The sequence below is a fragment of the Pseudomonas sp. 10C3 genome (assembly GCF_036346185.1).
Classification (GTDB): Bacteria; Pseudomonadota; Gammaproteobacteria; order Pseudomonadales; family Pseudomonadaceae; genus Aquipseudomonas.
Genome location: NZ_JASJVE010000014.1, coordinates 1 through 56988 on the forward strand (window position 1 = coordinate 1; position 56988 = coordinate 56988).

At 57.3% G+C, this 56988-nt stretch carries 54 protein-coding genes and 1 pseudogene (1 of these 55 only partly in view); 25 read left to right on the forward strand and 30 right to left on the reverse strand.

The window, feature by feature from the left end; translation table 11 throughout:
- Nucleotides 1–219: pseudogene (locus QN399_RS14810) on the forward strand (hypothetical protein); the annotation flags it as partial.
- Between the two features lie 64 nt (nt 220–283).
- Here the strand turns inward: QN399_RS14810 and QN399_RS14815 are convergent.
- Entirely contained in the window at nt 284–844 is a 561-nt protein-coding gene (locus QN399_RS14815; protein WP_219064195.1) for a nitroreductase family protein, read from the reverse strand.
- Nucleotides 845–1022: 178 nt separating this feature from the next.
- Between QN399_RS14815 and QN399_RS14820 the strand changes: the two genes are divergently transcribed.
- Nucleotides 1023–2477, forward strand: coding sequence for a TrkH family potassium uptake protein (locus QN399_RS14820; RefSeq protein ID WP_330201095.1), 1455 nt, complete (start codon nt 1023–1025; stop codon nt 2475–2477).
- 2 nt (nt 2478–2479) lie between these two features.
- Here QN399_RS14820 and QN399_RS14825 read toward each other — a convergent pair whose 3' ends face one another.
- Nucleotides 2480–3481 (reverse strand): AraC family transcriptional regulator, encoded by a 1002-nt coding sequence (locus QN399_RS14825; RefSeq protein ID WP_322180256.1) that lies wholly within the window; start codon nt 3479–3481, stop codon nt 2480–2482.
- Nucleotides 3482–3615: 134 nt separating this feature from the next.
- Here QN399_RS14825 and QN399_RS14830 point away from each other — a divergent pair, with 134 nt between their 5' ends.
- Together QN399_RS14830 and QN399_RS14835 are read left to right on the forward strand one after the other, a co-directional pair.
- A complete protein-coding gene (locus QN399_RS14830; RefSeq protein WP_322215384.1) occupies nt 3616–3927 on the forward strand; it encodes a DUF962 domain-containing protein in 312 nt (103 codons plus the stop codon).
- A 124-nt stretch (nt 3928–4051) separates the two neighbouring features.
- Entirely contained in the window at nt 4052–4645 is a 594-nt protein-coding gene (locus tag QN399_RS14835) for an HD domain-containing protein (RefSeq protein ID WP_322180260.1), read from the forward strand.
- A gap of 14 nt (nt 4646–4659) precedes the next feature.
- On the opposite strand, the gene QN399_RS14840 is transcribed toward QN399_RS14835, so the two are convergent.
- Nucleotides 4660–5505: a UDP-2,3-diacylglucosamine diphosphatase gene (locus tag QN399_RS14840; protein WP_322215382.1), complete on the reverse strand. Its 846-nt coding sequence runs from the start codon at nt 5503–5505 to the stop codon at nt 4660–4662.
- Nucleotides 5506–5680: 175 nt separating this feature from the next.
- On the opposite strand from QN399_RS14840, the gene QN399_RS14845 reads away from it, so the two are divergent.
- On the forward strand, nt 5681–6571 hold the full coding sequence (locus QN399_RS14845; RefSeq protein ID WP_322180264.1) for a DMT family transporter: 891 nt from the start codon (nt 5681–5683) through the stop codon (nt 6569–6571).
- Nucleotides 6572–6575: 4 nt separating this feature from the next.
- Here QN399_RS14845 and QN399_RS14850 read toward each other — a convergent pair whose 3' ends face one another.
- From QN399_RS14850 to recQ, 4 genes are all read right to left on the reverse strand, one after another.
- Nucleotides 6576–6866 (reverse strand): SelT/SelW/SelH family protein, encoded by a 291-nt coding sequence (locus QN399_RS14850; RefSeq protein ID WP_322215379.1) that lies wholly within the window; start codon nt 6864–6866, stop codon nt 6576–6578.
- Between the two features lie 85 nt (nt 6867–6951).
- Nucleotides 6952–9105: a FimV/HubP family polar landmark protein gene (locus QN399_RS14855; protein WP_330201096.1), complete on the reverse strand. Its 2154-nt coding sequence runs from the start codon at nt 9103–9105 to the stop codon at nt 6952–6954.
- A gap of 152 nt (nt 9106–9257) precedes the next feature.
- On the reverse strand, nt 9258–9692 hold the full coding sequence (locus QN399_RS14860) for a MarR family transcriptional regulator (RefSeq protein ID WP_322180270.1): 435 nt from the start codon (nt 9690–9692) through the stop codon (nt 9258–9260).
- 120 nt (nt 9693–9812) lie between these two features.
- The gene (recQ, locus tag QN399_RS14865; protein ID WP_322180272.1) at nt 9813–11942 is read right to left on the reverse strand and encodes a DNA helicase RecQ; all 2130 of its coding nucleotides are present in this window, start codon (nt 11940–11942) and stop codon (nt 9813–9815) included.
- A gap of 222 nt (nt 11943–12164) precedes the next feature.
- On the opposite strand from recQ, the gene QN399_RS14870 reads away from it, so the two are divergent.
- Nucleotides 12165–12752 (forward strand): YecA family protein, encoded by a 588-nt coding sequence (locus QN399_RS14870; protein ID WP_219064205.1) that lies wholly within the window; start codon nt 12165–12167, stop codon nt 12750–12752.
- Between the two features lie 214 nt (nt 12753–12966).
- Here QN399_RS14870 and QN399_RS14875 read toward each other — a convergent pair whose 3' ends face one another.
- Nucleotides 12967–14151 (reverse strand): thiolase family protein, encoded by a 1185-nt coding sequence (locus QN399_RS14875; RefSeq protein WP_322215373.1) that lies wholly within the window; start codon nt 14149–14151, stop codon nt 12967–12969.
- Nucleotides 14152–14254: 103 nt separating this feature from the next.
- Entirely contained in the window at nt 14255–15754 is a 1500-nt protein-coding gene (gene pap, locus QN399_RS14880; RefSeq protein ID WP_330201097.1) for a polyphosphate:AMP phosphotransferase, read from the reverse strand.
- 182 nt (nt 15755–15936) lie between these two features.
- On the opposite strand from pap, the gene mnmC reads away from it, so the two are divergent.
- Nucleotides 15937–17916, forward strand: a complete 1980-nt coding sequence (mnmC, locus tag QN399_RS14885) for a bifunctional tRNA (5-methylaminomethyl-2-thiouridine)(34)-methyltransferase MnmD/FAD-dependent 5-carboxymethylaminomethyl-2-thiouridine(34) oxidoreductase MnmC (protein WP_330201098.1) — start codon at nt 15937–15939, stop codon at nt 17914–17916.
- 106 nt (nt 17917–18022) lie between these two features.
- Here mnmC and aceK read toward each other — a convergent pair whose 3' ends face one another.
- Nucleotides 18023–19756: a bifunctional isocitrate dehydrogenase kinase/phosphatase gene (gene aceK, locus QN399_RS14890; RefSeq protein ID WP_330201099.1), complete on the reverse strand. Its 1734-nt coding sequence runs from the start codon at nt 19754–19756 to the stop codon at nt 18023–18025.
- 140 nt (nt 19757–19896) lie between these two features.
- On the opposite strand from aceK, the gene QN399_RS14895 reads away from it, so the two are divergent.
- Nucleotides 19897–20805 (forward strand): DMT family transporter, encoded by a 909-nt coding sequence (locus QN399_RS14895; protein ID WP_322180283.1) that lies wholly within the window; start codon nt 19897–19899, stop codon nt 20803–20805.
- 44 nt (nt 20806–20849) lie between these two features.
- Here the strand turns inward: QN399_RS14895 and QN399_RS14900 are convergent, their stop codons facing one another.
- Nucleotides 20850–21788, reverse strand: coding sequence for an aspartyl/asparaginyl beta-hydroxylase domain-containing protein (locus tag QN399_RS14900; protein WP_322180285.1), 939 nt, complete (start codon nt 21786–21788; stop codon nt 20850–20852).
- Nucleotides 21789–21980: 192 nt separating this feature from the next.
- Complete coding sequence (gene cysK, locus QN399_RS14905; protein ID WP_322180288.1) at nt 21981–22955, reverse strand: cysteine synthase A; 975 nt, start codon at nt 22953–22955, stop codon at nt 21981–21983.
- 125 nt (nt 22956–23080) lie between these two features.
- Here cysK and QN399_RS14910 point away from each other — a divergent pair, with 125 nt between their 5' ends.
- The 3 genes from QN399_RS14910 to QN399_RS14920 all read left to right on the forward strand — a co-directional run bounded on the left by QN399_RS14910 (nt 23081) and on the right by QN399_RS14920 (nt 26398).
- On the forward strand, nt 23081–24151 hold the full coding sequence (locus tag QN399_RS14910; protein WP_322180290.1) for a DUF748 domain-containing protein: 1071 nt from the start codon (nt 23081–23083) through the stop codon (nt 24149–24151).
- Between the two features lie 201 nt (nt 24152–24352).
- Nucleotides 24353–25198 (forward strand): MoxR family ATPase, encoded by an 846-nt coding sequence (locus QN399_RS14915; protein ID WP_219064215.1) that lies wholly within the window; start codon nt 24353–24355, stop codon nt 25196–25198.
- Nucleotides 25199–25219: 21 nt separating this feature from the next.
- Entirely contained in the window at nt 25220–26398 is a 1179-nt protein-coding gene (locus QN399_RS14920) for a VWA domain-containing protein (RefSeq protein WP_330201100.1), read from the forward strand.
- A gap of 46 nt (nt 26399–26444) precedes the next feature.
- On the opposite strand, the gene QN399_RS14925 is transcribed toward QN399_RS14920, so the two are convergent.
- From QN399_RS14925 to QN399_RS14950, 6 genes are all read right to left on the reverse strand, one after another.
- Entirely contained in the window at nt 26445–27365 is a 921-nt protein-coding gene (locus QN399_RS14925; protein ID WP_323566267.1) for a biotin-dependent carboxyltransferase family protein, read from the reverse strand.
- Entirely contained in the window at nt 27362–28066 is a 705-nt protein-coding gene (gene pxpB, locus QN399_RS14930) for a 5-oxoprolinase subunit PxpB (protein ID WP_322180297.1), read from the reverse strand. The genes QN399_RS14925 and pxpB overlap by 4 nt, the downstream gene beginning before the upstream one ends.
- On the reverse strand, nt 28063–28815 hold the full coding sequence (locus tag QN399_RS14935; RefSeq protein WP_322180299.1) for a 5-oxoprolinase subunit PxpA: 753 nt from the start codon (nt 28813–28815) through the stop codon (nt 28063–28065). Before QN399_RS14935 ends, pxpB begins: the two co-directional genes overlap by 4 nt.
- Nucleotides 28816–28989: 174 nt before the next feature.
- Nucleotides 28990–29514 (reverse strand): DUF2937 family protein, encoded by a 525-nt coding sequence (locus tag QN399_RS14940; protein WP_330201101.1) that lies wholly within the window; start codon nt 29512–29514, stop codon nt 28990–28992.
- Nucleotides 29515–29527: 13 nt separating this feature from the next.
- Nucleotides 29528–30301 carry a class II glutamine amidotransferase gene (locus tag QN399_RS14945; RefSeq protein ID WP_323566265.1) on the reverse strand — a complete coding sequence of 258 codons (774 nt, stop codon included), beginning with the start codon at nt 30299–30301 and terminating at the stop codon, nt 29528–29530.
- An 84-nt stretch (nt 30302–30385) separates the two neighbouring features.
- On the reverse strand, nt 30386–30880 hold the full coding sequence (locus tag QN399_RS14950; protein ID WP_322180305.1) for an MFS transporter: 495 nt from the start codon (nt 30878–30880) through the stop codon (nt 30386–30388).
- Nucleotides 30881–31033: 153 nt separating this feature from the next.
- On the opposite strand from QN399_RS14950, the gene QN399_RS14955 reads away from it, so the two are divergent.
- On the forward strand, nt 31034–33109 hold the full coding sequence (locus QN399_RS14955) for a S9 family peptidase (protein ID WP_322180307.1): 2076 nt from the start codon (nt 31034–31036) through the stop codon (nt 33107–33109).
- A 78-nt stretch (nt 33110–33187) separates the two neighbouring features.
- A complete protein-coding gene (locus QN399_RS14960) occupies nt 33188–33661 on the forward strand; it encodes a cyclic nucleotide-binding domain-containing protein (protein ID WP_322180308.1) in 474 nt (157 codons plus the stop codon).
- A 3-nt stretch (nt 33662–33664) separates the two neighbouring features.
- On the opposite strand, the gene QN399_RS14965 is transcribed toward QN399_RS14960, so the two are convergent.
- Nucleotides 33665–33973 carry a hypothetical protein gene (locus QN399_RS14965; RefSeq protein WP_330201102.1) on the reverse strand — a complete coding sequence of 103 codons (309 nt, stop codon included), beginning with the start codon at nt 33971–33973 and terminating at the stop codon, nt 33665–33667.
- Nucleotides 33974–34070: 97 nt separating this feature from the next.
- Here QN399_RS14965 and QN399_RS14970 point away from each other — a divergent pair, with 97 nt between their 5' ends.
- From QN399_RS14970 to QN399_RS14985, 4 genes are all read left to right on the forward strand, one after another.
- On the forward strand, nt 34071–34757 hold the full coding sequence (locus QN399_RS14970; protein WP_219064226.1) for a spermidine synthase: 687 nt from the start codon (nt 34071–34073) through the stop codon (nt 34755–34757).
- A gap of 58 nt (nt 34758–34815) precedes the next feature.
- Nucleotides 34816–35190, forward strand: coding sequence for a YajD family HNH nuclease (locus QN399_RS14975; protein WP_219064227.1), 375 nt, complete (start codon nt 34816–34818; stop codon nt 35188–35190).
- Nucleotides 35191–35279: 89 nt separating this feature from the next.
- Nucleotides 35280–35747 carry an RNA methyltransferase gene (locus tag QN399_RS14980; protein ID WP_219064228.1) on the forward strand — a complete coding sequence of 156 codons (468 nt, stop codon included), beginning with the start codon at nt 35280–35282 and terminating at the stop codon, nt 35745–35747.
- 99 nt (nt 35748–35846) lie between these two features.
- Complete coding sequence (locus QN399_RS14985) at nt 35847–36224, forward strand: DUF2892 domain-containing protein (protein WP_322215347.1); 378 nt, start codon at nt 35847–35849, stop codon at nt 36222–36224.
- 105 nt (nt 36225–36329) lie between these two features.
- Here QN399_RS14985 and QN399_RS14990 read toward each other — a convergent pair whose 3' ends face one another.
- The gene (locus QN399_RS14990) at nt 36330–37547 is read right to left on the reverse strand and encodes a hypothetical protein (protein ID WP_322182764.1); all 1218 of its coding nucleotides are present in this window, start codon (nt 37545–37547) and stop codon (nt 36330–36332) included.
- 80 nt (nt 37548–37627) lie between these two features.
- Entirely contained in the window at nt 37628–38077 is a 450-nt protein-coding gene (locus QN399_RS14995; protein WP_219064230.1) for a YcgN family cysteine cluster protein, read from the reverse strand.
- Between the two features lie 239 nt (nt 38078–38316).
- On the opposite strand from QN399_RS14995, the gene QN399_RS15000 reads away from it, so the two are divergent.
- On the forward strand, nt 38317–38910 hold the full coding sequence (locus QN399_RS15000) for a nitroreductase family protein (protein ID WP_322180315.1): 594 nt from the start codon (nt 38317–38319) through the stop codon (nt 38908–38910).
- Nucleotides 38911–38980: 70 nt separating this feature from the next.
- Here the strand turns inward: QN399_RS15000 and QN399_RS15005 are convergent, their stop codons facing one another.
- From QN399_RS15005 to QN399_RS15030, 6 genes are all read right to left on the reverse strand, one after another.
- Nucleotides 38981–39913: a D-2-hydroxyacid dehydrogenase gene (locus QN399_RS15005; RefSeq protein WP_322180317.1), complete on the reverse strand. Its 933-nt coding sequence runs from the start codon at nt 39911–39913 to the stop codon at nt 38981–38983.
- Between the two features lie 112 nt (nt 39914–40025).
- Entirely contained in the window at nt 40026–40319 is a 294-nt protein-coding gene (locus tag QN399_RS15010) for a YcgL domain-containing protein (protein WP_219064233.1), read from the reverse strand.
- Entirely contained in the window at nt 40316–41449 is a 1134-nt protein-coding gene (rnd, locus tag QN399_RS15015) for a ribonuclease D (RefSeq protein WP_330201103.1), read from the reverse strand. Before rnd ends, QN399_RS15010 begins: the two co-directional genes overlap by 4 nt.
- A gap of 129 nt (nt 41450–41578) precedes the next feature.
- Nucleotides 41579–42271, reverse strand: coding sequence for a class I SAM-dependent methyltransferase (locus QN399_RS15020; RefSeq protein WP_322180322.1), 693 nt, complete (start codon nt 42269–42271; stop codon nt 41579–41581).
- 73 nt (nt 42272–42344) lie between these two features.
- On the reverse strand, nt 42345–43994 hold the full coding sequence (locus QN399_RS15025) for a phosphoethanolamine--lipid A transferase (RefSeq protein WP_322182766.1): 1650 nt from the start codon (nt 43992–43994) through the stop codon (nt 42345–42347).
- Between the two features lie 207 nt (nt 43995–44201).
- Nucleotides 44202–45569: a glutamine synthetase family protein gene (locus tag QN399_RS15030; RefSeq protein ID WP_322180324.1), complete on the reverse strand. Its 1368-nt coding sequence runs from the start codon at nt 45567–45569 to the stop codon at nt 44202–44204.
- A gap of 522 nt (nt 45570–46091) precedes the next feature.
- Here QN399_RS15030 and QN399_RS15035 point away from each other — a divergent pair.
- Nucleotides 46092–46433: an FKBP-type peptidyl-prolyl cis-trans isomerase gene (locus QN399_RS15035; RefSeq protein ID WP_322180326.1), complete on the forward strand. Its 342-nt coding sequence runs from the start codon at nt 46092–46094 to the stop codon at nt 46431–46433.
- A 487-nt stretch (nt 46434–46920) separates the two neighbouring features.
- Entirely contained in the window at nt 46921–48213 is a 1293-nt protein-coding gene (locus QN399_RS15040; protein ID WP_322180328.1) for a putative porin, read from the forward strand.
- A 161-nt stretch (nt 48214–48374) separates the two neighbouring features.
- Here QN399_RS15040 and QN399_RS15045 read toward each other — a convergent pair whose 3' ends face one another.
- Both QN399_RS15045 and QN399_RS15050 read right to left on the reverse strand, forming a co-directional pair.
- Nucleotides 48375–49997: a GMC family oxidoreductase N-terminal domain-containing protein gene (locus QN399_RS15045; protein ID WP_322180330.1), complete on the reverse strand. Its 1623-nt coding sequence runs from the start codon at nt 49995–49997 to the stop codon at nt 48375–48377.
- A 128-nt stretch (nt 49998–50125) separates the two neighbouring features.
- Nucleotides 50126–51814: an NAD-dependent malic enzyme gene (locus tag QN399_RS15050; protein ID WP_322180331.1), complete on the reverse strand. Its 1689-nt coding sequence runs from the start codon at nt 51812–51814 to the stop codon at nt 50126–50128.
- 503 nt (nt 51815–52317) lie between these two features.
- Here QN399_RS15050 and QN399_RS15055 point away from each other — a divergent pair.
- On the forward strand, nt 52318–52599 hold the full coding sequence (locus tag QN399_RS15055; protein WP_219064245.1) for a hypothetical protein: 282 nt from the start codon (nt 52318–52320) through the stop codon (nt 52597–52599).
- A 230-nt stretch (nt 52600–52829) separates the two neighbouring features.
- Nucleotides 52830–53078 (forward strand): hypothetical protein, encoded by a 249-nt coding sequence (locus QN399_RS15060; protein WP_322215342.1) that lies wholly within the window; start codon nt 52830–52832, stop codon nt 53076–53078.
- Between the two features lie 57 nt (nt 53079–53135).
- Here QN399_RS15060 and QN399_RS15065 read toward each other — a convergent pair whose 3' ends face one another.
- Complete coding sequence (locus tag QN399_RS15065; protein ID WP_322180335.1) at nt 53136–53381, reverse strand: hypothetical protein; 246 nt, start codon at nt 53379–53381, stop codon at nt 53136–53138.
- A gap of 751 nt (nt 53382–54132) precedes the next feature.
- On the opposite strand from QN399_RS15065, the gene QN399_RS15070 reads away from it, so the two are divergent.
- From QN399_RS15070 to QN399_RS15080, 3 genes are all read left to right on the forward strand, one after another.
- Entirely contained in the window at nt 54133–55005 is an 873-nt protein-coding gene (locus tag QN399_RS15070; RefSeq protein WP_322180337.1) for an undecaprenyl-diphosphate phosphatase, read from the forward strand.
- Nucleotides 55006–55335: 330 nt separating this feature from the next.
- Nucleotides 55336–56637, forward strand: a complete 1302-nt coding sequence (locus tag QN399_RS15075) for an integrase arm-type DNA-binding domain-containing protein (RefSeq protein WP_330201104.1) — start codon at nt 55336–55338, stop codon at nt 56635–56637.
- Nucleotides 56638–56758: 121 nt separating this feature from the next.
- Nucleotides 56759–56988 carry the 5' portion of a hypothetical protein gene (locus QN399_RS15080; RefSeq protein WP_330201105.1) on the forward strand. 151 nt of this gene lie beyond the right edge of the window, so 230 of the gene's 381 nt are visible here — the first part of the coding sequence; the start codon lies at nt 56759–56761; the stop codon falls past the right edge of the window.

A 56988-nucleotide genomic window follows, 5' to 3' on the forward strand; every position in this document is an offset into this window, starting at 1 on the left:
GACCCTGGCGATATGCTGAAAATGGTGAAGGCCTTGCCCACACCGCCGCCCCTCAGCGCAGAAACCGCGACCACGCCGGAGTTGCAAAAACTGCTCAAGGCCACGGAAGCGGCGAAGGCGTTGGCGAAGGTTAAGGACCTGCTCGACACGTTGCCTGACGAGTCGAAGATGGGGTTGCTGGATCAAGTGAAAGGGGCGTTGGGCAGTGCAGGCGGCTGAGCCGCCTCTGGCTTCGATCTACTGCAAAAGCAACTGTCTTCACCCTGCCGAGTTTTAGGCCGGCTCAGCCCTGCCACTCACTGACAAAGTCAGCCGTGTCCAGCTTCGGTGCGGTGCGGGGGGGATGTTGTGGGGTGCCCAGGTAAAGGAACGCAACAACCTCCTCGTCCGCCTCCAACCCCAAACCCTTGGCGACCTGGGCCGAATACGACAACTCCCCTGTACGCCACACGGCACCGACGCCCAGCGCAAATGCCGCAAGCAATACCGCGTGGGCGGCGCAACCAGCGGTGATCCGTTGTTCTTGCTTGGGCACTTTGAGGTGATCCTGCAGTTTGGCAATCACCACCACCACCAACGGCGCACGCATAGGCCCCTGACGCACCTTGTCCAATGCTTGCGGTGTCGCCTCGGCATCGCTCTGTTGCAACGCTTGCACCAGCAACTCGCCCATCTGCTCGCGCGCTTTACCTTCGACCGTCAGGAAGCGGAATGGCCGCAGCTGACCGTGATCAGGTGCACGCAGGGCAGCGCTGAACAATATCTCCCGTTGTGCCGCGTCCGGTGCCGGGTCGATCAACCGGGGTACCGATACACGATTGAGCAAAGCGTCGAGCGCCTCCATTGAGCTGTCTCCTTTTAAAAATGATGGGCCATTCTAGGATGTGTTCACCCTCAATAACGAGCGCGCCGACCCTTTAATTACAATCAGCACTTACAACTGGTAACAAAAGCGTATCGACTTATAAAGCCTCGACCGCAGGTAGAATGGCGCCTTTCCACTCCCAAGTCAGAACCACTGCATGGCGTTGCCGACCCTTCGTATTATCGGTTTCATTATCGGCATTTTCCTGATCACCCTGGCTATCGCCATGGCTGTCCCCATGCTGACACTGGTGATTTTCGACCACACCAGCGATATCCGCTCCTTTCTCTGGGCGAGTCTGATTACGTTCGTTGTAGGCCTGGCATTGGTCATCCCTGGGCGTCCCGAGCACATTCATCTGCGCCCACGGGACATGTACCTGCTGACGGTGTCCAGCTGGGTTGTCGTCTGCATTTTCGCGGCGCTGCCGTTTTTGCTGTCCCAGCACATGAGCTATACCGATTCGTTTTTCGAAAGCATGTCCGGGATTACCGCCACCGGGTCCACCGTAATGAGCGGGCTGGACAGCATGTCGCCAGGGATTCTGATCTGGCGCTCGCTACTGCACTGGCTCGGCGGTATCGGTTTTATCGGCATGGCGGTGGCGATCCTGCCACTGTTGCGCATCGGGGGCATGCGCCTGTTCCAGACGGAATCCTCCGACCGCTCGGAGAAGGTCATGCCGCGCTCTCATATGGTGGCCAAGTACATTCTGCTGACCTATGTCGGCATCACTAGCCTGGGCAGCCTAGCCTTCTGGGCGGCAGGCATGAGCCTGTTCGATGCGATCAACCATGCCATGTCAGCGATCTCCACCGGCGGCTTCTCCACCTCCGATCAATCACTGGCGAAATGGCAACAACCCGCCGTGCATTGGGTCGCGATTGTAGTGATGATCCTCGGCAGCTTGCCCTTTGCCCTGTACGTGGCGACCTTGCGCGGCAATCGACGGGCATTGTTCAAGGACGAACAAGTGCGCGGGCTGCTCGGTTTTCTGCTGGTGACCTGGCTGGTGCTCGGCACCTGGTATTGGGCAACCACCAGCATGCATTGGCTGGATGCCCTGCGTCATGTGGCGTTGAACGTGACATCGGTCATGACCACCACTGGGTTCGCCCTGGGCGATTACAGCCTGTGGGGCAACTTCGCATTGATGCTGTTTTTCTATCTGGGTTTCGTGGGGGGTTGTTCAGGGTCGACGGCGGGCGGGATCAAGATTTTCCGTTTTCAGGTCGCTTATATCCTGCTCAGAGCCAACCTCAATCAATTGATCCACCCCCGTGCGGTGATCAAGCAGAAGTACAACGGCCACCGCCTGGACGAAGAAATTGTCCGCTCGATCCTGACCTTTTCGTTCTTCTTCGCAATCACCATTTGCGTGATTGCGCTGCTCCTGTCGCTGTTGGGCGTGGACTGGATGACCGCCCTGACCGGTGCGGCCAGTACGGTCTCCGGCGTTGGTCCGGGGCTGGGCGAAATCATTGGCCCGGCGGGTAACTTCGCCGGGCTGCCGGATGCGGCCAAATGGATTCTATCGCTGGGCATGCTGCTCGGCCGACTGGAAATCATCACCGTGCTGGTCCTCTGCGTTCCAGCGTTCTGGCGGCACTGAGATCACATCCGCGCGCGATATTCCCCCGGAGTCTCATCAAACCAACGACGGAAGGCGCGGAAGAAATTGCTGGGGTCGGCAAACCCCAACAGGTAGGCGATTTCCAGCAAGGTCATGTTCGGCTGCGTCAGGTATTGCTCGGCCAACTCACGGCGGGTGACGTCGAGCAAAACCTGAAAACTGGTGCCCTCTTCCTGCAAGCGACGCTGCAACGTGCGCTGGGACAGGTGCAGGGTTTGCGCGACCGTCTCACGCTTTGGCTCGCCCTGAGGCAATAACCGGCACAGCACCTGACGGGCCTGATGGGTGACGCGGCTTTCCGAGAAGCGCGCCAGGTATTCCCCGGCAAAACGATCATGCAACTGCGCCATGGCTTCATTGGCGGTCGGCAGCGGCGCTTCCATATCCGCGCGCTCGAACACCAGGGCGTCATAGGGCGCGTTGAACGTCATCGGCGCATGAAAGGCTTTTTTATAGGGCTCCAGGTCCTTGGGCTGATCGCCCTGAATCAACACCTCGCGCGGCTGCAACGTCCTGCCGGTCAACCAACCACAGAAGGTCAAGGCCGAGGCCAGTGATGCTTCGGCGCTTTGCCGGGTCGGTGGCAGATGATCGCCATGCACGGTCAGGATCAGTGCGTAACCTTCGGGCAGCAGACGAAAGCTCAAGTCGGCACTTTCAGCGATAATCCGCTGATAACGCACCAACCGCATAAAGCCCTCCTTGAGGGTCTGGCTGGACATCAACGCATAGCCGGCAACGTTGAAGGACGCCGGACGCACGACTTTGGCCATGTTCAAACCAATCGCCGGGTTGCCTGAAAGCTCCACTGCTCGCTGCCACAGCCGTGTCATGGAGTCCTGAGGGAAGCGCGCATCGGGATTGTCCAGATCGGCATAATCAAGCCCCAGTTCCTTAAAGAGCAAACGACAATCGAGACCATCCAGTTCCAATGACTTGACGATACCCATCGCCCAACTTGCAGAAGTCGTTCTTTCGCTCATGGCAGTTTCTTTCAAGATAAGCCACGTCCTGCGGCTACTGGCACAAGGATACTATTCTGGTGCTTAATGTCACTGGCCGGATGAATCAGCCACTTTACACTCAGCCCCTAAAACAAGAACCGAAGGTACACGTCGTGACAACCACCCAGTCGTTCACACGTTTCGCTGATTTCTACCCCTACTACTTGTCGGAGCACAGCAACAGCACCTGTCGCCGACTGCACTTCATCGGCACCACGCTGGTGATTTTTATCGCGGCCTTCGCGATGGGCAGCGCCCGCTGGCAGTTGTTATGGGCAGTACCCATTGCGGGTTACAGCTTTGCCTGGGTCGGGCATTTCTTTTTCGAAAAGAATCGCCCCGCCACGTTCAAGCATCCGTTTTATAGCCTGTTGGGCGACTTCGTCATGTACCGCGATATGGTGATGGGCAAAGTGCCTTTCTAGAAAACTTCACCCTGAATGGCACTCGGCGCGCAGGGCCAGCAATGCGTCTTTCACGGTCACTGCCGAAATCCCCACGCAGCATAGACTGGGTCTTTGTTTACCCATAACAAAGACAGGACCGTCGATGAACACTCAGGCCCGCTTTACCCATATGAAGGAAGGTACTCAGGAGGATTGGGCGATCATTGCCCAGGACTTCAGCGCCTATGCCAAGCAGTTGCCGGGGCGAATTCTGACCCATCTTCGGCTGCTCGACGGTGACTTCGGTGGCTTTCCCGTTGATCGCCTGACCCACTCCCTGCAAACCGCCACACGTGCCTGTCACGACGGTCGCGACGAGGAGTACATCGTCTGCGCCCTGCTCCACGATATCGGCGACACACTGGGGTCCTATAACCACGCGGACATCGCAGCGGCCATTCTCAAGCCTTTCGTCAGCGAGGAAAACCTGTGGATGGTGGAAAAACACGGGATATTCCAGGGCTACTACTTTTTTCATCACCTGGGCATGGACCGCATGCTGCGCGAGCAATTCCGGGCGCATCCGCAGTATCAGCAAACCATCGAATTCTGCGCAAAATACGATGCCGCAGCGTTCGACCCTGCATACAACACGTTGCCATTGAGCTTCTTCGAGCCCATGTTGGAACGGGTTTTTACCCACCCGAAACGCTCGATCTATCAATCGGCCATAGAACAAGATCTTTCATCGTCCTGATGGCCAGGCTGGCTTTAAACAACCGGTTCGCTGACCCGTCCCTCGTCTTCCTCGACCCGCTTCTGCCGGACTGGAACCCGCGCCTCGCGCAGATGAGCATCGGCCAGCCGGAACAATTCGATAGAGCCGTCTAAATGCTCAATCAGCGCAGTGCAGGATTCGACCCAATCGCCACAATTGAGGTACTCCACCTCGCCGACGTTGCGGATTTCAGCGTGATGAATATGCCCGCAGACCACCCCGTCAAAGCCACGCTTTACGCACTCGTGAGCGATGGCTTCTTCGAAGTCACTGATGAAACTGACCGCCGTTTTGACCTTGTGCTTGAGGTACGCCGACAGCGACCAATAGCCGTAGCCATAACGCGCACGCCAGTGGTTCAGCCAGCGATTAAGGGTCAAGGTCAATTCATAGGCCGAATCACCGAGAAAGGCCAACCAGCGGTGGTAGCGCGTAATCACGTCGAACTGATCGCCATGCACCACCAGCAGACGACGACCATCAGCCGTGACGTGCTCGGCCTCGTCCACCAATCGGATATTGCCCAGGATCAGCGTCGAGTAACGCCGCAGGAATTCGTCGTGGTTGCCGGTGACATAAATCACTTCGGTGCCGCGCTTGCTCATGGTCAATAGACGGCGAATCACATTGGTGTGCGCCTGAGGCCAATACATGCCACCGCGCAGCTTCCAGCCATCGATGATGTCGCCGACCAGGTACACCTTGTCAGCGTGATACTGCTTGAGAAAGTTCGACAGATGCTCAGCCTGGCAATCACGTGTGCCGAGGTGTACATCTGAGATCCACAAGGTTCTCACCCGTTGCTTGCGACTGGGTTTAGCGAGCTGAGCACTGCTCATGGACAACCTCCGGCAGGGTTTTAGCGAGCTTGCCCGGCGCTGGTTAATCGGAGATGACATTGGCGTGGCGATTGGATGACAAATGACCCAAAAACGGCAACAGACAACGGTCAGGCATGCGCTCTACACTTAGCGGTCATCCCCGCACCGTAAAAGCTGACTGATAAGGACTGCAATGAATCACCGTTCTGCGCTTGGCGCCCTGCATATTGGCGCCCTGATGTTCGGCCTGACCGGGGTATTCGGCAAACTGGCCGCCGCCTCGCCCTCGATCATCGTGTTCGGCCGCGCAGCTTTTGCAGTGATCGCCCTGGGCTTTTTCGCCCGTTTCGCCAGCAATACCGCCTGGCAATCACTGCGCGGCAGTGATTGGCGTCGACTGGTTCTGGGTGGGTTACTGCTGGCCGGGCATTGGGTGAGCTTTTTCATCTCCGTGAAAGTTGCCGGCGTGGCCATCGCGACACTGGGCTTTGCCAGCTTCCCGGCCTTTACCGTGATCCTCGAAGGGCTGATTTTCCGCGAGCGGATTCGCAGCAATGAAATCATCCTGGTACTACTGGTCAGCATCGGGCTGGTGTTGGTCACCCCGGATTTCGACCTCGCCAGTCAGGCCACTCTCGGCCTGCTGTGGTCCGTATTGTCCGGTTTACTGTTCTCACTGTTGTCTCTGACCAACCGCGCCAGCTCCGGGCGAATTCCGGCCGTACAGGCGGCGCTGTGTCAAAATCTGGTGGTCGCGGCGTGCCTGTTGCCTGCCGCGGCACCGGGGCTGAGCAGCGTCACGCCCCTCGACTGGCTGTGGATAAGTCTGCTTGGGGTGTTCTGTACAGGTGTGGCGCATAGTTTGTTCGTCGCCAGCCTGGCGGTAATAAAAGCGCGCACCGCCGCGATGGTCTTTGCCCTTGAGCCGGTATACGGCATCACCTTCGCCTGGTTGCTGTTCGCCGAGCAGCCCACGGTGCGAATGTTGTTGGGTGGCGCACTGATCATCGTCGCGATCGTGGTCTCGAGCCGGCTGGGATCTAAAACAATCGAGCACAAAGCCGACGCCGCTTCAGCCCACTGAATGCTTACGCCTGCGGATGATCGTTATGCCCCAGGTCGCGCTGCGGGTCGATCTGGTCACGCACTCGCTGCTTGAGTACCTTGGCTTCAGGGAACCCGCCATCAGCCTTGCGCTCCCAGATCTGCACACCATTGCACGTGATTCGAAACGCCCCACCGGTCGCAGGCTCCAGCGAGACCTTGCCCAGATCGTCGGAAAACGTGCTGAGCAACTCTTGAGCGAGCCACGCGGCCCGCAGAAGCCATTGGCATTGGGTGCAATAGGTGATGACGATTTCGGGTTTGACGGCAGACATATCCTGACTCTCATTCCTCAAGGGTTGGCGTTAAAAGGCGCTTTATCTGAGTATGGGACCAATCTGCCCGCAACCACCCCCTCAATCAGCTTATTCCCGCCAACAAATCCCGAGCAGTCTGCTGCTGGTTATCGTCGGTTTCGTTGATCACTTCCAGCAGCAGCTCACGTGCACTCTGCAGATCACCGTCATCAATCAACACTTGAGCCTGGTTGATTTTACTCAGAGGCTCCTCGGTCAGGTCGAGCATATCGAAGCCCGCCGAATCATCCATGAAGCCTTCAAGAAACGCATCATCCAGACTGTCGCTGTTGGCCTGAAGAATAGGCTCCGGCTCTGAGAAGTCGCTGAGGAACTGCTCATCAGGCATTTCGAAGACTTCCGGCAACTCTGTGAGGTTGGACGCGAAATCCAGGTCCGCCGTCAGCGGTTGTTCCGGCTGGCCTTTGCTGCGTGCGGCTGGCGTAGTTTCGAAGGGGTCGACCAAATCCCAATCGGCGTCCATTGACAGATCTTCCAGGTTCAATTGGAATTCATCGGCAGGCTGCGTGCTCAAGGAAGAGGCAACAGGTTCATTGACGACAACTTCAGGCAGCACCGGCTCTGACGAAGGCAGCGGGATGGTCACCAACGCGGGTGACGGTGTCGCGAACAACTGGGGATGCTGCGCGCGTATTTCCTGCAATTTGTCCGCACTAAGCCCCTGCTCGAGCGCCGCTTGCTCCTCGCGGGCAAAACCGTCGGCGTCGCCCTGCTGGGCCAGTAACTCAAGAATTCTCAGGCGCAGATCCGTGCGCTGCGGCTGTGTCTGCAGTGCGTCACGCAAAATACCCAGCGCCTCACTGATCCGGCCGTAAGCGATATAAATGCTCGCACCGTCCATGGCATCGGTGGCAGTACCAGCCAACCGTTGGGTACCAGGCGCCGGAACCGCAACCACCGGAGCTGTAGGTGGAACGACCACAGAAGACTTTTCAACCATGGGCACAGCGGCCGTCATCGTGGGTCTCGGCGCAGGCGTGTCGACGATATTCTGCACCGGCAGGGCGTTTATCAACCGTTTGCGCCGTACGGAATAAGCCAGTACCAGCAATAACAGCAGCACCAACACTGCACCCGACAACAGCAGCATGTTGCCGGATGATTCCTCCGCTGGCGCCTCGGTTACTGGCGGGGCGGGCACCGCCGTTGGCGTCACGGCAACAGCTGGCACAACGGGGGTGACCGTTTTGGTTGTGGATAACTTTAGTTCAGCCAGGGCGGCATTCAGTTCGGTGAGTTGCTTGTCTTTACCCGAAATCTGCCCCTCAAGCGCTTGCATCTGTCCTTTCAGGTCGCCCACGGTTTTGGTCAGTTGCTGGTTCTCGATAACGGTGCTGGCCAGTTGCTCAGCGTTTTGCTGCAACCCATTCGCAGAAGCTGCTGCTTCACTTGCCGCCGAAGGGGGTGGCGTAGTTTGAGTGGCCGCCGCGACGGAAGGCGCCACCGTCGAACGCGGCAGGACCGCACTGTCTGGCAGCAGCAGGCTCTGTCCGACGTTCAACCGAGTGCTGTTACCGTTGGGAAACGCCTGGGGATTGAGCGCCGCGATACCTCGGGCCAGCTCACTGGCGGAAGTTTTGCTGCCCGGCCCTTGCAGACGCCTGGCAATCGTTCCGAGGTTATCGCCGCTGGCAACTGTGTAGCGATTACCCTGCACCGCTTGCGGCGGCGCGACAGGCATACGTGATTCACCACCGCTCTGTAAAGAAGGATCGGCCCGCCTGGAGCGCGACGCGGCTGCACCTATCGCCGAGTCAGGCGGATCGAGCAACACCGTATAAGCATGCAGCACGTCGCCATTAGGGCGAACCAGACGCACCAGAAAGTTAAGGTAAGGCTCAGTGACTGCCCTTCTCGACTCCACATGCACCACGCCATGATTGCCATGGACGATGGGGGTAAAGTGCAGATCGTTAAAAAAGAACAGACGTTCGATGCCAGCCCGGCTGAAGGCTTCCGGCGAAGCAAGACTCGCCACAATGTCATCCGCGCTCAGGCCTGCGGTTTCTACCAATTCGATATCGGCATTGAACGGCTGATTCAACGCCGAATGCAGGGTGATCTCTCCAAGCCCCAACGCTGGGGCCAGTGCCGAATAAAACAGTGATGTTGCGGCCGCAGCCACACACCATTGACGAACGACCTGCCGCAACGGGCGATCGGCGCGCGTTAACGCGGCCTGAGAACTCTTCAGCATGAAAATCCTTATAAAAACCAAAGCAGGCTTCTCAGCACATTCGCTGTCACACGCAGATAGCGCAAGTATGGGGGCAAATCGGGCCTGATGCTCGCACGCTTTCACCAATGCTTAAAGGGGTAAAAGCGCTTGAGCCACTGAATACCGGGTGTTCAGGATTTTTCCAGGTTCGCCAGGATCCGTGCGTGTACCCGCATGCAGATTCTCAGCTCGTCCTCGTCGATGCCGACGAAAAGTTCATGACGCAGCGCGGTGGCGATTGTCTCGATTTTGTCGATCAGCGGCCGCGCCGTTGCACATAGAACGATTTTTTTAGCCCGCCGATCTTCAACCACCGCCTGACGCAGAACCAGCCCCTGAGCTTCCAGACTGTCGAGCAAACGCGCAAGGGTCGGCCCTTCGACGCCAACACTCTGCGCCAACTCACGTTGCGTCGGTGCTTCTTCGAAGCGCGCAAGGTGCAACAGCACCAGCCAGCGCGCCTGCGACAGGCCCAGGTCAGCGAGGCGCCGGTCCAACTCGGCTCGCCAGCCACGTGACATCTGCGCCAATTGCATGCCGAAGCGGTGTTGATCAGTTAAAGGCATAGGAAACTCATGATTAAAGGCTTGTACTAATTATTAGTCAGCTAACCATGATGCCCGCACCGAGGCAAGTGTCACCCACTGTAACCAATCGTCGCAGGGGGGTATAAAACCTCAGGAAAATCAGACCTCGAACTCGGACTGCAGCGCCGCGCGCACGCAATACAGCACGCCGTCTGGCACGCGACCGGCGAATTGTGCGGCAACGGCTGCAACCGCGGGCAACTCTCCTTCGCCATCAAGGAACGCATCCTGAATTTCACTGAGCACGTCTTCAGGCAAATCCAGCGCTTGCTCCAGTGATAATTGCTGCTTGCCGATGGCCTCCGCGAGCATCGTGTAGACATTCTTTTCGGTGCACTGCAACTGACCGGCGATCTGCGCCGGCGTCATCCCGGCGCGGGCCAGGCTGATCAATTCGTGACGCACGTCAGCCACAACCCTTGGCGCCTCGGCTGTACCGCCGAGAACCTCGAGGAACGCCTCACCATAACGCTCCAGCTTGCGCGCACCGACGCCACTGACCTGGGCCATTTCCGGCAACGATCCGGGCTTGCTGCGCAACATCTCGAGCAGGGTCGAGTCGGGAAAAATGACATAAGGCGGCACCCCATGCTCTTCGGCCAATTTGCGCCGCAGGGCGCGCAAGGCCTCCCACTGTTCGCGCTCTTCGCCACGGACCAATTGACTGGCCGGGCTGCCCGAACCGCTTTTCGGGGTCGTTTGCGGTTTCAAATCACGACGTAGCTCAAGCGTGACTTCGCCGCGCAAGAGGGGCCGGCAGGTATCACTCAACCGCAGGCCGCCGTAGCCTTCCAAGTCGATATCAGCCAGGCCGCGCGCCACCAACTGGCGGAACAGCGAGCGCCACTCGCCTTCGGTACGCGCCTTGCCGACGCCGAAAACCGCCAGATGTTGGTGGCCAAAGCTCTTCACTTTATCGTTGTCGCGACCCAGCAGCACATCCACCAGATGGCCGACGCCATAACGCTGGCCGGTGCGATAAATCGCCGACAGTGCCTGACGCGCAGGCTCGGTGGCGTCCCAGGTCTGCACGCCGTCGACACAGTTGTCGCAATGACCGCACGGGTTAGGCATGTCTTCGTCGAAGTAGGCCAGCAGCGTCTGTCGACGGCAGCGGGTCTCTTCACAAAGCGACAACATGGCGTCGAGTTTGTGTTGCTCAAGGCGCTTGTGTCGCTCGTCGCCTTCGGAGTTTTGCAGCATCTGCTTGAGCATCAATACGTCTTGCAGCCCGTAGGCCATCCAGGCATCGGCGGGCAGGCCATCACGGCCGGAGCGCCCCGTCTCCTGGTAGTACGCCTCCAACGACTTGGGCAAGTCCATATGGGCGACGAACCGCACGTTGGGTTTGTCGATGCCCATACCGAAAGCGATGGTCGCGACCATGATCAGGCCTTCCTCATTGAGGAAGCGCTTCTGGTTGAAGGCACGTGTCTCGTTAGGCAGCCCGGCGTGGTATGGCAAAGCCGGATAGCCGTTGTCACACAGAAAAGCGGCGACTTCATCGACCTTTTTGCGGGACAGACAATAAACAATGCCTGCATCGCTGCGCCGCTCGGAAAGGAATGCCAGCAGCTGTTTGCGCGGCTGCTCCTTGGGCACGATGCGATAAAAGATGTTGGGGCGGTCGAAACTGGAGAGGAAGCGCTCGGCGTTCTGTAGATGCAGGCGCTCGACGATCTCTTCACGGGTGCGTTTATCGGCCGTGGCGGTCAGGGCGATACGCGGCACATCGGGGAACAACTCGGCAAGTTGCCCCAGTTTCAAGTATTCAGGACGGAAATCATGCCCCCACTGTGACACGCAGTGCGCTTCGTCGATGGCAAACAGGGCGATTTTCAGGTTCTGCAGGAAGGCCAGCATCCGTGGCTGAACCAGGCGCTCGGGCGCCAGATAGAGCATCTTGATCTCGCCCAACCGAATTCGGTTTGCCAGATCCCGCTGTTGCTCTGCGCTCAGTGTGGAGTTCAACGCGGCCGCCGACACACCCAGTTCTTCCAGGGTCGCAACCTGATCGTCCATCAAGGCAATCAGCGGTGAAACTACCACTGCCAAGCCTTCGCGCAGCAGGCCCGGGACCTGGAAGCACAAGGACTTGCCGCCACCGGTGGGCATCAACACCAAGGCATCGCCGCCATTGGCAACACGCTCAATAATGGCACCTTGGCGACCACGAAAGCTGTCGTAACCAAAGATGTCTTTAAGTACGCGTTGAGCCTGTTCGAGCATAAAAACCCCAAAATATTGCAGAAGCGACCCTGCTACAGCCTGTCGCAATCGCTATTGGCATCGCAAAGCGCGGCATTATACCCGAGGGGTTCCAGGCAAAGCACAAAGGCGATACCGGCGGTCGATATAAAAGACATAACAGCTTCTAAGCGCCTCTGTACTGGCGCGCAGGCCTTACACAGCCTAGAATTCAGCATTGTTTATTCCCAAGGTAGCCCGTCAATGTCCTTCGCTGAGCAACTACACCGCCTGCAAGCCTTCCTCGATGCCGATGAGCTGCATGACGAAGCGCTGGACTATGTGGCCGCCCACGGCTACCTGACCGCGCTGTCGATCTGTGCCGAAACGGTCCCTGAGCGTGAGTGGATCGATACGCTGTTCTCTGAGCCGCCGCATTACACCAGTGATGCCCAGCGCGAAGAAATCGAAGCCACGCTGATCCAGCTGCAGGCGCACATCGCCCGCCAACTGGCATCCGACGAAGAGTTCGAATTGCCGTGTGATCTGGACCTCGGTGACGAGCCGGATGACTCCGACCTCCGCGGCTGGTGCATCGGCTTCATGGAAGGCGTGTTCCTGCGCGAAAACGCATGGTTCGAAAGCGCCGAAGACGAAGTCAGCGAAATGCTCCTGCCGATCATGGTCGGTTCGGGTCTGTTCGACGAACAACCAGAATTTGCCGACATCGCTCAGGACGCCAATCTGATGGATGACATGATTGTGCAGATCCCGGAAGCACTGACCGCGCTGTACCTGCTCCTGCAGGCGCCAGACGAGAAGCCAGCGATTCTCAAGCCTCGCCACCACTGAGTCCACGCCTACGGCACAAGGCCCGAGACGCACAAGCAAACACTGCTTGTGCGTCGCGCACTTCAAGACTCTGGCTGGCTAGTGTGGCGCTGATGACGGCCCATGTCCTGCGGCACAGGCTTTAGGCGTTCCATCAGAGATGATGCACCCACAAAGGTCGCAAATACCCTGTGGGTGCACATTCACTCGCGAAGACGATCTATCCGCCAGCGCTCTATTTGAACGTTTCAAACAACCCAGTCGCCCCCATCCCACCTCCGACACACATGGTCACGATGCCGTAGCGCAGATTGCGCCGTTGCAGTTCACGGACCAAATGGCCGACCTGGCGCGAGCCGGTCATGCCGAACGGGTGGCCGATGGAGATCGAACCGCCGCTGAGGTTGTATTTGGCGTTGTCGATTCCCAGACGATCACGCGCATACAGACACTGCGACGCAAAGGCTTCATTGAGTTCCCAAAGGTCGATGTCGGCCACTTGCAAGCCTTTAGCCTTGAGCAATTTGGGCACCGAGAACACCGGGCCAATCCCCATCTCGTCCGGCTCGCAACCCGCCACCGTGAAACCACGGAAAAACGCACGCGGTTTGAGGCCCAGTTCCAGGGCTTTTTCCAGGCTCATCACCAACGTCATCGAAGCCCCGTCGGACAACTGCGACGAGTTGCCAGCGGTTACCGAACCGTCTTCTGCGAACACCGGCTTCAGGCCCGCCAGGCTTTCCCGCGTGGTGTCCGGACGATTGCAGTCGTCACGATCAACGATGCCTTCAACCAGGCTAATCGCACCGGTATTTTTGTCCTCGACGCGGTAGGTCACGGCCATCGGCACGATTTCATCGTCGAACAGCCCAGCAGCTTGGGCGGCTGCGGTGCGGTGCTGACTTTGCAAGGCGTAGATATCTTGCTGCTCGCGGCTGACATGGTAGCGGCGCGCGACGATTTCGGCAGTCTGACCCATGGGAAAGTAAATCCCCGGCACCTGTTCCTTAAGCAATGGATTGATCAGGTTGTCGGTGTTGATGCTTTTCATCGTCAGGCTGATCGATTCGACACCACCGGCAACAATGATCTCGCTGCAACCGGAGGCGATCTGGTTGGCTGCGATTGCAATGGCCTGCAAGCCCGATGAGCAGTAGCGGTTGAGGGTCATGCCAGGGACTTGGATACCCAGCTTGGACAGCACCGCCACATTGCGCCCGATGTTGTAGCCCTGCGCACCTTCGTTGGAGCCGGCACCGACGATACAGTCCTCGACCAACGCCGGGTCCAGGCCATTGCGCGTCAACAGTGCGTTGACGCAATGGGCTGCCATGTCATCGGGACGGGTCTGGTTGAACTTGCCGCGAAACGACTTGGCCAATCCCGTCCGCACGCTATCGACAATCACCACTTCACGCATGACACACCTCCACTCTTATTGTTGATGAGAAGGCATTGAGCATAGGGCCAGATAATCCTTGTCCGCGATGATCATTCACTGGCTGTATGGAAAATCATGGTGGTTACTTAGACTTTGTGTCCTTTTCAAAAGCGGCTTCCAGCGCGTTATTGATCGTGCGTAACACCTTCACCCGCGCCCAGCGTTTGTCATTGGCCTCAACCAGGGTCCACGGCGCGATTTCAGTGCTGGTACGATCAACCATGTCGCCCACAGCCGCGCGATAGTCCGGCCATCTCTGACGGTTGCGCCAGTCGTCCTCGGTGATTTTGAAGCGTTTGAACGGAATCTGTTCCCGCGCCTCAAAACGCTCCAGTTGAGTCAGCTCATCAATGGCCAGCCAGAACTTGACTACCACAGTGCCGGCATCGGTCAGCTGTTCTTCGAAATCGTTGATCTCGCTGTACGCCCGGAGCCAATCTGCCGAGCTGCAAAAACCCTCAACGCGCTCTACCAGCACCCGGCCATACCATGACCTGTCGAACACGGTAAATTTGCCACGTGGCGGCATGTGCCGCCAGAAGCGCCAGAGATAAGGCTGTGCACGCTCGTCCTCGGTGGGCGCGGCAATCGGCACAATATTGTACTGACGCGGGTCCAGCGCCGCCGCGACCCGCCGGATGGCGCCGCCTTTGCCTGCGGCATCATTGCCTTCGAATACCGCTACCAGCGAGTGCCGCTTCATACGTTTATCACGCACGTTGCCCGCCAGGCGCGCCTGCTCGGTAATCAATTGTTCTTCGTAATCTTCTTTTTCCAGATGCTGAGTCATGTCGAGACTGTTCAGCAGGCTGAGGTCATCAATATTGGTCGGCAGTGGGCCAATGGTCAGCGGACCTTGAGCGGGTCTTTTATTGGCCAAGGCGGCCTGTAGCCCTTCGAGCAACAGGAGCCCGACGGTCAGGCTGCGATAATGCGGATCCACGCCTTCGATGACATGCCAAGGGGCATAATCATGGCTGGTACGACGCAGCACACGCTCACCGTAGCGAACAAATTTGTCGTAGGTTTTCGATTGTTGCCAGTCCAGCGGACTAATGCGCCAGCTGTGCAAAGGGTCATCCACAAGCAACTTGAGCCGAGCCTTCATCTGCTTCTTGGACAGGTGAAACCAGAACTTGAAAATCAGTGCGCCCTCATCACAGAGCATTCTCTCCAGACGTTCAGCCCCATTGATTGCCTGATCGAGCACGGCATCCTTGAAGTGGCCATGCACCCGCCCCTGAATCATCTGGCTGTACCAATTGCCAAAGAAAATCCCCATACGCCCCTTCGCCGGCAAATGCCGCCAATAGCGCCACGCGGGTGGTCGGGCCAGTTCTTCGTCAGTCTGCTGATCGAACGTACGCACCTCGATCAGCCGTGGGTCCATCCATTCATTGAGCAGCTTAATCGTCTCGCCCTTGCCCGCGCCTTCGACGCCGTTGATCAATACAATCACCGGAAAACGCGCCTGCTGCTTGAGTTCGAATTGCGCGTCGAGCAACGCCTCACGCAGCGCCGGCACCTCGGCGTCGTAAGTTTCTTTGTCAATGGCGTGACCGATTTCGGCGGATTCGAACATGCACAGCTCCCCTTCAAGATCGTCAAGACTAACGGATCGCATCAATCAATGCTGGGTAAGACAGCCATTCGTTGCGATGGGTCAATTGAACAGGCTTCAGGGACCCGCTTCTACCCCTTTGCGCCCTCACCGGTTCGCTGATTGCGTTAATATCCCGCGCTCCTGCTGCCGCCGAGCCGACCATGACCTTCACATCCCACGCCCAGATCGACTGGGACGAACAGGGAAATCCTCATTCGCGGGAATTTTCGGATGTCTATTTCTCCACCCAATCCGGTCTAGACGAAACACGCCATGTCTTTCTGAAACAGAACGATCTGACAAACCGGTTTGCGGCGCTGGCGGCAGGCGAGCGCCTGGTTATCGGGGAAACCGGCTTCGGCACCGGTTTGAATTTTCTTTGCGCCTGGCAGCTGTTTGCCGAGCATGCTGTTGCCGGCGCTCGCCTGCATTTCGTTAGCGTCGAGAAGTTTCCACTGAGCCGCTGCGACCTGCAACGTGCCCTCGCCTTGTGGCCGGAGCTGGCCACCTGTGCCGGGCAACTGCTCGATCAGTACATCGCCGTGCATGACGGTTTTCAGCGCTTGGTGTTCGACGGCGGTCGCGTGACCTTGACCCTGTTGATCGGCGACGCTTTAGACATGTTGCCGCAGCTGGATGGGCAGATTGATGCGTGGTTCCTCGACGGTTTTGCTCCAGCAAAAAATCCGGAAATGTGGACGCCCGAACTGTTCGCCGAACTGGCACGGCTAGCGGCGCCGGGTTCGACCATCAGCACCTTCACCAGTACCGGATGGGTACGTCGCGCGCTGAACGCCGCAGGCTTCAAAATGCGCCGCACGCCGGGTATCGGGCATAAATGGGAGGTGCTGCGCGGGGCGTTTGTCGGTTGGCCGGAAGACGTGCCCAGGCCTGCAGTCGTCAAGCCCTGGTTTGCCCGCCCGGCACCGATCACCACTCAGCGCAAAGCGTTGGTAATCGGCGCTGGCCTGGCCGGTTGCGCAACAGCTGCCAGCCTCGCTGCGCGGGGTTGGCAGGTCAGCCTGATGGAACGCCACGGCGATCTGGCGCAGGAAGCTTCGGGCAACCCGCAAGGGGTGCTGTACTTGAAGCTTTCTGCCCACGGCACGGCGTTGTCGCAGCTGATTTTGAGCGGCTTTGGTTACACCCGCCGCCACCTGGAATACCTGCAACGGGGCACCGACTGGGACGGCTGCGGCGTGTTGCAACTGGCCTTCAATGACAAGGAAGCCGAGCGCCAGACGCAGTTGGCGCACGCGTTCCCCCCCGAACTCTTACACGTACTGGATCAGCCAACCGCCGAAGCCCGAGCCGGTACTGCACTGTCTTGCGGTGGTTTATTTTTCCCCGAGGGAGGCTGGGTACATCCGCCCGCGCTGTGCCAGTTTCAGGCCACGCACCCCAATATTCAGCTGTTGGCACATCACGACGTACTGGAACTGCGTCGTAGCGGCGAACAGTGGCAGGCCTGGGATGGAGAGCGATTGCTCGACGAGGCTCCGGTGGTGATATTGGCCGGCGCTGCAGAGGTCAAGCGCTTCCCGGCCAGCGCTGAATTACCCCTCAAGCGTATTCGTGGGCAGATCACCCGGCTTGCCCAGACCCCGGCAAGCGAAGCCTTGAGCACCGTGGTCTGCGCCGAAGGTTATGTGGCGCCCGCCCGGCTGGGCGAACACACGTTAGGGGCGAGCTTCGACTTCAAAAGCGATGACCAGACGCCGACCAGTGCCGAGCACCAGAGCAATCTCGAACTCTTGCAAGAAATCTCCGAAGACTTGCTCAAGCGGCTGGGCGCAGACGCGTTGGAACCTGAGTACCTGCAAGGGCGAGCCGCATTCCGTTGCACCAGCCCGGACTACCTGCCCATCGTCGGCCCGCTGGCGGATAAGCAGCGTTTTCTGGAAGCTTACGCGGCGCTGGGCAAAGACGCCCGACAAGTGCCGGATACCGTTTGCCCTTGGCTCGACGGCCTGTACATCAACAGTGGTCACGGCTCTCGTGGGCTGATCACCGCGCCACTGTCAGGCGAATTGCTCGCGGCCTGGCTGGACAACGAACCCCTGCCGTTGCCCCGTAGCATTGCCGAAGCCTGCCATCCCAACCGTTTCGCGTTGAGGGCGTTGATTCGGGGAAAGATATAAACACGGGATGACTGGCGTCAGTGCCCTGCTGACTAGCCATCAATCTTCATGCGACGGGCGCTGACGGCTCATGTCGACGCAGTCAGCGCACTGCCGCGCTGAAAACTCAGGCCAGCGTCTCATCCATGCGCCCTTTGCGCCGGTAGGGAAAGACATCAATGACCTTGCCCGCCCGAATCGCGTCTTGCAGGCTTTTCCAGTAATCAGCGTCATACAACTCACCGTGGAGCTCATTGAACAGCCGACGCTGGCCCATGTCGGCAAACAGAAACGGTGGAAACTCCTCAGGGAAAATATCCAGCGGAGCAATGGAATACCAAGGCTCCGAGGACATTTCATCTTCGGGCGTACGGGGCGCCGGGATGTGGCGGAAATTGGCTTCGGTGAGGTAACAAATTTCGTCGTAATCGTAGAACACCACCCGGCCGTGACGGGTCACGCCAAAGTTCTTCAGCAGCATATCGCCGGGGAAAATATTCGACGCAGCCAACTGCTTGATCGCCAACCCATAATCGTCCAGTGCTTCGCGCACCTGGGCTTCGTTGGCGTTTTCCAGATAGAGGTTCAACGGCGTCATACGCCGCTCGGTCCAGCAGTGACGGATCAGGACGGTGTCGCCTTCGACTTCAACGGTCGACGCCGCCACATCCAGCAGTTCGGCGAGGCACTCAGGATCAAACTTGTTCAACGGAAAACGGAAATCGGCGAACTCCTGGGTATCGGCCATGCGCCCTACCCGGTCGACGCTTTTTACCAGACGGTATTTTTCGATTACCGTGGCACGGTCGACGTTTTTCGACGGCGCGAAGCGGTCCTTGATGATCTTGAACACCGTATTGAAACCCGGCAGGGTAAACACGCTCATGACCATGCCGCGCACACCGGGCGCCATGATAAAGCGGTCGTCGGTAGTGGCCAGATGGTTGATCAGGGCGCGGTAGAACTCGGACTTGCCATGTTTGTAAAACCCGATCGAGGTGTACAGCTCGGCGATGTGCTTGCCAGGCAAAATACGCTTGAGAAAGCCGATAAACTCTGCGGGCACCGGCACGTCGACCATGAAGTACGAGCGTGTGAACGAGAAGATGATCGACACATCAGCTTCATCGGTAATCAGCGCATCAATCTGGATACCTCGGCCTTCACGGTGCAGCAGGGGTATTACCAGCGGCCATTGCTCGTCTTGGGTAAAAATGCGCCCGACCAGATACGCCCCTTTGTTGCGGTACAGAATCGACGAGAACAGCTCCACGCTGAGCGCCGGGTCCTTGCACACCCAATCGGGCAGGTTTTCCCGCAATTGCCCTTCAAGCCGTTGCAGATCACCCGGCAAATCGGCAAACGGCACATCGAACTTATACTCGGCAAAAATCTGTTTGAGCATGCTCGACAGCTCGCCCTGGGGCCGATAAACGCGGGTTTGAGCCGCCTTGTCGTGGCGGCGCAAAGACGGACGCGTGGTGTGGACGAACATGCAGCCGTCGCTGATCAGGTCATGACTGAACAGGCCACAGAAAATCGAGTTGAACCAGGTTTCCGCCAGCTCATCGTCAAACCGTACATCGATCAGGTTGATATACGCGTTTTTGACCAGCGGCCAGCAGCTCACATCCAACAGGCCCTGGGCGTCGAACGTACCGTGCAAACGCTCGGTCACTTCGCTGACTTTCTCTTCGTATAGGTTGATCCGCGCTGCCGATGCTCGCTGAGCTTCCTGCCATAACGCTTGTTCGAAGCGCGCCTGAGCACCATCGGCAATCTGCCGAAAATGCTCTCGATAATCATCAAAACCGTCAAGAATCATTTGGGCGATATCGGCGGCTGGCCATTGCTGCGGCATAAACAGATCTCGTCAGGAATTCGGAAGCCCGAGCTTAGCCAGTGGACAGGCATAGGAGAAGCGTATTTTTCCGCTCTCGGTTGCGCTCAGCCCGCCGCCCCAGCGACACTCTCGCCCCGACCACCGGCCTGGAGCTGGATTTGAGACCCGCCGACACCCTGCGTTTATTAGCACTCGCCGCCATCTGGGGCGCCAGCTTCCTGTTCATGCGGATCATCGCACCCGTGCTCGGCACCGTACCGACGGCGTTTTTTCGCGTATCCATTGCCGCTGGCGGCTTGCTGGTGATCCTCTGGCTGATGCGGATTGATTGGGATTTTCGCGGCAAATTCAAAATCTGCCTACTGCTGGGGATGATCAACTCCGGGCTGCCCGCGACCTTGTATTCATTAGCCGCTCAAGTATTACCCGCCGGTTATTCATCGATTTTCAACGCAACGACGCCGCTGATGGGCGTATTGATTGGTGGGTTGTTCTTCAGCCAAAAACTGTCCCCGGTGAAAATCGCGGGGGTGTTTCTCGGCTTGTTCGGTGTCGGCATCCTGACCCGTGCGGGGCCCGTGGCTTTCAATCGGGAGCTGCTGACCGGCGCTCTGGCCTGTTTGCTGGCAACGACAAGCTACGGCTTCGCCGGCTTCCTCGCTCACCGCTGGCTCGATCAGCAAGGTGGGCTCGACCCAAGGCTCGCCACCGTCGGCAGCATGCTCGGCGCCACGCTGTTATTGCTGCCGCTATTCGGCTACAGCGTCATCAGCCATCCACCCGCCAGTTGGGGCGGGAGCAGCGTGTGGCTGTCGTTACTCGGACTGGGACTGGTGTGCACCGCGTTCGCCTACATCCTGTTCTTTCGGCTGCTTAGCGACATTGGCCCGCTCAGTTCGATGACCGTGACCTTCATGATCCCGCCCTTCGGCGTACTGTGGGGCGCACTGTTTCTCGATGAACCGCTGTCGTGGGCTCATCTGTATGGCGGCGTATTGATTGCGGTAGCGCTGTGGCTGGTGCTGAAGCCTGTCGCAATGGCGAAGGCTTCAGCAGGTGAGCATTAACCTGCGTCAGGCGTGCGAAACACAAACACCCGTCCGACGTTGTATCAGCCGAACAGCCAATAGCCGAGCAAGGTCAGAACGATCACCGCCAATACCGGACGCATGACACGGTAGGCCTTGGGGTGACGACGCTTGAACTGTTTGACGCTGGAGCTCATGCCATTGCTAAAACGCTTGCTGTAGGCATACGCCTGGTTAATCCCGCCGACACGTTCATCATCTGTGTTCTGCGGCGCCGTGGCATGCCCCAAGACTCTGCTGACCCAACGATTGATGCGGGTCATGAGCCGAGAGCGCAGAGGGCGTTCGACATCACAGAACAGAATCACACGGGTGGTTTCGGTCTGGTTCTTGACCCAATGCACGTAGGTTTCATCGAACATCACATCTTCGCCATCGCGCCAGGCATACGCCTGTCCATCGACGTAAATGCGGCAATCATCCGAGTTTGGCGTCGACAGCCCCAAGTGATAACGCAGCGAGCCGGCAAACGGGTCGCGATGGGGATTGAGGTGGCTATCACCTGGCAAGAGCGCGAACATCGCGCCCTTCACGTTGGGAATGCTATTCACCAGTTCGACGGTCTTGGGGCACAACAGCACAGCCGACGGCAAAGCGGTGTCGTACCACTTGAGGTAGAAGCGCTTCCAGCCTTTTTTGAAGAACGAACCGAAACCGGCGTCGTTGTCCTTCTCGGCAGCGCGGATATATCCCTCGTCGAACAAGTGCATGGCTTCTTCGCGAATGACTTGCCAGTTGTCCTTGAGCACGTCCATCTCAGGAAATTTGGTGCGGTCCAGATAAGGCTTCGAAGGCACGCCGGAGAACAGATACATCAAGGCGTTATAGGGGGCAAACAACGCGGAATGGTTGACGAACTGGCGGAGCAATGGCAGTCGCGCTTTACCCCGCAGATGCACATACAACGTGCTTCCTACGAAAAGCATCAAAATCGAGGCTTTGGCGGCGAAAGAAAAGGTCATGAAACTCTCCTTGAAAATGGACAACTAATTGCACGCCGCGGCACTGTTTTAATTATCTGATACTGAAAGCGGCTGTTCGGGGAACAACCGCTCACGCATTCCGTCTTTGCAAAATGCGCGCACAGCGGGTTGGAAGCCGGCCATCATAAGCCTTCACGGGCCGGGTACAAAGCGACCTAAGACCAAAATGGGCTACTGCTGATTTTCCTGATCAGTAAACAGATCACTGAACAACATGCTCGACAGGTAACGCTCACCGGAGTCGGGCAGGATCACGACAATGGTTTTACCCTGCATTTCCGGGGTTTCGGCCATGCGTACCGCTGCGGCCATCGCTGCACCGCATGAAATACCACACAAAATCCCCTCTTCGCGCATCAGGCGCAACGCCATGGCCTTGGACTCTTCATCGCTGACCAGTTCGACCCGATCAATGATCGACAAGTCGAGATTCCTGGGTATGAAACCGGCACCGATCCCCTGAATCTTGTGCGGAGCAGGTTTGATTTCTTCACCAGCCAGCGTCTGGGTGATGATCGGCGAACCTATGGGCTCGACCGCCACCGACAGAATCGGCTTGCCCGCCGTGTGTTTGATATAACGCGAAATCCCGGTAATCGTGCCACCGGTACCCACACCCGCCACTAGCACATCAATGGCACCGTCGGTATCGTTCCAGATCTCCGGACCCGTGGTCTTCTCATGGATCGCCGGGTTGGCCGGGTTATCGAACTGTGAGGGCATGAAATGGAGGGCCGGATTGCTGGCGACCAGTTCTTCGGCTTTTTCGATGGCGCCTTTCATACCCTTGGCAGGTTCGGTCAGCACCAACTCGGCGCCCAATGCCTTAAGCACCTTGCGCCGTTCGATGCTCATCGACGCAGGCATGGTCAACACCAGCTTGTAACCCCGGGCCGCCGCCACAAAAGCCAAACCGATCCCGGTATTGCCTGAAGTCGGCTCGACGATGGTCATGCCCGGCTTGAGCTTACCGCTGCTTTCAGCGTCCCAGATCATGCTGGCGCCGATTCGGCATTTCACCGAATATCCGGGGTTGCGCCCTTCAATCTTGGCCAGGATAGTGACCCCGCGCGGTGCGATACGGTTGATCTGCACCAATGGCGTGTTACCGATGGAATGGGCATTGTCAGCGTAGATGCGGCTCATGGCGGTATCCTTTGCACGTGCTTGAAAAAATCAAAGCGTATGCCGCCAGCAGGGGTGCGTCCAGTCGTAGCGAACGGATGCCGTGCCAGACAGTCATCAGCTCTACTGAACAGGACACCCTCAACATGAAACGTCGCTATAGCTGGCCACTTTGGACCGTTGCGGGAATCGTGGTCGTGCTGATTGCCGCAGACATCGCCCTGCCCTATCTGGTGCGTCACTATTTGAACGACAAGCTCGCCAATATGGGCGACTACCGTGGCCAGGTCACCGACGTCGATCTGGCCCTGTGGCGTGGAGCGTATCGAATCAATGGGCTGAGTATCGTCAAGGTGCAAGGCAAGGTGCCCGTGCCATTCGTCAATGCGCCGGTCATCGACCTGGCGGTGAGCTGGCATTCGTTATGGTATGACCGTGCCGTGGTGGCCCAGGTGGTCTTCATCAAACCCGAGCTGAACTTCGTCGACGGCGGCACCAACAAACAGGCTTCGCAGACCGGTCAAGGCACCGACTGGCGCGCCCAATTGAACAAGCTGTTGCCTATCACTCTCAACGAAGTACGTATAGATGACGGGCGCATCACCTTCAATAATTTCAACTCGACGCCGAACGTGAAGATCGAAGCCGATCACGTGAACGCCAGCCTGTTCAACCTGACCAATATCGCCGACGAAAAAGGCATGCACGAAGCCCGATTTGAGGGCAAAGCCCTGTTACCCGGGAACGCACCGCTGGAAACCTCGGCCACATTCGATCCATTCAGTAACTTTGAAGACTTCGACTTCCGCCTCCGTTCGATCGGGATAGAACTTAAAAGCCTCAACGACTTCGCTTCGGCCTACGGCAAATTCGACTTCAATGCCGGCAGCGGTGACGTGGTGATCGAAGCCCAGGCCAACAAGGGCAAGCTCAGCGGTTATATCAAACCGCTGCTGCGCGATGTCGAGGTGTTCAACTGGCAGCAGGATGTCGAGAACCAGAACAAAAGCTTCTTCCGCTCGATCTGGGAGGCAGTGGTCGGCACCAGCGAAACCGTCTTGAAGAACCAAAGCAAAAACCAATTCGCCACCCGCGTAGAACTCAGTGGCAGCGTGCACCAACAAGACATCAGCGGCTTTCAGGCATTCCTGCAGATCCTGCGCAACGCCTTCATTCAGGCGTTCAACACCCGCTATGACAACAGCAAAACACAGTAGCCAAGGTGGATTAGTGCTTTTTCAACGGGGACAGGACTTAAACAATGGCTGATCTAATCTTGACCCAGTCAAATCGTGACGCGCCATTCAGAGACTGAATGGCGCCTCTGCGTTCACAGTCGCCCGGCCTGCGCGGTATAGTCGGCACATTAAGTACCTTTTTTTGCGCCGTTTCAGGCGATACCGTTCGAGGATTTTTAGATGAAGTTCGAAGGCACCAGCGCATACGTCGCCACTGACGACCTGAAGCTCGCGGTCAACGCTGCTATCACTCTGGAGCGGCCACTGCTGGTCAAAGGCGAGCCTGGCACCGGCAAAACCATGTTGGCCGAACAACTGGCCGAATCCTTCGGCGCCCGGTTGATTACCTGGCACATCAAATCCACCACCAAAGCGCATCAGGGCCTGTACGAGTACGACGCCGTCAGCCGTTTGCGTGATTCGCAGTTGGGTGTGGATAAAGTCCACGACGTACGTAACTACCTGAAGAAGGGCAAGCTGTGGGAAGCCTTCGAGGCCGAAGAGCGGGTCATCCTGCTGATCGATGAGATCGACAAGGCCGACATCGAGTTCCCTAACGACCTGTTGCAAGAACTCGACAAGATGGAGTTCTATGTTTACGAGATAGATGAAACGATCAAAGCGAAAGTACGCCCGATCATCATCATTACATCGAACAACGAAAAAGAACTGCCTGACGCCTTCCTGCGTCGTTGCTTCTTTCACTACATCGCCTTCCCGGACCGCGTCACCCTGCAAAAGATTGTCGATGTGCATTACCCGAACATCAAAAAGGATCTGGTCAGCGAAGCCCTCGATGTGTTCTTCGACGTGCGTAAAGTCCCCGGACTGAAGAAAAAACCGTCCACATCGGAACTGGTCGACTGGCTGAAACTGCTGATGGCCGACAACATCGGCGAAGCGGTGCTGCGCGAACGCGATCCCACCAAGGCCATCCCGCCGCTGGCCGGAGCCCTGGTCAAGAACGAGCAGGACGTGCAATTGCTTGAGCGCTTGGCGTTCATGAGCCGTCGCGGCAACCGCTAAGCACGAATAAGGGCGATCGCCATGCTGCTCAACCTGTTCAATGAAATGCGTGCAGCCAAGGTGCCGGTGTCTGTGCGCGAGCTGCTCGATCTGATCAATGCGCTGAAACAGCGGGTGACCTTCGCTGACATGGACGAGTTCTACTTTCTCGCCCGCACTATTCTGGTCAAGGATGAACGCCACTTCGACAAGTTCGACCGGGCGTTCGGCGCCTACTTCAACGGCTTGGAAAAGCTCGATGATCATCTCCAGGCACTGATCCCTGAAGACTGGCTGCGCAAGGAGTTCGAACGCTCCTTGACCGACGAAGAACGCGCGCAGATCCAGACCCTGGGTGGCTTGGACAAGCTGATCGAAGAATTCAAGAAACGCCTCGAAGAGCAAAAAGAACGCCACGCGGGCGGCAACAAGTGGATTGGCACTGGCGGCACCAGCCCATTTGGCTCAGGCGGTTTCAACCCGGAAGGTATCCGCGTAGGTGATGCCGGCAAGCGTCAAGGCAAAGCGGTCAAGGTCTGGGACCAGCGCGAGTACCGGAACCTCGACGATCAGGTCGAGTTGGGCACGCGCAACATCAAGATTGCGCTGCGCCGTTTGCGTAAATTCGCCCGTCAAGGCGCCGCTGAAGAGCTCGACATCGACGGCACAATCGACCACACCGCCCGTGATGCGGGCCTGCTGAACATTCAGATGCGCCCGGAACGGCGCAACACCATCAAGTTGTTGCTGCTGTTCGACATCGGTGGCTCGATGGATGCTCACGTCAAAACCTGCGAAGAGTTGTTCTCGGCGTGCAAGACCGAGTTCAAACACCTGGAGTATTTCTACTTCCACAACTTCATTTATGAATCGGTGTGGAAGAACAACCTGCGCCGTGGCGCGGAGCGCACTGCCACCCAGGACTTGCTGAACAAATACGGTGCCGATTACAAAGTGATCTTTATCGGCGACGCGGCCATGGCGCCCTACGAAATCACCCAGGCGGGTGGCAGCGTAGAGCACTGGAACGAAGAGCCGGGTTATCGGTGGATGCAGCGCTTCAAGGAAAAATACAAGAAGCTCATCTGGATCAACCCCTACCCCAAAGACACCTGGAACTACACCGCCTCGACCAACATCGTGCGCGATCTGATTGACGATCAGATGTTTCCGCTAACCTTGCGTGGGCTGGAAGAAGGGATGCGGTTTTTGGCGAAATAGCTGCCTGATCCATGGCCTCTTCGCGAAGAGGCCATTAGTTTCACCCTCAACCCTGAAAACGCTGCACATACTCCATATGCTGCTGATGCGCTGCTGTCTGCACAATCGGCTTGAGACTGACAGGTGCGCCCGGCAGGCATTGGGCCAGTCGGGCCAATGCCAACGGGGTCAACGCCCCAAGTCTTGGGTACCCGCCAATGGTTTGTCGGTCATTGAGCAGCACAATCGGTTGCCCGTCCGGCGGCACCTGAATCGCGCCCAGCGGGATGCCTTCGGAGATCAGCGGCGCGCCCTGATAAACCAGTTCCGGTCCCAATAAACGAATGCCCATCCTGTCGGCACGGCTGTCGAGGATCCACTCGCTGTTGAAGGCATCGAACAGGCTCAAGCCGCTGAACTGGCCAATTTGTGCGCCGAGCACAACGTCCAATGAACTGTTCAGGTTGAGATCGGGGGTCAAATGATCCGGCAGAGCATGCAGGACGAACGCCGAACCGGCGTAAGACAGGTGATCCCCTTTGGCCAGTGCTTTGCCCATTCCATCCAGCCCGCCCAGTTCTTCACGCACGACCGTAGCGCAACTGCCGAGCACCGATGGCGCATCGAAGCCTCCGGGAGCCGCGAGATAAGCCCGCGCACCCAGGATCGGTTGGGTAAAGCGTAAACGCTCACCCTTGCGCATGAAAAAACTGCGCCAGGGTGCCAGCGGCCGACTGCCCAGCAACGCGCCGAGATCGGCACCCGCCAGCGCCAGGCAGCAATCCTGTTCGGCGAGCAGGGTCAAGCCGCCCAGCGTCACCTCGATCACCGCCGCGTCCAGCTGATTGCCCAGCAGGTTGTTCGCCCAGGACATCGAGACCCAATCCGCCGCCCCGCCTTGGGTCACGCCCAAATGACGAACACCAAAGCGTCCGGCATCCTGCAGCAGGCACAACGGGGTGCTGGCTTCGATCAATAAGGCACTCATGCCTGCACCTCCAACGGCGTGTCATCGCCGCCCAGGCGCACGAATTCGGCATGATCGACGGGGGTAAAGCACACTCGATCACCCGGTTGCATCAAGCTGTAACCCTCGCGTTGGCGGTCGAACAATTTGCTGGGAGTACGGCCGATCAGGTTCCAGCCACCCGGCGACACCACGGGGTAAGCGGCGGTCTGACGCTCGGCGATGCCCACGCTACCGGCAGCCACACGCTTACGCGGTGTGTTCAGGCGTGGCGCGGCAAGGATTTCTTCGACCAGCCCCATAAACGCGAACCCAGGCGCGAACCCCAGGGCAAACACCTGATAGTCGCGCTCACTGTGATGCGCAATGACCTCGCTGATGCTCAAACCGCTGCGCCTGGCCAACAACGTCAGTTCCGGGCCGACGCTCAGGTCATACCAGACCGGTAACACATGGCGTTTGCCGATGGCCTGCGGATCAGGCGCCAGATCGGCCAGCGCCTGATGAATCAATTCCCGAGCCTGATCCGGACTCAACCGGGTCAGGTCGTAATGGACCATCAAGGTGGTGTAGGACGGCACCAGATCAATCAAGTGGCTGGCGAAGCGTTCACGCAAACGTGCACTGGCGGCCAGCATCCACGGCATATTCGCTTCGTCGATGGCATCGAACAGACGCACCATCAAACAATCGATGGCCACCACTTCTATGCGCAACGTCATGACGCTGATTGCTCACCCAACGCCCGGCGGATGCGCTGTACGGCACTCACCGAACTGGCGTTATCGCCATGCACACACAGGGTATCGGCCTTCAAGTGCAGTTCGCTGCCATCGCTGGCACGCAAGGGGTCACCACGGGACAGCGTGAGGGCCTGGCCGATGATGACTTCAGGGTCATGGTGCACGGCGCCCGGTAGTTGCCGTGACACCAGGCGCCCGGCGCTGTCGTAGGCGCGGTCGGCAAAGGCTTCGAACCACAACTGCACGCCGAATTCATCACCCAGCGCTTGCGCAGCACTGTTGTCGCGAGTGGCCATCAGCATCAGCGGTAATTGCGCGTCGTAGCGGGCGATGGCCTGGATCACGGCACGCAACTGCTCGGGGCTGGCCATCATGTCGTTGTACATCGCACCATGAGGTTTGACGTAGCGAACGCGGCCACCTTGTACCCGGCAAATGCCGTCCAGCGCACCGATCTGATAGTGCAGCAAGTCCTGGATTTCAGCCGGGGTACAGACCATTGAGCGCCGACCAAAGCCCACCAGATCCGGGTACGCCGGGTGGGCACCGATCATGACGTCATGGGCCAAGGCCAGGCTCACCGTTTTTCGCATGATCCCAGGGTCTCCGGCATGGAAGCCGCAGGCGATATTGGCGCAATCAATAAACGGCATCACTTCAGCGTCGAGACCCATGGTCCACGCGCCGTAGCTCTCACCCATATCGCAATTCAATAACAGGCGGCCCATAGGGAATGTCCTGCGTGCGTTGAAGTTTTGAGGAACTGGCCTCTGTAGAGCACATTTTTGAGTGTAATCGGACAGGGCGTCCAACGAATAAAACCAAGGTGCAGGGATAAGAAAAAGTGATGGAGCTTGTCAGGCAGGCCTTCGCTGCCTGACAAGCCGATGACGCAGAAGGGTTTAGCGCAGATCCCGATTCAGTAACGGCTTGCGTCGTCCGCCATTGATCACCCAGCCGATCAGCAGGAAGAAGCTCTCCACCACCAGCGCCAGCAGCAAGGCGCAGACGATACCCCAGGCGATGACCTCCGGGACCAGCAGGACTTGGTACGTGTAGGCATTGAAGGTTTCCCAACGAATGTCCGGATTGGCGGCAGAGACCACATGCCAGGCCTTGGCATACCAAGGGCCCTGCAAGGCCTGCCACTCGCGGTCGAGCAACTGATTGCGGGTCAGCAATAGGTTGAGGCTGTCGGCATCACTGCGAAACACCGGGTCTTCACTGCTACGGTAATGCGCGACCAACGCCTGTAAATCGCCCTTGAAGAAGCGTTCGGCAGTGTCGGAGTAGCCTTTGAGGCTTTGCTGCGCCTCGATCAAGTGCGCTTCCACGCGCTTGCTGTAATCGCTGATGAATCCCGGAATTTGCACACCGAGCAACAGACCCACCGTGAACAATACCAATCGCAGATAGCTTCGCAGCATAGGTCCCTCTCTTTCAGGTTCGGCCCTGGATTACGCACTCGCCGCGGCGCCAAAGGCTCCATTCCCCTGGCTCGTAACGCGTCCAGGTCTCGTTTTCGGTCAACGGCTCGGTGGCAATCACCGTCACCACGTCATTGGGGGTGGTTTCTGCCTGAAAATCGACGATCACATCGACATCTTTCAGGCGAGCCGGGCCGAACGGCGCACGCCGAGTGATGTGCGCCAGCTTGCTCGAACAGAAACAGAACAGCCAGTCGCCATCACTCAGCAGGCAATTGAATACGCCTTTACTGCGATACTCGGCACACGCTTCGACCAACGAAGGCAGCAGCTGCTCGATCTCGACCGGCTCGGGAAAGGCTTCACGGACCCGGTTGAGCAGATCACAGAAGGCCGACTCGCTGTCGGTATCACCTACCGGCCGGTAGAACGTTGCGCGTGGATTGAATTGCGCCAACTGACCGTTATGGGCGAAGCACCAGTTACGGCCCCACAATTCACGGACGAAGGGATGGGTGTTGGACAAGCAGACCTTGCCGACATTGGCCTGACGGATATGACCAATGACCACTTCGCTTTTGATGGGGTAGCGCTGCACCAACAGCGCGACTTCCGACTCACTGCTCGCGGCCGGGTCCTGGAACAGGCGCAGGCCACGGCCTTCGTAAAAGGCGATGCCCCAGCCATCCCGATGCGGACCTGTACGTCCACCCCGTTGTATCAGCCCGGTGAAGCTGAACACGATATCGGTCGGTACGTTGGCGCTCATGCCCAGTAATTCACACATGCTTAAACTCTCGCTTCAATACGTTCAGCAATACAGGTCGCGCCGGCCTCAAGGCGAGGCGCATTTGCCAACGAAGCGGAAGTTCTACAGGCGCGGTTCAACCCGTATACGGCTGCTGGCGCTGCTGCCGGGAGCCGCTGCGGGTTTACGTCCATAACGATCACCGTCAACCGGAGCAAAGGGTTCGTCATCGTCGCTCTGCGCAGGCGTTGACGGCTCGGTCCCGGCCTGAGGCTGACGGGCTGTGCGGCGCTTTTCCAGCGGCCAGCGCACCAGCACAAAAAGAAGGTAAAGGCCAAAGGCAATCATGGCGTACATGGCCAGATCCGACACCGCTCGCCAGACGTTGTTGCCAACCTTGAAGGCCAGATCCAGCGCGGTGATTGCGACTGCCGGGGCGAATTTTTCCTTCACCGGGTCGATGATGGTCGGACTGAACAGCAAAACCGCACCCAGGACCCGCAGCGGCTCGCGCAGCCAGCGCCACATCCACCCAGTCAGCTTGAACCACACCCACAGGCAGCCCAGCGCAGCAAAAGCGTAAAGGCCCCAAGCAGTTAGATAATCGTTCTCGGTCATGACGTTCGTGGTAAGCCAGGCAAAGAGGCGCTTATGATAACGGCTTTTCGCTGACCCGGCCTCCCTGGTGTCAGTAATCGGTTGCCACCCAGCGGCAATCCTCGGCTGAATCAAGGTCTTTCACGGCCCGATTATTTTTATAGAGAGCCCCGCATGCCTTCATCCGCCACCCGCCCCACCGCGCCGATCGCTCGTAAAGACACGGGTTCCGACCCTTATGCGTGGTTGCACAACCGCGACGCCGAAGAGGTTCTGGACTACCTCAAAGCCGAGAACGATTACCTCCACGCGCAATTGGCCGATCAGGATGCCCTGCGCGAAACCCTGTTCCAGGAGATCAAGAGCCGCATTCTCGAAACCGATCTGTCGCTGCCCTCTCCATGGGGACCGTTTTTGTATTACACGCGCACCACCGAGGGCGACGAATACGCACGGCACTACCGCTGCCCGCGTCCGACGGACGACTCTCTGTTTATTGATGAACAGCAACAACAATTGTTACTTGACCCCAACGTGCTGGCCGCTGGCGGTTTTTTCTCGATGGGCGCGTTCAGCATCAGCCCCGACCATCAGCGCCTGGCCTACAGCCTCGACACCAACGGCGAAGAGGTCTATCAGCTCTACGTCAAAGAACTGAGCAGCGGCCAGGTCACCCATCTTCCCTTCGAGGATTGCGATGGCAGCATGACCTGGGCCAACGACAGCCAGACACTGTTCTTTGGCGAACTGGATGATACCCATCGCCCGCACAAACTCTATCGCCATCACCTGGGCAAGGACTCGGCGGACCTGGTTTTCAACGAACCGGACGGGCGCTTTTTCCTCAATTGCTACCGCACCAGTTCCGAGCGGCAGTTGGTACTGTTACTCAGCAGCAAAACCACCAGCGAGGCCTGGGTGCTGGACGCGGAAAAGCCCGATCAGGCGTTTATCTGCCTGGCGCCGCGCGTCGAAGGTCATGAGTACTTCCCGGACCACGGCCAAATCGATGGTGCATGGAGCTGGCTGATCCGCAGCAACCAAAGCGGTATCAACTTCGCCCTGTATCAGGCGGCTGAAAAAGCCAGCGGCGCACCCTCCCGTGAAGACTGGCAAACCCTGATCGCTCATCGCGACACGGTGATGCTTGAAGGGTTGAGCCTCAATGCCAAAGGCATGAGCCTGAGTTTGCGCGAAGGCGGTCTGCCGATCATTGAAGTGCATCCCCAAGGTCTTCCGTCTTATCGCGTGCAATTGCCCGATGCCGCGTACAGCCTGTATGTGCAGGACACGCTGGAGTTCAAGAGCGAAACGATTCGCCTGCGTTATCAATCGCTCAATCGCCCGTCGCAGGTGCGCCAATTGACGCTGGCCACGGGTGAGCAGGTGGTGCTCAAGGAAACCCCGGTGTTAGGCCCGTTCGACCCCGACGCCTACGTCAGCCAACGCCTGTGGGCAACTGCGGCCGATGGCACGCAGGTGCCGATCAGCCTGGTGGTCAAGCGAGAACTTCAGGGCAGCTCGACGCCCCTGTACCTCTATGGATACGGCGCTTATGGCGAAAGCCTGGATCCGTGGTTCTCCCATGCGCGCTTGAGCCTGCTTGATCGCGGCATCGCGTTCGCCATTGCCCACGTGCGCGGTGGCGGCGAATTGGGCGAAGCCTGGTATCGCGACGGCAAGCAAGAACACAAGCAAAACACCTTCGGCGACTTCATTGCCTGCGCCGAACATTTGATCGACAACGGCCTGACCACAGCCGGGCAATTAATCATCAGTGGCGGCAGTGCGGGTGGTTTGTTGATCGGCGCGGTGCTTAATCAGCGCCCGGAGTTGTTCAAGGTGGCGATTGCCGAAGTACCGTTTGTCGATGTGCTGAACACCATGCTCGATCCAGACTTGCCGCTGACCGTCACGGAATACGACGAATGGGGTAACCCGGAGCAAGCAGACGTGTATGAGCGCATCAAGGGTTACGCGCCGTATGAAAATGTCAGCGCCCAACCTTACCCGGCGACCCTGGTGATTGCCGGTTACAACGACACCCGCGTGCAATATTGGGAAGCGGCCAAGTGGGTGGCAAAATTGCGCGCCAACAAGACCGACGACAACCTGTTGCTGCTCAGGACCGAACTGGGTGCAGGACACGGAGGTATGAGCGGTCGTTATCAAGGGCTGCGCGACGTGGCGCTGGAATACGCGTTTGTTTTAAAAGTACTGCACTTGACCGAGGGAACTCCCAGCGTTTGATGGGTCTTAGAAGTGGGTCTGCGTCGCAGGCCCTTTCCATCGCCCCCCTTCTCCAACCAAAAAAAAGACTGTCGAGCCATGTCAGAACCCACCTCCCTGAACAATGAAATCCGCGACATGCTGATGGACTGCGGTCTGTTCAATACCTTGCTACCTGCCGACTTTCAGGCGGCAGCGGGCTATTTCAGTATCAGCACCATCGAGCAAGGTCAGGATATATTTAAGGAAGGCGATGCTGGCAGTTTCATGTGCATCATCCATTCCGGCAGGGTCTCGGTGCGCAAACTCAACAGTGATGGGCAATCGATCGAGATCGCCAACCTGCGTAAAGGTCGCGCGTTCGGCGAAATGGCGGTGCTTGACGGTGAGCGCCGCTCAGCCAGTTGCTTCGCGGCCACCCCTTGCTGCTTGCTGAATATGGGCAAGGACTCGCTGGATAAAATGCTCAACGACGCACCCAAAATTGCCGCAAAAATCATTCGCGCGATTGCCGTCGCATTGTCCAAACGCCTGCGCATGGTCGACGGACAACTGCTTGCGCAGCAGGTCTGATCGCTACAAACTTTTTTGCGTGCTGTCTTTTTGCGACGAGTCTTCCGGGTGCTTGCCGTTTTGCTCAAGACCTGGCAGCGGCTGGTCCTTGGGCGGGCGCGGCATTTCTATTTTTGGCAGCAACGGCGCATTGCCGTCGTTCCCACCTGCTCGGGGGATGCTGGGCGGCATCACCTGCGGATAGGGCGTCGGCGTTGCTGTACCCGGCGAACCGGGGGCCGGTGTCGTGGGAACAGGTTGCAGATTGTCTGCAAAAACGGCAGTTACCGAGAGCGTCGCCAGGACAATCGCCGTTAGAATAGAGCGCTTCATCAATGGCCTCCGATGCCAAGCAATTTTCGTCAGGCTCAGGCTACTCCTTGCGCGACAAAGTTGCCCTCTCAAAAAGCTGGCTTTCAATGAGTTCTCAATGAAACGTTTCGTTCTGCTCGACACCACTCCGATTCCCGATAACGGCGGTGCCCTGTGCCTGTTCGAGTACGGTGAAGATTTCGTGATAAAAATTCAGGGCGGCGATGGCGGCCAGTTGATGAACACGCGCATGCACGGCTCCGAAGACGCGCTCGCCGAAATCCCCTGTAAAAAAGTCACCCATCGTGTGCTTCCACGGGTATTGATTGGCGGATTGGGCATGGGTTTCACCTTGGCCTCTGCGCTCAAGCACCTGGGCAAAAACGCTGAAGTCGTGGTCGCCGAGCTGGTGCCTGGCGTGGTCGAGTGGAATCGTGGGCCGCTGGGCGAAAAGTCGGGCAATCCATTGCTCGATCCACGGGCCAAAATTGTCGTTCAGGATGTCGCTCAGGTACTCAAAAGCGAGCCCCAGGGCTTCGACGCAATCATGCTCGACGTTGATAACGGCCCTGAAGGGCTGACGCAGAAGTCCAACAGCTGGCTCTATTCGTCTGGCGGCCTTAGCGCCTGCGCCCAGGCGCTAAGGCCTAAAGGCATCCTGGCGGTCTGGTCGGCCAGCGCCGACCAGAAGTTTTCCGACAAGCTGCGTAAAGCCGGTTTCAAGGCTGAAGAGGTGCAGGTGTTCGCCCACGGTAACAAGGGCACCCGGCACACCATCTGGATCGCGGAAAAACTCAAAGGCTGATCACGCAGCAAAGCGCTAGACTTGCATCCATTACCGATCAGTAAAACAGGTGAAACCCATGAGTTCGGCCAACCCACCCTCCCACACCGCCAAGCTGGACCGCATTCTGGCCGATAACCAGCGCGACCGTGAGATGGGTTATCGCGACAAAGCGTTAAAGATGTACCCCCATGTTTGCGGACGTTGTGCTCGTGAATTCGCAGGCAAGCGCCTGAGCGAATTGACCGTGCACCACCGCGATCACAACCACGACAACAACCCCCAGGATGGCTCCAACTGGGAGCTGCTGTGCCTGTACTGCCACGACAATGAACACTCGCGGTACACCGATCAGCAGTATTTCTCCGAAGGCTCGACCAGCAGTCCGAAGATTGCCAAAGCCACCCACAACCCCTTCGCCGCCTTGGCGGGGTTGATGAAGAAAGACGAGTAGCCTGTAAACGATGATCGTGCCCTACCCTCTGCGTGGGAACGATCATCTATGCCGTATAATCGCCAGCTTTCCTTCAAGAGCACCGGCACGTGGCGAATAAACGGTACAGCTGCATTGGTTTGTATAACCCAAAATCCCCGGAAAACGTCGGTTCGGTGATGCGTGCGGCTGGTTGCTACGGCGTGGCTTCGGTGTTCTACACCGGCAAACGCTATGAGCGTGCCCGTGATTTCATCACCGACACCAAAAAAGTCCATCAAGACATTCCGCTGATCGGCATCGACGATCTGAAGAAAATCCTGCCTCTAGGCTGCGTGCCGGTCGCCGTGGAACTGGTCGAGGGCGCCCGCTCGCTGCCTGAATACACGCACCCGGATCGCGCTATCTACATCTTCGGCCCTGAAGACGGGACGCTGGATAAAAGCATCCGTGACTGGTGCGAAGACGTCGTGTACATCCCCACCACAGGCTGCATGAACCTGGCTGCCACCGTCAATGTCGTGCTGTATGACCGCATGGCCAAAGGCAACAACACCCGGTCCGGCCCCAAGTTCTGAATCCACCCGGCGACCGATGACGCCCCTCCTGATTGAACAGTTGTGTCCGGGGGCAGTCAGCTTTAATGAACTCACCTCATCTCATCATGGAGAACGATCATGAGCGATATCCCAGGCAGCGAACGCATTGACTCCGCTCCTTTCGAGACTCAGCCCCAGCAAAACGTGCAAGGCTGGGAGCGCGCGGCCTCTTTGGCGGGTGGCGTACTGATGATGGGTAAAGGTCTGCGCCGTGGCGGCTTTTTGGGTCTGGTCCAGTTGGCCGTTGGCGGCGCGGTGCTGGCGCGCGGGATCACCGGGCACTGCGCGGCAAAAAGCCTGATCGAACAGAGCCGCAGCGACATGAACAAGGCCCGTTCACGTATCGAACGCGTCGGCGCAAAGCTGAGCCAGCTGAAAACCAATGCTGAGGTTGCGACTGAAGCGGCGGCGGTGACCGGCAATGATTCGTTGAAGCGTTCGAAAGCCGGGGTCTGATTCAACCCTTGCTGCGCCGGACTTGCCGCTTTCGCGAATGAATTCGCTCCCTCGGAGCGCCTGCTCTGGTGGAGCGAGTTTATGTGCGAAGAGCGCGCAATGCGTCTACTGCAACAACCCGCTCGCCAACACCGTGGATGGCCCACCGATCACGCTTTCACTGAGCTGGATGAATTCTTTGGTACTCACGGTATCGAGGCGCATCAAGCCCTGACTGACGTTATCCAGCGACTTCTCGTTGCGGGTCTGCTGGCGAATTTCGCGGTCCAGTTCCTGCAATAGCAACACGGCCCGAGCAACAGCCGCCGCGCTGATCCGCTCACCGCGCAGGGTCGTCACCTTGCGGCTGACCTTGGTCATATTCGCTTGTACGGTTTGATACCGCTCTTCGCTCATGCCCCCGGCTCGGCGCATCAACTCAATGGCGTAATACTCGGCCAAGCCATCGCCGATCCATTCGCTGCGCGGGTTGCCATTGATTCGGCTAAACACATGAACCAATTCGCGCACCAACGGGCTGGTCCCGCTTTCGCTGACCACCGGCCGGGCGCTGTTGAGGTAAATGGAGTTATTACCCGCCGTCGCCCCGCGCCACATCGGGTCAGCAGCTCCCACCACTAACAGCTTGAGCGGATTACGCGGAAACACCGCTTGCAGCTGCGGCCACACGAATGTCAGCATCGTCAATACGTCCATTCGGCGCATGCCTTGGCCCTGCGGGGCGGTCACCGTGACATCGGTTTCGCCCAAGCGGGTGCGACGGCTGCCAAGGGTACCGGCCAACATCCATCCTGTGGGGCGATCAAACAGCCGCGAAATATTGTCGATCCGAAAGCGATTTTTGCCAATGCGTGGCCAAGCGGTTTCCACACTGACCCAGCCGCTAGGCAGTTCGAACTCAAGGCGTGAGACCAGCTGGGTACCGTCCTGCTGATCAAGTCGGGCCGGAGGCACCAGATCCTCGCCGCGCATCAACGCCCAGGCTGGGGTCATCCGTGTGTCGAAACTCACGACCTTGCTTGAAGCCAGGCTTGCAGGCGTGTGTGCATGGCTGATGCGCACGCGATAAGTCAGGCTTGCCTTGCCACTGGCCGGCCGCCAAACCCCGCGTTGACTACCCACCGTTTGCCCGGCATTGGGCCGCCACTCGCCGTCAGCCTTGAAAGCACTGTAGTCACCCTTGTTACCCAAATCGAAATCAAGACTGCGCACCGCCTCTCCCTTCGACAGGGTCAGGCGCACTTCAGCCTGATCGCTCTGGGGCAGTAGTTTGACGTAGTAATCCAGATCAACATTCTTCGCCGCCAGCAACGGCGTGCTCATCAGCAAAGTCAGCAACAACAGCAAGGACAACGGCAGTGGATAACGCACAGGCTTACGACTCCTTGTTGAACATGACGACGTCAGCCTGCACGGAAAATCAGGTGTTCTTCCCAATCGTCTTCGGACACGCTGTTCTCGCTGAGCATGCGCCCGGACTGAGAGATACGCTCATGGTGGACCGCGTCGCGATCACCGCACACCAAATGGTGCCAGAGCGGCAGATCCTTGCCTTCACTGACCAAGCGGTAGCCGCAGGTCGGTGGTAGCCATTTGAATTCATCGGCCTGGCCTGGCGTCAATTGAATGCAGTCCGGCACTGACGCACGACGGTTGCTGTAATCGGTGCATTGGCAGGTTTTCAGGTCCAGCAACTTGCAGGCGATGCGCGTGTAATAGACGCTGTTGTCCTCTTCATCTTCGAGTTTTTGCAGACAGCACAGACCGCAGCCATCACACAGCGACTCCCACTCGTCTTGATCGAGTTGCTCGAGGGTTTTGCGTATCCAGAAAGGTTCGACTTTAGCGGCCATGGGTTTGGGCAATCAGCATCAAAGAATGAAAGGCCGCCAGTCTAGTGGCACAAGAGACGCGGGCCAAGCGTTGGCGACTGTCGGTAAGGCCGGACTTGTCAGATGTCGACCGGCAAAGTACTTTTATCAGCCTGATTTCGACGATGCCTGCCGTCCACGGCCCATCTCGCCACGCCCGGCAAGGCCTGATGAACGCTCTGCTGAGTTGTCTATTCCTTTGTCATTTAGCCAGGATATTCATGAGCATTAATCCCCGCATCGCCGATTACCCGATCGACCCACAATTTACCGATCGTTGGTCGCCACGCGCCTTTACCGGCGAGGCCATTCCCGAGGAAACCCTGCTGAGCTTTTTTGAAGCCGCACGCTGGGCGCCGTCGGCCTATAACTCGCAGCCGTGGCGCTTCTTATATGCTCGCCGTGACACACCTAACTGGGAGCGCTTCCTCGGCTTGCTCAATGAATTCAACCGCGGTTGGGCACAGCATGCATCGGCACTGGTGATTGTGATCTCGAAAACCACCTTTACTGCGCCCGGCGCCACGGAAGAAACCCCAGCCCTGTGGCACACCTTCGACACCGGTTCAGCCTGGGGCCACCTCGCCCTGCAAGCCAGCCTGAGCGGCTGGCACACGCATGGTATGGCCGGCTTCGATCAGGAACTGACCCGCAAAGAATTGAAAATCCCTGAGGGTTATGCCCTGCACGCAGCGGTTGCGATTGGCAAACTCGGCGACAAATCGACCCTGGCGGAATACCTGCAAGCCCGGGAAACACCAAGCCCGCGTCGTCCGCTGTCGGAACTGACAGCCGAAGGCGATTTCAGCCTGTAAACCGATTGCACATATGCGTGCAGGCTGTGTGAGAGCGAATAGATTCGCTCCCACACAATTGCGCAGCGCCCTAATAACCTCTGGAAAAGTCCACTTCTCCGCGCAACGCTTCTCCCGCCTGAAATGCCCGCACGTTATCGACAAACAGCTGGACCATCGCCGCAGGCGAAGTAGGCGCCGAGCTATGTCCTGTCAATAACAGGCCCCAGGCCGTCCAGAATGGATGACGTTGCGGCAATGGCTCCTGACGACAGACATCGATCACCGCGCCCGCCAAGTGTCCTTCCTTCAACGCTTCGACCAAGTCCGCATCAACCACCGCCACACCCCGCCCGACGTTGATAAACACGCCCGTCGGCTTGAATTTTGCGAACAGTTTCGCGTCGAACAGGTCGTGGGTTTCCGGGGTGTTTGGCAGCAGATTGATGACGTAATCCACTTCGCCGACCAGGCGATCCAGATCCGTCAGAGCGCCCACTTCAACGAACGGTGCCTGGGTACGCGGTGCAGAGGCAATGCCATACAGCTCTACGCCGAACGGCAGCAGGAACTGCGCCACGCTCTGGCCGATATCGCCAGCACCGACAATCAACGCCTTGCGCCCGGCCAGGCTCTGGCTCAATCGGTTATCCCATTTGCGCTCGACCTGGCTAACCAGCCGCGCCAGCACTTCACGCTCATGGCCCAGCATGTAAGTCAGCACAAACTCGGCCATGACCTGGCCGAAGACGCCCACGGCACGGGTCAACCGGTATTCCCGGGGCAGACCTTCGGCCAGTAATGGGGTGATCCCGGCCCACGTCGATTGCAGCCACTGCGGGGTATGCCCCTGGCGCAACAGGGTGGCCAGCAGGTCCGGTTGCCCCAGCCAGACCGGGCAGTCTGCGGCCATTCGGGACAGCTCGGCCGAATCGCCGGTGCTCATGACTTCCAGGTCGGGTGCAATCTGGCCCAGCAATTGGGTGTAAAGGGGGTAATCGTGTTCAGCAATCAGAACGCGCATGGCTCAAAACCTTTAAAAACAAAACATGCGTCTATCGACGGGGGCAGCCCCCATCGATATCAGTCGCACTCAAGAAGCAGTCCACTGCGCCGACGTGTCGGACGAGGGCTCTTTACAGAGGATCGTTACGGCGCAGCAGCTCTTCGGGAAGGTGCTCGATGTACTCGTCTTCTGCTGGCGGCATTTGCAGGTGATAGCCCTGCTTGTCGAGATTCTCAAGCACTTGATTGATGTCCTCGCGGGACAGCTTGCGCTCGGGGCTAAGCACCAGATCGAACGTATGGGTCGGCGGCCCGAAAGCGATCAGCAAGTCTGCGGGCACCTTTTTGAGCGCATCGCTTTTGAGCACGTACAGGTACATCTCGTTTTTACGCGGGCTTCTATAAATGGAGCAAATACGTTTCAAGGCTGTTCTCCAGCAGAGGCAAGGCTGTCGAGCAGCGCTTGGCCCATCAGTTCGCGGCGCCAGCCACGCAGCGAATCAGGCAATTGATAGGGACCATTGGGATAGCCACTTTTCAGCAACGCTTCCAGGGTCTTTTTGCGCAGCATCAGTTCAGGGGCCATGTTCAGCCTCTCAGCTTGTTGCTGGCCGATAACACGCAACGTCTTCAGAACCGCTGCAGCTTCGATAGGCAATGGCTCAGGCAACGCTTGAGGCCACTGATCAGGAGGCAGGCTGGCGGATTTCTTGATCAGGTCGATCAGAAACTCACCGTCCTGTCGCACGGTTTTGGGATGCATATCTTCAATTTTTGCCAGCGCAGAAAGGTTGTCCGGCTGGGTTTTGGCCAAGGGCCACAGTGAGTGCTCGCGGATAACCCGATTGCGCGGCAAGTTGCGGGCCCGCGCCTCACGTTCGCGCCAGGCACACAACTCGCGCAACACCGCCAGCTGCGAGCGGGACAACTTCCACGCCAGCTTGGCTTCGCGGTAAAGCTCGTCGGGATCGGTTTCGCGGCGCAGATTGGCGACCAACTCCGCACCGTCATCAAGCAACCAGGCGTGTTTCTCTTCGGACAGCTTGGGCTGCAGGATGCTGTAGACCTCAGCCAGATGCACTGCATCTTCCGCAGCGTAGCTGATCTGAGTCTCGGACAACGGACGCTGCAACCAGTCGGAACGGGTTTCGCCCTTGGGCAAGTCGATCCCCAGCACTTCCTGAACCAGGCGTGAATACCCCATGGAAAACCCGAGATTCAAGTACGCGGCAGCCAACTGCGTGTCGAACAGCGGCGCAGGCAGACTGCCGGTCAGACGCAGGAGTACTTCCAGGTCTTCACTGCAGGCGTGGACCACTTTTATCACGGCGGGGTTTTCGAGCAGCGCGCACATTGGCCGCCAGTCGTTGATCAGCAACGGATCGATCAGGTAGGCGCGAGCACCATCACCGATCTGCAGCAACGCGGCAATCGGGTAAAAAGTATCGACCCGCATGAATTCGGTATCGAGGGCGACAAAGGGCAGTGACTGCCATTCGCGGCAATGTTGGGCGAGGCTGGCGTCGTCGCGAATCCAGTGAATATCAATGGCCACACGGCTCTCCCTTGAAGAATGGCGCGCAGTATATATCGCCCTCACCGGTTACCGCGCATCTGCACTGCAAGTCTTGAATAACTTCCTGCAATCCTGCGATGAAAACCCGACCGATGACCGGGTTGAAACTTATGATTTACGCAACACATAAACCCGCCACATCGCATAGCCGGGCAGAACATCATGATGGCCGAGGATCTGGAAACCAGCCTGTTCGAATTCAGCTTCTATAGCGGCCCGGCTTACGACAAAGCGATTCATCTTCGAGGCTATCGGTTCAGCGCTCGCGCGACCGCGCTCTAAACGCTTGCGCCGCCAGGCCTTGATGTTGCCATCCACCCACAAGGACACAATGACGGTGTCACGGGTCACCCTGTGGAATTCACGCAGGATTGCCGAGCGCTGATCACTATCAGCGACATGATGAAACAGACGCATACAGAAAATGCAGTCCACCGCATTGGCTGACAGGTCGATAGAGAGCGGCGATGTCTGAAAGGTCTTGATCCGTTTAAGCTTTTCAGCTGGAAAACTGGCCTCGGCAACGGCAAGCATTTCCAAGGAGGGGTCCGCTGCCAGGACCACCCGATTGGTATGTTCGGTCAGTACCGGCCAGAAACGGCCTGCACCCGTGGGCAGAGCCAGAACCAACCCAGGGTCGCCAGCCACCTTCAAGGCGTGCCTGGCCAATTGCTCATCACGCCAATGGCCAAGTTGTCCTGAAAACCCAAGAGGATGTTTTTTCAGAGAGTGCCGAGCGAGTTCATGCTCGCGCCGCCTGGAAAATTCACGATCAATGGGTGGGGGTGGTTGCGCAGACATGGCCAGCAGACTCTTTATAAATGATCAGCAGATAAACGGCCAAAAGCCAAAACCAAAGGTATCCATTACAACGCTACTGACTGGCCAGCACACCGTCTGTCATCACCCCACGACAGCCCGCGAACATATCGAGGCTGGGGTCGTAGACGGTGCTGTCGACCTGCAACAAGCCGAGCATGGAGTGAAACAGGTTGTCTTGACTCAAGGGCGCATTTCGCTGTTGCTGCACACAGTTCGCATTGAGCGAAAACGCGTGTTGATACGCCTCAGAAAACCAGGCCACCATCGGCACATGTTTCTGTTGGTCCGGCGCCAGCAGATAGGGCGTGCCGTGCAGGTACAAGTTGTACTCGCCCAATGACTCGCCGTGATCGGACATATACAGCATGGCGGTATCCACCTTGCCCTGATTGCTGCGCAGGGTATCGATCAAGCTGGCCAAGACATGGTCGGTGTACAACAAGGTGTTGTCGTAACCGTTAACGATGCTTTCACGACTGCAATTATTCAGGGCGTTGCTTTCGCATACCGGCGTGAATTTTTCAAACGCCTTAGGGTAGCGTTTGAAATACTCGGGACCGTGACTGCCCATTTGATGGAGCACCAGGACCGTGTCCTGATCCAGGTTATCAATAAAATGCTGCAGCCCCTGCAGAAGGATTTCGTCGCGGCATTCGTTATTGGCACACAGCACCGGGTCCTGGAGCTTGCTCACGTCCTGGACGGTGACTCGATCACAGGTACCTTTGCAGCCTGACTGGTTGTCGCGCCAGACAACGTTCAGCCCTGCATGCTTGAGCACATCAAGAACGCCCTCTTGATTCTTGGCCTTGCTGGCGCTGTAGTCCTTGCGCGCCATGTTGGAAAACATGCAGGGCACCGACACAGCTGTCTCGGTCCCGCAAGAATGTACGTCGCTGAAAGCGATCACACCCTTCTCTTTCTGAAGCTGCGGTGTTGTATCGCGGTTGTAGCCAAGGATCCCGAAATTCTCGGCTCGCGCACTCTCCCCCACCACCAGTACTGTCAATGATTTTCGGGTGTGCAGGTCCCAGCCGGTTGACCGTTTGGCATCTTCGCCAATTTTCACGAACGGGCGTTGTGCCGAAACGACCTGCTCACGCAAGTACCCCACCGATGCACCGATATAATTGCTCGGCACCACCATCAAGCGCAGTTCGTGATGATTGCGAAACAAGGAAGACAAGCCCTGATAGTTCGCCATCGCGACCACACCGATCAGCCCGGTGCAGGCCACGGTGACCAAGGCTTTACTGATCAGATCATGGTGCCAGCGACGGTAGTTGATCGTGGTTTTCCAGAGTATCAAAGAAGGCACGATACCCAACAATACGATATACACAGCCATCTTCACCGAGAGCAAGTCACGCACTTCAGTGGCATTGGTTTCAGCAAAATTCCGCAGCATCCCAGTGTCGATCATGACGCCGTACTGGCTCATGAAATAAGCCACGCTGGAACTGACCAAAAACAAGAATATCAAGACGGGCTTTAATACACGTTTGAACGCCAAAAACGTCAATACAATATTAAAAATGCAGAGCACCATGACGCCGAAGGCAACGCGCATGGCGATGCCTTCCCAGTCCGCAGCCGTGATTGCAAAAAGGTGCAGCCACAGGGTTACGTTGAACCCGAACAGCAAAAAACAGCTGGCAATCAGGGTGACAAGCTCAGGGCGTACAGCTTTGACGTTCAGAATGAGGCCTGCTTGATCAAAATAAAAAATACGCCGAAACAAACCTGATCACTGGCCACCTCCGACGTGAAAAATATTAATCAATCAAGCATCAATTTTTTGTGAAAAGGATGCGAGCGAAGGGTTCAGGATGGTTTCTTTTCCTGTAGGAAAACAAACCATGGCAGGCCAGAACCTTCCTTCACCATGCCTGTTGGCTACATTGCCTGCCTAAGCCTGATGTAAATACCAGCGCCAATCCTGTTCACCTACTTCACCCATGAACTGCCGATACTCGGCGTGTTTGACGGCAAGATAGACCTGCAGAAACTTGCTGCCAAATACATCTCGTGCCCAGCCAGAGGCTTCCAGCGCACGTAAAGTCGTCAGCCAGTCTGTCGGCAATAATTGCGCGGCCTGCGAATAACCATTGCCTTCGACCGGTGCGCCGGGGTCCAGTTGCTGGCGGATACCCAAATGAATACCCGCCAGAATCGCGGCCGCTGCCAGATAGGGATTGGCATCGGCACCGCAGATACGGTGCTCGATATGGCGGGTGTATGCTGGACCGCCCGGTACGCGCAGGCTGACCGTGCGATTGTCTACCCCCCAGGTCGCCGACAACGGTGCGTAGCTGTTGGTCTGGAATCGACGATAAGAGTTGGCGTTCGGACAGAACAGCAATAACGAATCAAGCAGCGTCGTGAGCATCCCGCCCACGGCGTGGCGCAACAGTGGCGTGCCGTCAGCGGCCTCGCTGGCGAACAGATTGTTACCCTGTTCGTCCGCGAGACTGACATGCATGTGCATGCCGGTGCCGGCCAGGTCATCGAACGGCTTGGCCATGAAGCAGGCAATCATTCCGTGCTTGTGCGCGATGCCTTTGACCAATCGCTTGTAGCGGACTGCTTCGTCCATTGCCTGCAACGCATCGGCACGGTGCTCAAGGGTGATCTCTACTTGTCCCGGCGCATATTCGGAGATCGCTGTGCGCGCCGGAATCCCTTGCAACTTGCAGGCACTATAAAGATCGGCGAGAAACGGCTCAATCTGTTCCAGTTCACGCAAGCCGTACACCTGAGTCGCCACAGGCCGGCCGCCATCCACATCCCGGTGCGGCTGCGGACGGCCATTGCTGTCGCGTTGGCGATCAAGCAGATAAAACTCAAGCTCCGCCGCCATCACCGGGTAATACCCGTCAGCCTTGAGCCCATCGATAACCTTGACCAACAGGCGGCGCGGGTCCGCTACCGATGCCGGCATACCTTGTTCCGGGTGCATGCTGACCTGCACCGCCGCCGTGGGAATCTGCCTCCAGGGCATGCGCTGCAGACTGCCGGACACCGGATAAGCGCGGCAATCGATATCGCCCACATCCCAGACCAGCCCGGAGTTTTCAACGTCTTCACCATTGATGGTCAGGCCAAGAATCGTGCTTGGCAACGGCCGGCCGCTTTCATACACCGCGAGTAATTCATCACGGTGCAGCAACTTGCCGCGAGGTACGCCGTTGTTGTCGAGGATGAACAGTTCGAACATCTCGATATCGGGATTCAGCTCAAGAAAACTCAGGGCTTCTTGCAGGGGAGCAAAACTCATGGCGATTCACTTTTTCTTCCAGGCACGCGCTCGGGCGCTTGCCGGTTGGTAAACACACACGTTGCCGCACGCTAAAAAACGTCAGGCAAATGCGAATGAAGGTTTAACCAGAAAAAGAGCCATCCGGTGGACGCGCATGGCGACAATGCCACAACGCCCAAAAGTCCAACTCGGAAGGGAGCGCGCAGGTACCTTGCACCGACATTGGCCGGGGGTGTTGAGACGGAACGCAGGTCACGGCTGTACCAGCCAAAAGTCCGTGCCTGATCCCTCCGTTCAACCCATCCATAAAAAATGCCGCCGACAATAGATGTGTTGCAGCGTCACACAGCGCTATAGGTCATTCAATCCAGTTTTAACAATGCTTGGTTACCTGAGGACTAAACATTCACCCTCTCCACCCTCATCAAATGCCCTACAGGACAAGTTCACTTTGATGGGGCAACGTCGTGGGCTACGATCACGCTTCCTGAACAGACGTTGATAGCGTTTCAGCGTTTGTCGAATGAACGAGAGTACGTGATGAGCAGCGAATTACAGGTCGTGGACATTCAACCCGGTGACGGCAAGGCAGTGGTCAAAGGTGCCCTGATCACCACCCAATACAACGGTTTTCTGGAGGACGGAACCACGTTCGACTCCTCCTATGATCGCGGCAAGCCTTTCCAGTGCGTCATCGGAACCGGACGCGTGATCAAAGGCTGGGATCAAGGACTAATGGGCATGAAAGTCGGCGGTAAGCGCAAACTCTTTGTGCCGGCCCACCTCGCCTACGGCGAAAGGCAGGTCGGCGCCCACATCAAGCCGAACTCAAACCTGATTTTCGACATTGAGTTGCTGGAAGTGCTGACGCGGGATGATTAATGACGCGACGTTCAGATCATTGCCAGCCGCTCGACGCAGGGTTGCACCTCTTATGGATTTGCAGACGGAAACCACCCAGTCCGTAAAGCAAATGATCGCCACTCTGCGCGGGACGTTGCTGTGGGTGAGCGCCTGACCCGCTTTGCTGAGCAGATCAGCGGCGACTCCCGCAATATCTGCAGATCACGATTGATCGAGTGAACCGCGACACCAATGTGTTCAGCCGCATCAAAACCCGAAAATGCGGAACGCCGCCTGGGCGTAATTGCGACTCTCGTCTATATCACCAACGGCTCTAGATCAAGCCTTTTCGGTCAAAAGCTGTGTCACCTATCTGCTATAACCCTGCCACTTCTCTGTAATGATCTCCGGTAATACTGGCGCCAGTTTTTTGAACAAGGGGTTACCGCCCCACATGGCGCGAGCGGAAAGCGCCAGCTTTTCCTGAGGAGACGTATGTCACCTCATCATAAATTTGGAGATCATTATGCGTTTTGTTTCTACACGAATTGCAGCGGGACTTTGTGGTGGCATGGTGTTGGCCATGAGCGTTCCAGCCAGTGCCGCAGTCGATGCAAAACTGCTCGAAATGCTCAAGGCCAATGGTTCCATCTCGCCCGCACAGTATGCTGAGCTGCAAGCCGAGCTGAGTAAAGATCAACAAGCCCAGCAACAGGCTGTCTCCCAACAGGTCAAGAAAGAAGACCTGAGCGCGTTCGAGAAAAAAGTGGCTTGGGCTTCCAAGACCCAGTTCAAGGGCGATGTCCGTGTGCGCCAAGAGACCGTCAAGATCGACGGCGAATCCAACAACGGCGCCGACAAAAACCGCCAACGCATCCGGGCCCGCTTGGGTGCTTACAGTGAAATCAACCCGCAGGTTGACACCGGCATCCGTATTGCCACTGGTGGCGGAGATGATGCTCGCTCCACCAACCAAGACCTGAATGGCTACTTCGACAAGAAACAAATCTGGTTGGACCAGGCCTATATCGACTTCCACCCCAAAGCTGTGGAAAACCTTCACCTGATCGGCGGCAAAATGGTCCAGCCATGGGTGAGCATGGGCGATGTCATCTGGGATAGCGACATCAACCCAGAAGGTTTGGCGGCCACTTATAAATACCCGCTTGGCGGCAAAACTGAGCTGTTCGGCAGTGCTGGTTACTACACGCTCAAAGACAACGTCGATGGCGAGGGCGTACAGTTCAGTCACGACCTGCGCCTGTACGCAGGCCAACTCGGTGCACGCTTTGCACCGACCGACAACCTCAAGGTCACCTTGGGCGGTAGCCTCTATACCTATGACAACGGCAGCGACAGTCGCTGCCCGACCACCGGCGCGGTAACCACGCCTTGCGCACTGGCAGTCAACGGCAACTCCACCAGCGACTTCCGACTGTACGAAGGCTTCGGTCAGATCGACATCAGCGGCCTGCCAGTACCGCTCACCCTTTATGGACAATATGTTCTCAACAACGGGACCAGCAGTGACCAGGACACCGCCTGGCTGACAGGCTTCAAGACACGCCTGTATGTCTTCAACCTCGATTACAACTACCGCGATGTTCAGCGCAACGCCGTGGTCGGAGCCTTCACCGACTCCGACTTCGCCAACGGCACCACCGGTTCGCGTGGGCACAAGTTCAAGGTGGGTTACGACATCGACAAGAACTTCGCAGTCGGCGCCACTTACTACATGGCTGACGCAGATTACGCCAGCCGCACCCAGACCGACGCCAAAACCAACACCCTGCAGTTGGATGTGGAAGCTAAGTTCTAAAGCCTGATCTCTCGTTGTGATTGGAACGCTGAAGTCATTCAGCGTTTTCCCTACAGGCTGGCGCTGGCGCGTTGATCCCCTCTCATCCGTCGGTTGCGCCATTCGCGCCAGCCTGCCTTTCAATCTCCCTTTTTGTTCGGCCTGGCGCGGGCGTTGCACCTTTACCCTGCTCTGATCGCGGCCCCATCAGCAAGAATCATCTCGGCAGCCTTCTCGGCGATCATCAGGGTCGGCGAACAGGTATTGCCTGACACAATCGTCGGCATGATCGACGCATCTACCACGCGCAAGCCACTGATACCCCGTACCCGCAGACGCTCATCGACAACAGCATCACTGCCCTGCCCCATCTTGCAGGTGCCGACAGGATGAAAAATCGTCGTGCCAATGCTACTGGCGGCCTGACGCAGTTGTTCTTCGCTTTGCAGATTCGCGCCAGGCAGATACTCCACCGGCTGAAAACTCGCCAATGCGGGCGCAGCGACAATCCGCCGGGTCAGGCGTATCGCATCGGCCGCCACATGGAGGTCGGCTTCATGGCTTAAGTAGTTCGGGCAAATCGAAGGCGGCTCATCCACAAGAGCAGAACGAATTTCGACCGTCCCGCGACTCAGGGGTCGCAGATTGCAGACTGAAGCAGTGAACGCGGCAAAACTGTGCAACGGCTCACCGAAGCGCTCCAGCGATAACGGTTGCACATGATATTCAAGGTTGGCCGAGCGCTGCTCAGGGTCCGAGCGGGCGAAGGCGCCCAATTGGCTTGGCGCCATCGCCAACGGACCGCTGCGATTGATCGCGTAACGCAGGCCCATGTTGATCTTGCCCCAAAGGCTGCCAACCATCTGATTGAGGGTCTTACCGTTACTGATCTGATAGATCAACCGCAGTTGAAGATGGTCCTGCAGATTGCTCCCTACGCCTGGCAGCTCATGACGCACACCGATACCGAGCTTCTCAAGCAAGGGTCTCGGGCCGATGCCGGATCGCTGCAACAACGTCGGCGAACCAATGGCCCCGCAGCACAGAATGATCTCTCGGCGAGCGCGCAAGTGTTGCTCGCACTGCTGAACATGCGCAACAACGGCACTCGCGCGGCCATTTTCGAATTCGATACGTGACGCTTCCACGCCTGTGAGGACTGTCAGATTCTTGCGCTGCGCAATAGGCCGCAAAAATGCCTTGGACGCATTCCAGCGTACGCCGCGCCGCTGATTGACCTGAAAGTAACTGCAACCTTCATTGTCGCCGCCGTTAAAGTCGTCGATAGACTCGATGCCAGTCTGCGCTGCGGCCTGGCGAAAGGCATCAAGAATGCCCCATGACAGCCGTTGCGGCTCCACCCGCCATTCACCCCCCGCGCCATGCATGGCAGAGTCGCCGGCGTAGTGATTTTCTGAGCGTTTGAATAACGGCAATACCTCTTTCCAACCCCAGCCCACATTGCCTTGAGCCGCCCAGTCATCATAGTCATGGGCCTGGCCGCGCATATAGATCATGCCGTTGATGGATGAACTGCCGCCCAGCACTTTGCCCCGGGGGTAGTTGAGCGAACGACCATTAAGCCCGGGCTCGGCTTCAGTTTTGAAGCACCAGTCCGTACGTGGGTTGCCGATGCAGTAGAGATAGCCGACCGGGATATGAATCCAGGGGTAATTGTCCAGCCCGCCGGCTTCGAGCAACAGCACGCGGTGTGCAGGGTTTTGCGAAAGCCGATTGGCCAGCAAGCAGCCCGCAGGTCCGGCGCCCACAATCACATAGTCATACGGCTCACTCGTCGCTTGCATGCAGCCCTCGCTGGTCTTCTTATTGTTTTGTTGTCCGAGGCCATCCTATGCTTTCTTCAAGAAAACGAAAGGCCGCTGCAAGTTGCCTTGCAGCGGCCTTTATCAACGGTTTTTAAGCCGGGTGACGATCAAACCGACTTGCGGCGATAGTCCCGGTAGTTAGGCATCCAGAAGTTGCGCTCGATAGCCGCAAGCAACATGTCTTCTGAGGTTTCCAGCGCCACGCCATCAGCTTGAGCTTGCTTGGCAACTGCCAAGGCAATTTTCCTGCTGACTGCCTGGATATCCTTGATCGGTGGCAGTACTGCATCACCCAGCCCCGTCACCATTGGCGAGCACTCCGCCAAAGCGTTGGACGCGGCCATCAACATCTTATCGGTGATTCTCGAGGCCTTGCTTGCGATGACGCCCAAGCCAATCCCCGGAAAAATGTAAGAGTTGTTGCATTGAGCAATATGGACCGTGCGGCCATTGATCGATACCGGAGCAAACGGGCTGCCGGTGGCGACCAAGGCATTACCATCGGTCCAGCGCAGGATTTCCTCCGGTGTGGCCTCGACTTTGGAGGTTGGGTTGGACATCGGCATCACCAACGGCTTGGCGCAATGCTTGTGCATTTCGCGGATTACCTGCTCGGTAAACAAGCCCCGCTGGCCCGACACACCAATCATGACGGTGGCATTGGCGTGGCTGACAACATCGAGCAATTGCGGGAATGCCTCGTCGCCTGCCCAGCCTGCTACATCCTCGGTTTTCTGTGCCAGGCGCTGTTGAAATTCCAGCAGGCCAGTCATGTTCTCGGTCAGCAAGCCATAACGGTCGACCATGAAAATGCGCTTGCGTGCTTCGCTCTCACTCAGCCCTTGTATCTGCATCGCTGCAATGATGTGTTCGGCAATGCCACAGCCTGCCGAACCGGCACCGACAAACACCACCACCTGCTCTCCAAGGGTCTCGCCTTTGGCTTTACAGGCCGCGAGTAACGTACCCACCGCGACCGAAGCGGTGCCTTGAATGTCATCGTTGAAGCAGCACAATTGGTCCCTGTACTTATTCAGCAATGGCATCGCATTCGATTGGGCAAAGTCTTCGAACTGCAGTAGCACGTCAGGCCAGCGACGCTGCACCGCCTCAATGAACATCGCGACGAACTCTTCGTACTCCTGACCGGTTACACGCTCATGGCGCCAGCCCATGTACATCGGGTCGTCCAGCAACTCGCGGTTGTTGGTGCCAACGTCGAGCACAATCGGCAACGTGTAGGCCGGGCTGATCCCACCGCACGCGGTGTAGAGCGACAACTTACCAATCGGGATGCCCATACCGCCAATGCCCTGGTCGCCCAGGCCGAGAATTCGCTCACTGTCGGTGACGACGATGATCTTGATCTGATCCTTGGTCGCGCTGCGCAGAATGTCGTCAATACGGTCGCGCTCCGGGTACGAGACAAACAGCCCCCGATGGGTGCGATAGATTTTCGAGAACTCCTGACACGCTTGACCAACCGTCGGTGTGTAGATGATCGGCAGCATTTCATCCAGGTGCGAGTCGAGCAGACGGAAGAACAACGTCTCGTTGTTGTCCTGAATCGAGCGCAGGTAAATGTGCTTGTCGAGGTCGCTGGCGCATTGGTTGTATTGGCTGAAAACCCGAGCCACTTGCTCTTCTATCGTCTCCACGTTCTGCGGCAGCAGCCCGATCAAGTTGAACTCGACCCTCTCCTGCGGCGTGAAAGCACTGCCCTTGTTCAGCAGCGGCATCTCCAGCAGGGAAGGTCCAGCGTAGGAAATATATAAAGGACGCGAGGTTTTGCTCATTTTCAGTGATCGCCTTTTTCTGTTTACTCTGAAATTTCGATACGGAACCAAGACGGACAGCCGGAGCCTGACGGCTCTCTATTCAACCCGCCTCAGCAATCTCAAGGGACGAGATTGCGCTGCCTATCTTACTCGCGGTCGAGCCATTGCAGCAGGGTGATCATCGTACAACTTGATGACATTGGAGATGGCACCCGCAACGGCAAGGTCGCCGATGCTCGAATCGACTACGGTGGTCCATCAAACAGTAGTCTTTTATACGCGGCACTGTCAGCCAGGCAGCGCGAAAAGTGCGCGCTAGAGCGGCAAAAACCGCCTATCGCAGAGAGGGTAATAACCGTTCAATTTTGTTTAATTCAGTGTAAAAATAGTGACTCATCGGGCGTCGCTTAGGAGCGAGTTGTCGTCTTTTACCAGGAAGATTCAACGGGTGGAATTTTTCGCCCAACGAAGGGTTTAACCCAAGTTAGAACGCCCTTCGAGATTGAAAAAAGGAGCTCAGAATGATTCACGATAAATTCAAGAAAGTCACCGGTGTCAGCTGGGAAGAAGCAGCAACAAGGAGCAACCAACTTTTCTTTGAAGCGGATCAACTTGATAATCATGCGTATTCGCTTCTAAAGAAAGAAACGCTGAATCCAGACGTCTGGAACGAATTTTCAACTGCAAAAAGAAGGGCCGAAAAAAAATACGTCGAAGCTCGCGTAGAGTGGCAACGCATTAAAAGCATTCTCGGTTCTATCAATAAGCCCGCTGGGAAATCTGCCAGGCAATCGGTGCATTAAAGGCATTCAGAGTGGAAAGGTTTAACGGGGCTGCACGCCGCACGTCACCTTTCCGCTAAAGACATTTTCAGGCCGGCACGGGGATGTGTCGGCCTCGCTTGATTATCCAACGCCAACGCCCCTCTCTCAGGTCAGGCTGCACGGGTTGCAGGTGTTCTCTACTGTCGCCAGAGCAGGCAACGACATTTTCGACGCAAACAGCCGTCGTCAATCTCAATGGAGAAGCCAGTATGTCCAGCAATCTGCCCAACGACCCCACCCTCGCCCTGCTCAACCAACTCAATCAAAACATCACCGCCCTCGGTTCTGCCGTGAATGAGATCCGCGCATGGATTGATCAGCATGGATCGACAGAGGTGTCGGCAGCCATCATGACGCAGCTCGCCGTGATTGAGGGAAACGCTGGCTTCATCGCCGCCGCCATGGCCGATCTGCAAGCCAGGCGCGAACCGGAAGACGAAATCGACCCGGAAGACTGAAGCTTGTCACGCGATGCCGCATCAGTGCCGACTAAACGTAGTGACGGGTCGACAGACCTAAAGCCGGTCTGCCTGATCAATCATATTGGTCGCCAATTTGATGCCTTGTTTTTTTGCGTCTTCAAAGCTCTTGTAAAGCGCTTTTTCATGAAGATTATGAATATTGTCCTCGGCGTATTTCACAGTAATACGAAGCCCTTTCGGGACTGGATCGCCTGGGTCGCCCCACTCGAAATCAATCATCGCGTCCCTGCCGTTTGGATGGACGTAATTAATCGAGTGCGGCCTGTCTACGAATGCCATTTCGCTCTCCCTGATCGTCGGTGATGTGCTCAACCTTAATCATTAGCCCACAAACTCGAATCACGCCAACCGGCAAGTGACATCCTCTCCGGGCGCAATCGTGCGGCGTTGCCAGGAGGAAGGGAAGGAAGGAGTAAAAGAGATCAATGAGCCCAATGCCCGCGTGCTGGAACAGCAGTTGGCCAAATGCGCAGCAATTTACCCTCGGGTCGGCATTCGGGCCCATTGATCATCACCCAACTCAATGTTGGATTGTTTCCATTTAGATAAATGGAGGTTGCTCGCCCGCCTACCACCCTGTTTCCTACCAGCTAGTTCAAGATGGGGCCGGGCAGGTATATTTTTAACAAAACACGTTTTAAGGGTCTAGTAACCTTTCGTCCTACCTTTATGAACGTAGGTCATATACAGCCTTAGGGCTGTCAGTGGGTGACTGCGCCCGCTCCCGTGCGAGAAAAACTCATTATTTTTTACCGGAGAGTCGCGTAAAATCTCAGCTAGACTCCGCCTGCTGGAGGAAGTCGTCGCCCTCTAAAACGCGCTTTCGCTGGCGCTCCGGGCTAACAATAATCATCTCAGCTGCAGGTAGAGAACCCTTTAAAAAAAACCTATCATTCCAGCTCACAGTCACCATAAACGACCGCCGTACATAGCGGCTCAGCTCAGGATCCTTTGTCCACTACCGAGATTTTCCGAGCGTCGCTTGGTGTTTTCCGGAGAGTGGAGAAACCTTACTCTTTAGGAAAAAACTTTGACAAACGTCTGCTCCAGCGGCCTTGATATCGGCTTTGCTTCTCTGGATTACATGCAAATTGGCATCCTGGGCATCATTCAAGGCATCACCGAGTTATTACCCGTTTCATCCACTGCTCACATGCGAATCGTACCGGCCCTTCTCGGCTGGCCGGATCCCGGTTCGGCGTTTTCCGCCGCCATGCAATTGGCCGCACTGGCTGCGGTAGTCAGCTATTTCTGGCGTGACGTACGGGAAGTCGTCACTGGAAGCATCGGTGCCGTGCAACGACGTGACTTCAGCAACCAGTCATTCAAGCTGGCAGTTGCCATTGTGCTTGCGACCATCCCTATTGGCATCGCAGGCCTTGCCTTGTCCTCGACACTCAATGCGTGCGACTCACCATTAAGAGGCTTGATGGTGATTGGTATCTCATGCGTTGTGATGGCCGTTTTGCTGGCTGCGGCCGAACTCAGCTGCCGTCATCGCCGCACAGTGGGAGAGATGCGCCTGCGGGACGCATTAATCGTTGGCATTGCACAGGTTGGCGCGCTGATACCCGGTGTTTCCCGCTCAGGTTCAACACTCACCGCTGCGCTTTTCCTTAATTTCAAACGCGAAGAAGCCGCGCGCTTCTCATTCCTGCTTGGGCTGCCCGCTATCGCGCTGGCCGGGCTGAAAGAGCTGTGGGTGCTGTTTCATGCGCATATTCCGGCCGAAGCGTGGTCTCACCTGATTTTCGGCCTGGTGATCGCCAGCGTGTCGGCATTTTGCGCCATCTGGGGCCTGATGAAGTTTCTGGAAAAATTCTCTACTTGGCCCTTCGTTATTTACCGGGCAGCACTGGGTATCTTCCTGATTGTCGCGGTCAGCACCGGCTTTCTGAGCTAAATAACCTTTAAACGCCAATAGAGCCCAGCCCTGAGCTGCATCCCGAAAACCAGGGCGGGCGTCCAACTGAATGGGGTTACCCCATGAGTTCGACAGAAACGAAAAAGCCCCTGTAATCTTTACGATTACAGGGGCTTTGTCTTATTCAATAATGGCGGAGAGATAGTCCGCCATATTATAATCCACCGACAGCCTATACAATTCGACATACCTTTGTTTTAAAGGGATTACAAGCCTATCATCGTCTCAAGACATCCACTAACACTCATCACCTTCCAAGCCTTTGTGGGGGAACAGATGGGGGAACGAAATCGATAGAGGAATACGTCCTTGGGAAAGTTAACCGCAAAACAAATTGAAAACATGGCAGCCCCAGGCACCTACGAAGATGGGGACGGTCTTCGTCTACTCATCAAGCCCAACGGAAAGAAATATTGGGTACTGCGCTTCCAGCTTTCTGGAAAGCGCAGGGAAATGGGCTTAGGCACCTATCCTGTAATCGGCCTTAAGGAGGCTCGACAAAACAGCAGCGATAAGCGCCGTTTACTGCGTGATGGTATTGACCCCTTACAGGCGCGTGACGAGGAACGAGCGGCTCAGCTGGTTGCTGAGCAGCAACGCAAAAACAAATCCGTCACCTTTCGGGACGTGTCGGTCGATTACATAGAGGCTCATCGTGCCGGCTGGAAAAATGTAAAACATGCTCAGCAGTGGACGAACACGCTGGCTACTTATGCCGACCCTGTCATCGGTGACCTAGCTACAAACCAAATCACCACCGAGCATATTCTCGAAGTCCTGAAGCCCATCTGGGGCAATAAAGCCGAAACAGCCAGCCGGGTGCGCAATCGAATTGAACTCGTCCTCGATGCTGCTAAAGCGCGGGGACTGCGTGACGGTGAAAACCCAGCTCGCTGGCGCGGTCACTTGGACAAACTGTTACCACCGAGTTCCAAGGCAAAGCGCACCCAAAACCACCCAGCACTTCCCTATTCAGAGCTGTCTCGCTTTATCCCAACCCTTAACAGCATTGAAGGGCAGTCTGCCTGCGCACTTAAAATGACCATTCTCACGGCATGTCGGACCAGTGAAGTTCTTGCTGCTGACTGGAGTGAAATCGATTTGAAAGCAAAGTTATGGGCAATTCCAGGTGCGCGCATGAAAGCGGGAAAGGTCCACACCGTCCCACTCTCAGATGCACTTGTTGGACTGCTAAACGGTCTTCCACGAATCCAAGACAGCTCGCTACTGTTTCCAGGAACACGTAAAGGTCGGCCTATTAGCAACATGGCTATGTTGATGACCTTGCGACGCATGGATCAAAGCGACATTGAAGGCGGAGGCAAAGGCTGGCGTGACAACAATGACAGGGTAATCACCGCTCATGGGTTTCGCAGCACATTCAGAGATTGGGCGGCCGAATGTACGCACCATACGCGGGAGGTCTGCGAGATGTCCTTGGCTCACGTTGTAGCCAACGGCGCCGAGGCCGCCTACTGGCGTAGTGATTTGCTGGAAAAGCGTCGTGCACTGATGGCTGACTGGGCAGATTTCGTCGGCCAAAAAAGCGAAACGTTGACACCTGGGCTTATAGGAGTGGGGGCCTCCAGCTTCTCCGGAATAGATCCGTAAAAGGAGAAAAGTATAGCTGACGTGGTAGGTTTCCGAGAGGTACACCTCGGAATAAATTCAACTCCAAAAGGCTGTAACCCTACATCACTGCTATGACATTCCCACCATGGAGCTTCAAACCATGTCATTGCAGTGCCCTCGCTGTAACTCACCAAAAATCGCTTCTCTCCACCAAGCCATGAAAATTGCGGCTGCCATCGGCACGGTTGGCGGTGCAGCACGCGGCGCGAGTTCAGCGCTTGCTGGCGGTCAGTTCGGTGCCGCTGTGGGCGCCATTGCCGGACCGCTCGGTATTACCCTTGGCGCAATATCAGGCGCAGTCCTAGGCGGCCTTGTCGGCGGCGTAGGCGG

Excerpts from the sequence above, each read along its gene's own strand:
- QN399_RS14915 (WP_219064215.1), top strand. The coding sequence starts at position 24,353 with ATGAAGTTCGAAGGCACCAGCGCATACGTCGCCACTGACGACCTGAAG.
- QN399_RS15065 (WP_322180335.1), bottom strand. The coding sequence starts at position 53,381 with ATGGCATTCGTAGACAGGCCGCACTCGATTAATTACGTCCATCCAAAC.
- QN399_RS14820 (WP_330201095.1), top strand. The coding sequence starts at position 1,023 with ATGGCGTTGCCGACCCTTCGTATTATCGGTTTCATTATCGGCATTTTC.
- aceK (WP_330201099.1), bottom strand. The coding sequence starts at position 19,756 with ATGCCGCAGCAATGGCCAGCCGCCGATATCGCCCAAATGATTCTTGAC.
- QN399_RS14845 (WP_322180264.1), top strand. The coding sequence starts at position 5,681 with ATGAATCACCGTTCTGCGCTTGGCGCCCTGCATATTGGCGCCCTGATG.
- QN399_RS15060 (WP_322215342.1), top strand. The coding sequence starts at position 52,830 with ATGTCCAGCAATCTGCCCAACGACCCCACCCTCGCCCTGCTCAACCAA.
- QN399_RS14875 (WP_322215373.1), bottom strand. The coding sequence starts at position 14,151 with ATGCGTGAAGTGGTGATTGTCGATAGCGTGCGGACGGGATTGGCCAAG.
- QN399_RS14920 (WP_330201100.1), top strand. The coding sequence starts at position 25,220 with ATGCTGCTCAACCTGTTCAATGAAATGCGTGCAGCCAAGGTGCCGGTG.
- QN399_RS14850 (WP_322215379.1), bottom strand. The coding sequence starts at position 6,866 with ATGTCTGCCGTCAAACCCGAAATCGTCATCACCTATTGCACCCAATGC.
- cysK (WP_322180288.1), bottom strand. The coding sequence starts at position 22,955 with ATGAGCCGCATCTACGCTGACAATGCCCATTCCATCGGTAACACGCCA.
- QN399_RS14870 (WP_219064205.1), top strand. The coding sequence starts at position 12,165 with ATGTCCTTCGCTGAGCAACTACACCGCCTGCAAGCCTTCCTCGATGCC.
- QN399_RS14815 (WP_219064195.1), bottom strand. The coding sequence starts at position 844 with ATGGAGGCGCTCGACGCTTTGCTCAATCGTGTATCGGTACCCCGGTTG.
- QN399_RS15050 (WP_322180331.1), bottom strand. The coding sequence starts at position 51,814 with ATGAGCAAAACCTCGCGTCCTTTATATATTTCCTACGCTGGACCTTCC.
- QN399_RS15005 (WP_322180317.1), bottom strand. The coding sequence starts at position 39,913 with ATGCGCGTTCTGATTGCTGAACACGATTACCCCCTTTACACCCAATTG.
- QN399_RS14940 (WP_330201101.1), bottom strand. The coding sequence starts at position 29,514 with ATGCTGCGAAGCTATCTGCGATTGGTATTGTTCACGGTGGGTCTGTTG.
- QN399_RS14975 (WP_219064227.1), top strand. The coding sequence starts at position 34,816 with ATGAGTTCGGCCAACCCACCCTCCCACACCGCCAAGCTGGACCGCATT.
- QN399_RS14860 (WP_322180270.1), bottom strand. The coding sequence starts at position 9,692 with ATGCCTTTAACTGATCAACACCGCTTCGGCATGCAATTGGCGCAGATG.
- QN399_RS15020 (WP_322180322.1), bottom strand. The coding sequence starts at position 42,271 with ATGTCTGCGCAACCACCCCCACCCATTGATCGTGAATTTTCCAGGCGG.
- QN399_RS14910 (WP_322180290.1), top strand. The coding sequence starts at position 23,081 with ATGAAACGTCGCTATAGCTGGCCACTTTGGACCGTTGCGGGAATCGTG.
- QN399_RS15045 (WP_322180330.1), bottom strand. The coding sequence starts at position 49,997 with ATGCAAGCGACGAGTGAGCCGTATGACTATGTGATTGTGGGCGCCGGA.
- QN399_RS14960 (WP_322180308.1), top strand. The coding sequence starts at position 33,188 with ATGTCAGAACCCACCTCCCTGAACAATGAAATCCGCGACATGCTGATG.
- QN399_RS14995 (WP_219064230.1), bottom strand. The coding sequence starts at position 38,077 with ATGGCCGCTAAAGTCGAACCTTTCTGGATACGCAAAACCCTCGAGCAA.
- QN399_RS15040 (WP_322180328.1), top strand. The coding sequence starts at position 46,921 with ATGCGTTTTGTTTCTACACGAATTGCAGCGGGACTTTGTGGTGGCATG.
- QN399_RS14950 (WP_322180305.1), bottom strand. The coding sequence starts at position 30,880 with ATGACCGAGAACGATTATCTAACTGCTTGGGGCCTTTACGCTTTTGCT.
- QN399_RS15035 (WP_322180326.1), top strand. The coding sequence starts at position 46,092 with ATGAGCAGCGAATTACAGGTCGTGGACATTCAACCCGGTGACGGCAAG.
- QN399_RS15000 (WP_322180315.1), top strand. The coding sequence starts at position 38,317 with ATGAGCATTAATCCCCGCATCGCCGATTACCCGATCGACCCACAATTT.
- QN399_RS14855 (WP_330201096.1), bottom strand. The coding sequence starts at position 9,105 with ATGCTGAAGAGTTCTCAGGCCGCGTTAACGCGCGCCGATCGCCCGTTG.
- QN399_RS15055 (WP_219064245.1), top strand. The coding sequence starts at position 52,318 with ATGATTCACGATAAATTCAAGAAAGTCACCGGTGTCAGCTGGGAAGAA.
- pap (WP_330201097.1), bottom strand. The coding sequence starts at position 15,754 with ATGTTCGAATCCGCCGAAATCGGTCACGCCATTGACAAAGAAACTTAC.
- QN399_RS14970 (WP_219064226.1), top strand. The coding sequence starts at position 34,071 with ATGAAACGTTTCGTTCTGCTCGACACCACTCCGATTCCCGATAACGGC.
- QN399_RS14825 (WP_322180256.1), bottom strand. The coding sequence starts at position 3,481 with ATGAGCGAAAGAACGACTTCTGCAAGTTGGGCGATGGGTATCGTCAAG.
- QN399_RS14965 (WP_330201102.1), bottom strand. The coding sequence starts at position 33,973 with ATGAAGCGCTCTATTCTAACGGCGATTGTCCTGGCGACGCTCTCGGTA.
- QN399_RS14925 (WP_323566267.1), bottom strand. The coding sequence starts at position 27,365 with ATGAGTGCCTTATTGATCGAAGCCAGCACCCCGTTGTGCCTGCTGCAG.
- QN399_RS14840 (WP_322215382.1), bottom strand. The coding sequence starts at position 5,505 with ATGAGCAGTGCTCAGCTCGCTAAACCCAGTCGCAAGCAACGGGTGAGA.
- QN399_RS14985 (WP_322215347.1), top strand. The coding sequence starts at position 35,847 with ATGAGCGATATCCCAGGCAGCGAACGCATTGACTCCGCTCCTTTCGAG.
- QN399_RS15030 (WP_322180324.1), bottom strand. The coding sequence starts at position 45,569 with ATGAGTTTTGCTCCCCTGCAAGAAGCCCTGAGTTTTCTTGAGCTGAAT.
- QN399_RS14900 (WP_322180285.1), bottom strand. The coding sequence starts at position 21,788 with ATGACCTTTTCTTTCGCCGCCAAAGCCTCGATTTTGATGCTTTTCGTA.
- QN399_RS14935 (WP_322180299.1), bottom strand. The coding sequence starts at position 28,815 with ATGGGCCGCCTGTTATTGAATTGCGATATGGGTGAGAGCTACGGCGCG.
- QN399_RS14990 (WP_322182764.1), bottom strand. The coding sequence starts at position 37,547 with ATGAGCACGCCGTTGCTGGCGGCGAAGAATGTTGATCTGGATTACTAC.
- pxpB (WP_322180297.1), bottom strand. The coding sequence starts at position 28,066 with ATGACGTTGCGCATAGAAGTGGTGGCCATCGATTGTTTGATGGTGCGT.
- QN399_RS14955 (WP_322180307.1), top strand. The coding sequence starts at position 31,034 with ATGCCTTCATCCGCCACCCGCCCCACCGCGCCGATCGCTCGTAAAGAC.
- mnmC (WP_330201098.1), top strand. The coding sequence starts at position 15,937 with ATGACCTTCACATCCCACGCCCAGATCGACTGGGACGAACAGGGAAAT.
- QN399_RS14835 (WP_322180260.1), top strand. The coding sequence starts at position 4,052 with ATGAACACTCAGGCCCGCTTTACCCATATGAAGGAAGGTACTCAGGAG.
- QN399_RS14945 (WP_323566265.1), bottom strand. The coding sequence starts at position 30,301 with ATGTGTGAATTACTGGGCATGAGCGCCAACGTACCGACCGATATCGTG.
- recQ (WP_322180272.1), bottom strand. The coding sequence starts at position 11,942 with ATGCTCGAACAGGCTCAACGCGTACTTAAAGACATCTTTGGTTACGAC.